The organism is Micromonospora sp. DT46 (assembly GCF_049841735.1).
Classification (GTDB): Bacteria; Actinomycetota; Actinomycetes; order Mycobacteriales; family Micromonosporaceae; genus Micromonospora; species Micromonospora reichwaldensis.
The window spans coordinates 177,312-234,982 of the sequence record NZ_JBNCKW010000009.1; the positions used below are offsets into that span (position 1 = coordinate 177,312).

The following is a 57,671-nucleotide window of genomic DNA, read 5'->3' on the forward strand; positions in this document are numbered from 1 at the left end:
CGCCCTCGCCGAACTTGTACTCCAGCGACCGGAACTCGCCCGTGCTCTCCAGGTTCATCAGCACCCGCTCGCCCGGGTCACCGGTGCCGACGCAGAAGTGCACGCCCCCGACCAGGGACAGCTTCTGCTGCGACCGGTCGAGCACTTCGACGTAGTAGTCGGCGGTCCGCACGCCGAACAGTTCGTTGCCGAACGGGTCGGCGAGATCCGGGGCGTACACGTGCGCCTGGCGACCCGTCGCGGTCTCGCCCCATTCACGCACCTGGAGGGGTTCGCCGGTGGTGGAGCGGTGCAGGAAGGTGTGGAAGGAGTACCCGGGCTCGTCCGGATCGCGGCGGCCCGGCGGGTGCACGATGTAGTGCCGGAAACAGTCGGTGTCGGCGGCGATGTCACGCAACTGCTCCGGCACACCGGCGTCGGCCTTCCCGCGCCCGGGCCTGGCACGTGCGGCCCTGGCCTGCGCGACCGCCTCGGACAAGCCGGTGGCGAAACGGGCGATCTGCTCGTCGTTGAGGCTGTGTCCGGCGTAGAAGTGGTGGTAGCTGCGGCGTCCGCCCTGTGGCGCCGGCGCGCTGACCGCGAGGAGCCGGTAGCGCTCGGTGAATTCCTTCGGCAGCAGCCCGTCCGGTGTGGAGAAGCCGGCCACGACGATAGGTGAGGCGGGTGCCGGCCGGATCTCCGCCTCCGGGTCGGCGGCCCGGATCGCGTCGGCGATCAGGTCCCGGCGACGCAGGCACTCCTGGATCGCCGCGGTGAAACCGGCGTGGCCGAGGCCGAAGACGGTGGCCCACAGGGCGGCGGCCGCGGCGCCGGGGCGGGACCCGGTCAGGGTCGAGTCGACGATCCCGGTGACCGGGCTCGCCTCGGTGACGTGCCCCAGCAGGCCCTTGCGTACGAGCAGCACCCCGCACGAGTACGGCAGCAGCCCCGACTTGTGCGGGTCCAGGGCCATCGCGTGCACGCCGACGTTGCGGAAGTCGAAGGCCAGCGCGGGATCGCTGAACGGGAAGATGAAGCCGCCGTGGGCCGCGTCGACGTAGCAGAAGAACCGCACCTGGTCGGCGAGCTGCACCGCGCGGCGCCGCAGCAGCGCGGCCAGCTGATCGACCGGGTCGCACAGGCCGCTGTTGTAGTAGCCGGCCGTCAGCGCCACGATGATGCCGGTCGCGCCGGCGGCGACCGCCGCCTCGACGGCCTGCGCCAGCTGCTCCGGCTCGATGACCCAGCTCGGGCCGGGTGCGATCGTGCGCAGGTCGAGGCCGAGGACCTCGGCGGCCTTCGTGACGGAGTGGTGGGCGAACTCGCTGGTGATGAGGGTGACCCGCGACGCCGCGTCGGCCCGGACGGCATTGCGCCCGATGCGCAGTCCCTGGAGCACCGCCTCGGTCGCGCCCGAGGTGATGTGGCCGTCGGCCGAGTCGGCGTGCAGCAGGCCGGCGAGGCCCAGCAGAGCTTCTCGTTCGAGCCGCCGGGTGCCGGCGCGCCCGGCGCCGAAGGGGGTGTGTACTCCGACGTTGTTGCTGTTGAGCGCCAGGAACCGGGTCCAGGCGGAGAGGGCCACCTCGTGCGGGGCCGACATGGCGAAGCCGAGCCGGGTCACCGTGGGATCGTCCCAACCGGTCGTCTCCGCGTACGCGCGGTCGAGGCCGGCGGTCAGCTCGCTCGGGCTCAGCCCGGCGGCCGGGAACGTGTCGCTGACCGTCCAGCCGTTCTCCAGGTCACCCACCGGTACCGTCCTTGCCGTGCCGGGCGGCCGGCGTTCGGCCGAGCCGGACCTGCAGTCGCTGGGGTGTCAGCGGGTGCCGCGGCTGTTCTCCCGCCAGCACGCGCAGGATGTCGTCGGCGACGATGTCGGCGACCGCGATGTTGGCGTCCCTGGTTCGTCCCGCGATGTGCGGCAGGTGGACCACGTTGTGCCTGCCGATCAGGGGATCGCCCTCCGGCAGCGGTTCGACGTCGTACACGTCCGCGGCCCAGGCCAGTTCGTCGGCGAGCACCCGCTCCCGCAGCGCCGCGGCATCGATCGCGGCCGCCCGGGTGATGGTCACGACGAGCGCGCCCCGCCGCAGGGCGAAGACGTGGTCGCGGTCGACCACGCCGGTGACGCTGGGGGTGTCCGGTGCCGCGACGACGAGGATCTCGGAGTCCCGCACCAGCCGGTCGAGGTCCACCGACTCCGCCGAGACCTCGGCGAAGCGCTGCGGGGAGCGGTACGGGTCGTACGCCAGCACGGTCGCGCCGAGCATGGCGCACCAGCTGGCGATGCGACCGCCGATCTCGCCGACCCCGATGATGCCGACGGTCTTGCCCGCCACAGTGCCGTTGGCGAAGCGCGGATCGTCGCAGAACTGCACGTACGGGTAGTCCCAGGGGCGGAAGCCGGTGATGACCTCGTGGTGCCACTGCGGGATGCGACGCAGCCCGCACAGGATCAGGCTCAGCCCGCACTCGGCGACCGACTGGCCCCAGCCGGGAGTTCCCTCGACGAACGGGATGCCCGCGTCCCACAACGCGTCCATGGCCTCGATCCCGCAGGTGTCGGTTTCGCTGGCCACCACCTTCAGCCGGGTCGCGGCGGCGATCATGTCGTGGGTGAGGTCGCCCCCGAACAGGGCGACGGCGTCGATGTCGGCCCAGTCGACGGCAGCCAGATCGCTTTCGCGTACGTCGAGGTAGCGGATGTCGCAGGTCGGGGACAGGCGTTCTTCCAGCCGCTCGCGCAGGAACGCCCAGAATTCCGAGAGCAGACCGTCGTCGGTCAGCAGCACGACGGGTCGGCGGGAGGTGAGGTCGTTCATGCCCTGGCTCAAGATTCCTCGCTGTCACGTGTGCCGCGATGGCCCTGCTCGATGGTCCGGAACCACAGGCTGCTGCCGGGGGCGACGATCGCGTCGACCGCCTGACGGGCCTGTGCGTCGACGGTGGTCTCCGTCGCCCTGAGCGCGAGCGTGAGTTGGTCGAGGGTCCGGGGACCGATGATGGTGCTGGTCACGTCGCTGCTGCCGGACAGCCACGAGTGGGCGAACTCGGGCAGCGACTGCCCGTGCTCGGCGGCGAGCTCCAGCAGCGCGGCCAGGGCTCGCTGCACCGGCTCCCAGACCGTGCCGCGCGGTGACCACCATTCGGTGAAGCGGGCGTCGGCGGGCGGTTCCCCGAGGAACCGTTCGCTGAGGTAACCCATCGCCAGCGGGCTGTAGGCGACGAAGCCGACGCCGTACTCGCGGCAGACGGGGAGGATGTCCCGCTCCACCTCGCGTTCGAGCAGGTTGTAGGGCGACTGCTCGGCGATCGGGCCGGGCGTGCCGAGCGAGCCTCGTGCCAGCACGGCCATCTCGACCAGACGCCAGGTCGGCACCACGCCTAGGCCGGGCTGCTCGGCCATCTCCTCCGGGCTTGGCATCGTGGACGTGCCGACGTAGCGGATCTTCCCCTCCCGCACGAGGTCCGCCAGGGCGCCGAGGGTCTCCTCGACGGGCGTCCGTAGGTCGTGCCGGTGCAGGTGGAAGATGTCGATGTGGTCGACGCCCAGGCGGCGCAGGGACCGCTCGCACTCACGCTTGACGGCGTACGCGGAGTTGCCCCAGTCGTTGGGCCCCGGTCCGACCTCGTTGTAGCACTTGGTGGCGATCAGGACGTCGTCGCGGCGGTGACGGATGGCCTTGCCGAGGATCTGTTCGCTGCGGCCGTCCTGGTAGGCGTTGGCGGTGTCGACGAGGTTGACGCCGGCGTCGAGGGCCGTGTGGATGATCTCCTCTGCCGCGGCCTCGTCGGTCGGGCCGCCGAAGTTGAAGGTACCCAGAGTGACCGTGGATACACGCAAACCACTGCGGCCCAGTTGATGGAACTCCATCCACGCCCCCTGCTGTCTCCACCGAACCCAGCGGCCATTGTGCCGCTGACGGTTATAGTGATCAAGATCGGAGCGAGAGTCCACTAATCAGCTGAACGATCGCCGGGCAGCAGTTGAGCGCTGGTCAACCTCCCTGCCGGCCCGGGCCCCACGCCAGCGCCCCACCCAGCAGCGGAACGCGCCCCGTCGGCGGCGACGCCCTTGCCCGCGTCTGGCCGACAGGCAGGTGAAACGCTTCCTGGAGACCGTTAAGCTTTGCCGCCGGTCCAGGGGCGAGCTTCACGCAGAGTGATCTCGTGGCCACTGCGGACGGATGTCGAGTCAGCGCCGTGCAATGCCGGGGCACCGTCGAGAAGGAGGCCGAATGGCCGAGTTGTCAGCCGAATCGGAGTTGTTGCTCCTGCTCAGCAGGCAGCAGGTGACTGACACGCAGATGGCTCGTGTGCGCACGATCATCAGTCAGGACGAGCCGCGCCTGGACTGGGGGCATCTTGCCGTCCAGGCCGCCAGGCACCGCGTCGCCCCCCTCGTGGGCTGGCATCTCTGGCGCCTGTTGACCACCGAGAGGGTCGCGGGCATCGACTCTCCCGTCGTGCTGCTCCTGTACTCCGCCTACCGGGACACGCAACGTGCCAACGAGCTCATGCTGGCTGAGGTCCAGGCGATCAGCGACGCCGCGGCGGACCAGGGCATCACGGTGCTCATGCGCAAGGGCGGCCATCTGGCCTTCGCGGTCTACCAGGAGCCCGGGACGCGACCGATGGGTGACCTGGACGTCCTCGTCACCAGGGAGGAGGCGCCCACCCTGGTCAAGGCGCTCGAGGGACTCGGTTATGTGGAAGGCAACCCGACACGCGTCGACATCGTCCCGCTGAGCAAGCGGGAGCGGGCCTTCTGGCGTCTGTACGGCAGCGACCTGCCCAAGATGAACAAGTTCGGCGAGTTCCACCGGCCGATCGTCAGCATCGACATCAACGTCTCGCTGGCGCTGCCCGGCAAGGGCTACGACGTTCCGGTCGGTGCCGTCCTGGCGCACGCCGGCCGCCACCGGTACGGGGACGCCTCGTTCCTCGTGCCGTCCCCCGAGGACGCGGTCATCGACCTCGCCGCCCACATCTACAAGACCTCGACGACCCTCAGGTTCATGAACCGCGGCAAGCACCGGCAGTTGCTCAAGTACGTCGACATCGCCGAGGTCGTACGCCGTGCCGGCCCGGACCTCTCGTGGGACCTGTTGCTCGAGCGGGTGGACGAGTACGCGGTGGCCGGTCCCGTCTTCTACGGGCTCGCGCACCTGCGGATGCTCTTCCCGGACGCCGTCCCCGCGGACGCCCTGACCGCGCTGCGGCAACGGTGCCCGGAGCCGGAGCGCCTGCTCAACGAGTACGGCCAGTGGGACCTGCCGGAGCCGCGCGCCTGGCAGCAGGACTTCCTCACCCGGTTCTTCGACCCGGACGCCGACCGCGACCTGCCCGCCTCGAAGTCACTCGTGTGACGACAGGAGGCGCTTGGGCGATGCCGCCCGAGCGCCTCCTGCCTCGCGAGTGACGCGAGGACCGCTCTACCGTTCGGTCTTCCCGGACAGCACCGGCGTGCCCACGCGCCAGGAGCGGAGCATGCGCAGGAACATCAGCCACGGGCCGGTGGCGCTGACGAAGGGCGCGGCGACGAACGTCGCCACGAGCGTCAGCCGCGGACGTCTCCCGGTCAACCAGCTGACGGAGCGGTCCTGGCGGTCGATCCCGCCCAGTCGCGGCAGCAGCGCCAGCAGCAGGACGGCTGTGACGGGGTACGCCACCAGGCCGGTGCCGACGGCGAGCACGGTCCACCAGCCGCCCCCCAGCGCCGTGATCACCAGCCCGGCGGGGATGAGCAGCACTCCGGCGAACCAGATGCCGATGTCGAACAGCTCCTTCGCCACCAGCAACCATTTGCCCGGCAGGCTGACCGGCGACGGGTAGGGGCGTACGTGGTCCAGTTCCCGGGCGACCCCCAGGCTGCCGTAGCAGACATTGGCCCACCCGTTCATCATCGACCTGGTCTGGTAGTAGGGCTCGGTCAGGTTGAAGCTCGGCACCAACGCCTGCTCGACGCCGAGCAGCGAGGCGCGGTGCCCGACCGGCTCCTGCATCTCCGGGAACGGGCCGAGCTCGCGCCACGCGCCGAGATGGACGAACGTCCCCGAGCCGATCGCGTAGATCATCGGGCGGAACGGCGCGGCGAGCAGTCGCACCAGGCGCGGGCTGCGGCGCAACAGGTCGTTCTGGAGTATCCGCCCGACCTCGACGGCCAGGCCACGCCGCAGCCAGTACAGCACCTGTCCGCGCATCAGGGCGCCGTCGGCACCGGGGGCGAAGGGAGCCCGGAACCGCAGCGGCAGCTGCACCTGGTGCAGCAGCGCCGGCGGGCGGCGGCCCGCGGCGACCGCCCCACGCACCAGGTCTCCCACCGCCACGAAGGTCTCCCCGTGGGCCACCGCGTCGAAGTCGTAGACGGCCAGGTAGACGCTGTCCGGGTCGACGCCCGGCAACAACTCGGGTAGCAGCTCCACCGCGTAGTTGAGCTGGGAACCCTTGCGCCCGTCGGTGTGGGGAAAGTGGACGTGGCACGAGCGGTGCGTACCGGGCCTGCCGTTCAACTCGGCGGTGATCTGCCGGCACAGCTCCTCGGTGGTGGGCGTCGCGTCGAAGGCGCGGCGCAGCACGCCGGGCCACTCGTCCGGCGACGTCCGCTCCAGCTCGTCGAGCGTCGCGGCGATCACCGACGGCGCGAGCACCTTCTCCAGTGCCCGCTCCCGGCTGCCACGCCTGGCCAGACCGTGTAGTTCGGTGACCACGGCGGGCAGGGCCGCCTCCTGGGCGGCACGTTCGGCCGTCTCGCGTTCGCTCGTGATGGCGACCGATATCAACGTCCCGGGATATCGCGCGGTGGCGAACGATTCCAGCGTCTCGCGCACCAGTCGCTGCTCGCGCAGGGCCGGCAGCATGACCACGATGACGGGAAGGTCCGCGGGGGCCGTGGCCGGCGCCGTAGGGCGGTCGCGGACCGCCCGTGCCGCCACGATGATCCAAACGAGTACCCAGACCGCGTGCGCGGCGAACAGGATCGCCACGACGCGGCCCAGCACGGTGATCGTCTGCAAGATGGTGCCTACTCTTTGTCGTCGGTGGTCGGACCGGTGGACCCGAGCGGGCGCCGATCGCGGAAGTAGGGCACGATCCGGTTCTCGAACATCGCCAGCGCGGAACCGATCGCCATGTGCATGTCCAGGTACTGGTAGGTGCCGAGCCGTCCGCCGAAGAGCACGTTGCGCTCGGCGGTCTCCTGCCGGGCCAACATCCGGTACGTCCGCAGCGCGTCCCGGTCCCCGGCTGTGTTGATCGGGTAGTACGGCTCGTCCTGGTCGCCGGCGGAGCGCGAGTACTCCCGGACCAGCACCGTACGGTCGCCGCGGTACGACCGTTCCGGGTGCATGTGGCGGTACTCCACGTTCCGGGTGAACGGCACCGACTCATCGGCGTAGTTGATCGTCGTGGTCCCCTGGTAGTCGCGGACCGGCGCCACTTCCCGCTCGAAGTCGAGCGTGCGCCAGCCGAGCCGACCCCCGCTGTAGCGGAAGTAGCGGTCCAGCGGACCGGTGTAGACGACCGGCGTCCCGTCCGGAATGGCGTCGGCCAGCTCGAAGAAGTCCGTGTTCAGGCGCAGGTCGATGCGCGGGTCGGCCGCCATCCGCGACAGCCAGGCGGTGTACCCGTCGACCGGAAGGCCTTCGTACGTGTCGTTGAAGTACCGGTTGTTGAAGTCGAACCGCACCGGCAGCCGGGCGATGACCGACCCGGGAAGTTCCTTCGGGTCTGTCTGCCACTGCTTGGCCGTGTATCCCCGGAAGAACGCGTCGTAGAGGGGCCTTCCCACCAGTGAGATGCCCTTTTCCTCGTGGCTCGGATCAGGGGGGAGTTGACCGATCTCGGCCGCCTGTTCGGCAATCAGTGCCCGTGCCTCGTCCGGGGTGAGGTAGCGGCCGAAGAATTGACAGATCGTCGCGAGGTTGACCGGCAGGGGATACACCTGCCCCTGATAGAGGGTGAAAGCCTTGTGCCGGTATCCGGTGAACTCGGTGAAACGGTTGACGTAGGCCCAGATTCGCTCGTTCGAGGTGTGGAAGATATGGGGACCATATCTGTGCACCTCGATTCCGGTGTCCGGGTCGACCTCCGAGTAGGCGTTGCCACCGTGATGGTCGCGCCGTTCCAGGACCAGCACCCGCTTGTCCAACTCGGCGGCGGTCCGCTCGGCGATCGTCAATCCGAACAGGCCGGATCCGACGACCACCAGGTCGTAGCCTTCGAATGTCATGTCACTGCCTCTCCGAGTAGCCAGGCCGCCGACCGGCGCTCGTCGCTGAGGCGCTGCTTCCATTCGGCCACTGCCTGCGGCTCCTTCTCGGCGAAGAGGGCGACGTAGGAAAGAGCCGTGATGATTTTGTGCAGGTGCAGCCCGGCTTCGACGTCACGTGGCGGGGTCGGGTGGGTCCGGTGCGCCGCATAGGCGGTGTGGAACGCCGCCCGTTCGGTGTCGTCCGCGAAGCACCACCAGTCGAGCTTCACGAAGTCCTCCACCGGGTCACCGGGCCGGGCGAAGTCCATGTCCAGCAGCCATACGTCGCCGGATCTGTCGACCAGCACGTTGGGTAGGTGCACATCGAGGTGGGTCAGCCGTGGAGACATCGGCGGCAGCACCTCGGTGACCAGTTCCAGCAGTTTGGCGACGAGCCGATCAAGATCGCTGGGGGTAAATATCTCCAACCTGGCTGCCCGGGCGGCGTAGCGGCGGATCTTGACTGCGACCGTGTCGTGGATGCTGGTCGGCCCCTCCACGGTGTAGGGGATGTCGTGCAGCCGGGCCAGCACCGCGCCCAGCCGTTCGAGCACCCGCCGCCGCTCCCGCCCGTCCCGGGCGGCGAAGTGGTCCTCGGCATCCGTGCCGTCGATCCACTCCTGAACGAGGAAGGCGTGCCCGTCGCCGTCCGATCCGGAACCCAGCAGGCGCGGCACCGGCACGCCGTGCGCCAGCGCGGTCTCGGTGGCCCTGCGGGCTCCCAGGAAGTCGTCCGCTGCCCGGGAGTCTTCGTTGATCTTGACCAGGTAGTCGCCGTCGGTGGTGTGTACCCGCCATCCGGTGCTGAAGATGCCCTTCGTGACCGGTGTCGCCCCCAGCGGGGCCGCCTGCGGCACCACCGAGGTCAGGATGTCGATGGCCGCGTCAGCTTGCATCGGAGCCTCCGGGGGAGTGGACGCCGTCGTACAGGTCGGTGAGCTCGGTCAGGCAGCGGTGCGCCAGCGCGGCCGAGGCGGCACCCGGCCTGCTGCTCGCGCTCATCAGGCGGCTGAACAGGTGCAGCCGCAGGTAGAGGTCGACGGTGGGCGACCGTGGGTCGAGGCCGACCCATTCCGCCCACCGCGCCGGCGGCAGGCGCCACTCCCAGGCCAGCCTGACCAGATCCAGTTCGGGGTCGCCGAAGGTCGCCAGCTCCCAGTCGACGAGAACCGGGCCGTGTTCGGTCAGGATGACGTTGCCGGGGTTCGGGTCGCTGTGCAGCAGGTGGGGGCGGGTGTCTTCGAGCACGTCGAGCGCGTGGTGCAGGGTCCGGCACTGCCGCGCCTGCGTGGTGAGACCCAACGTCGTCAGTGTCTCGGCGTACGAGTCGAGCCGGCCCGCCAGGAACCCGGCCCAGCTCGGTTGGTCGGGCGCGTGCAGCCGACCGAAGGCGGGTCCGGTGATCGTGTGCGCGGCCCGCAACGCGGCGACCGACGCCCGCACGTCGAGGGCGCTGGCGGGGTTCGGTGCGCTGCCCCGCACGTACCGGATGAGGGCCGCGCTGTGCCGCCCGAACGTCGCGCTGCCGATGACCGCGGGTACCGGCGCGCGTCCGCGCAGCGACTCGAGCGCCGTCACCTCGGTGTCGCGGCGCCAGGCAGCGGTGTAGAGCTTGAGCACGGCGAGGGGGCGCACCACCAGCACCCGGTTGGTCTCCCGCTCGGTCACGACCGCCGCTCCGGTCCGGTGCCCGGTGTCGGGCGAACCGTCGTCGCGGACCCGGCGCGGGTGCGTGTCCCCGCGCCGTGGTCGGCACATCGACCGTCGGGCGGGCTCAGGCGCGTCCGGGCCCGCGTCGTACGGCTCACCACGCAGCCCGTGTCGCGGGGCTGGCAGGAGTCCGCCCCCGGAACCGGTGTCCTGGCAGGACGCCTCCTCCGGCGGCCGGTGCCCCACATCCTGGCGACCCTGCCGGCGACCGGGCGGGGTGGCGGTGCGCGGCGACAGTGGCCGGCAGCTTCAATTTCCGTGGCATTGCCCCGCCCGTACTAATTGGTTTGCTGGTGTCTCTCAAGTGTTTTGTCGAGCAAGGACGGACGGCATTTCTCGAACGTCGCGCCCGCCTTCGACCGGACACTGGCCAACGGTCTCGGGGCCTGCATAGTACCGACCGTGATGGTGATCCACAAGCATGTCCGTATCCCATTTGCGTCAGAGGGTCGCCACCCTCCGTGTTGTTCAGTCGCAATTCGACATGGACTGCGGCGGTTTTCGCGCCGGACAATTACCGACGGTCCGCAGGGCGTTTACGCGCTGATGTCGCCGAGGTGTCCCGGTCCTGCTTGAGGTCGAACTGTCGGTGCGTTCGCCGTCACCGTTCGAATTGCTGTCGGCGGTGTCTGGAAGGCGTCTGCCTGCGGTTGTAGCATGACCGTCACGGGTATTTCGTGACGGACGGGTAATGGTGGCGGGCGGCTAAATCGTCGGGTAGGTGCGACTGTGCGTTGTCGCAGGCGCACGGGCGAGCAGCGCCAGCGCAACCATTCTGACTGTGGCGACTTGGCGCGAGGGACGAATGAAGAGACGACCGGATAGCGACTCCACCGCGCAGCCCGCCCAGGCGGGGGAGGCAGCGGCTCCGGAGGTCGACGTGGCCGAGGTGCGCTCGTTGCGGGTCGGCTTCTCCCCGAGACTGGACGGGATCAGCGCGAGACACGTCACGACCCTCGTCGAGCTGACCGTCGAGCTGCCACCGATCGTCGTCCAGCGGTCCTCGTTGCGGGTGGTGGACGGCATGCACCGGCTACGGGCCGCGCGTGTGCGGGGTGACCGCCACGTGCCGGTCGTCTACTTCGACGGCTCCGACGCGGACGCCTTCGTGGCCGCGGTGCAGTTGAACCTCGAGGACGGCCTGCCGCTGAGCGCCCGGGACCGGCTTGCCGCTGCCAAGCGGATCCTCGCCTCGCACCCCCAGTGGTCCGACCGCCGGATAGCGGCGGTGTGTGGCGTCGCCGCCAAGACCGTCGCCGGCCTGCGGCGGCGATCCTTGGACACGGGCCACCACCAGGACGTCCGGATCGGCCGGGACGGGCGCCGGCACCCGGTCTCGACGGAAGAGGGCCGGCGGTTGGCCGAGGCGATCGTGCGTCGCGAGCCCGATGCCAGCCTGCGCGAGGTGGCGCGCCGGTCAGGCATCTCGGTCGGGACGGCTTTCGACGTCCGCCGCAAGGCGCTCGGCGGCGGCGCCTGTGTCCCGGCCGGGCAGAAGGCCCCGGCACCGCCGCTCGCCGAGTTGGCAGCCGTCTCGTCCCCCGACGGGCTGCCGGTGACGGATCAGGATCTCGCCGCCAGCATCCGGCTACAGCTGGAGCGGCTCCGCCAGGATCCCGCGCTGCGCTACACGGACCACGGCAAGGCCCTGCTGCGGCTGCTCACCGGGACGCTCGCCTTCATCTCGCAGTCGTCGAACACCGCTGGCAACGTTCCCGCGCACTGCCACGAGTCGCTTCGGGCTGTCGCCCAGGCCTGCGCGGGGGGCTGGTACCAATTCAGCCAGATGCTGCCCGAGGAGCGCAGACGGCACCGGACGGTCGGGCGTTGAGCCTCGCCGCCAGGGGCAGCTCAGCCCGGTCCTGACATGCGGATCCACACCCTGCTGGACACCGCCGCGCGACGGCATCCCCAGCGCACCGCGGTCGTCGACCGGAGTCACCGGTGGAGCTACCAGGAACTCCGGCAGCGAAGCGTCAACCTGGCCGGTCGGTTCCGCGCACTGGGCCTGCTGCCGGGGGACCGGATCGCCGTGCGGTCCGGCGGCGCCGGCTTCGCCGCGATCCTGTTCGCGGCGTCGTACGCGGACCTGACGCTGGCGCCGCTGTCGGCCACGATGCGTCCGTTCCAGCTTCGGGCGGTACTCGCCGACATCGAACCAGCCCTCGTGGTGGGGATCGACCCCACAGCGGCCGAGGTGCCCGCCCGCACCTGGTCGTCGACACAGTTCGGGGAGATCCTGGAGACGCTCGACGCGCCGGTCGGGGACGCGGTCCAGCCCGATGCCAGCCGTGCCGACGGTGACCCGGAGGCGCCCGCCCTCCTGATGTACACGTCGGGCAGCAGCGCGCGGCCCAAGGGGGTGGTCTGTCCGCACGACAGCGTCCTCTTCGCGACCCGGGCGATCGGACAGGTCCTCGGCTACCGGCCGGACGACGTCGTGCTCTCCTGCGTGCCGCCCTCGTTCGACTACGGGCTCTACCAGCTCCTGCTCGCCACGGCTGCGGGCTCGCGGTGGGAGGCGCTCGAGGCAGGGGAGGGGATCGCCCTCCTCGAACGGATCACCAGCGCGGGGGCCACCGTCGTGCCCGTCGTGCCGGAGATCGCCACCGCGCTGCTCCGGCTGGCGGCCAGGACGGCGCTCCCGGTGCCGCAGCCGGTCCGGATGTTCACGAACACCGGCGCCCGGATGTCGCCACGGCTCGCAGACGGGCTGCGCGACGCGTTCCCGGGCGCGGCCGTGGTGCAGATGTACGGCCTGACCGAATGCAAGCGAGCCACGATCCTGGAGCCGGACGGCGACCTGGCACGCCCAGGGTCCGTCGGGCGCGCGATCCCGGGCACCGTCGTACGCGTCGTCGACCGTCAGGGTCGACCGCTACCCGCCGGCGACGTCGGCGAGGTCGTCGTCGAGGGCGCGAACGTCATGGCCGGATACTGGCGCGACCGGCAGCTGAGCGCCGCCACCTTCCGGGCGACCGCGGCTGGCCGGCGGCTGCACACGGGCGACCGCGGCCACCTGGACGTCGACGGCCACCTGTATCTGCACGGTCGCGGCGACGACGTCTTCAAGCACCGGGGCGTGCGATCGAGCACCGCCGAGATCGAAGCGGCGGCCATGGACATCGACGGCGTCGACGGGGCCGCCGCCGTCGCGCCGGACGAGGCGAACCCGCTCACCGTCGTGGTGGCCACCGTCCTGCGGGAGAACGACGTGCTGGCGGAGCTGGCGCGCCGCCTCGAACCGGCCAAGACACCGGAGCGTTGCGTCGCGGTCCACGCGCTGCCGCTCACCCCGCACGGGAAGGTGGACCGTCAACAGATCCGGGCGATCGCGCGTTCGCACCCACCGCCGACCCCCGTTCAAGTGCGGATTCCTTGACGGTGTCCGGGGAGTTGCTAATCTGCCGATCTTGAATCTGGCCTCCGGTAGGTGACCACTGCTGCTGGGATGAGGACCGTATGTCGTCGCGACCCACCCGCCTTGAGGCGGTCGATCTCGACACCGCTGTCCATCCCCTGCTGCCGGGCCAGCTCGCGCACCACCGCGCCCTGTCGGGGACGGCGGAGCAGGGCGTGGCAGTCTGGATGTCCTACCAGGTCACCGGCCCGCTGGACGTCGCCGCATTCGTCGGCGCGGTGCGCTCGACGGTCGCCCGGCACGCGGCGCTGCGGATCGGTGTCACGACGCTCGACGGTGAACCTGTCCAGTGGGTGCGGCCGATGCCCGACGATCGCCGGCTCGTGGCGATGACCCAGGTCACGGCGAACGACACCGAGCAGTTCACCCGCTACGTACGCTCCGTCCTCGCGACGGACATCCGGCGCCCCTTCGACCTCGCGGTCGAGTACCCGTTCGTGCTGCGGTTGCTGCGGTTCACTCCGACTCTGCACGCCGTGCTCGGGGTGTTCTCCAACTACGCCGTCGACGCCACCGCGCGGATGATCGTCGTACGCGACCTGTGGGGCGCCTACTTCGGCGGCGGGACCGACGCCGACCCCGTGGACGCCGACTACCTCGCCGCGGTGACCGGCCAGGCCGCCGCCGCCGACTCGGCGCGCGCCCAGGCGGTGTCCGCGTACTGGCGGCAGCGTGGCCCGTGGTTGCCGCCCCGGTGCCAGTTCCTTCCGGGGCTCGGCGGGCCGTCCGCGACCGTCGCCCACACCGAGCTGCTGACCCTGGTCGAGGACGAGTGGAAGGACGTGCGCGAGCGCTGGCAGGCCGCCGGCTTCAGCACCGTCCAGTGGCTCCTCACGTTGTTCGCGGCCGCCGCGTTCCAGCTGACGCCGCAGGACCGCCTCGTCGTCTCGATGAAGCTGAACGGCAGGCGTCACGCCGACCAGGGCGTCGTCGGCATGTTCGACGTCGTCGTGCCGGTCGTGCTGGACCGGCCGGACCGGCCCGCCGACCTGCTGGTGCAGGTGCGGCGGGAGCTGTTGTCGGCGACCTCGCGCCGCACCGTCACGCGGCAGGCGTTGGACGACATGTGGGCGACGGCGGTCCGGCGCCTGGGCCGTCCGGTCCACGACACCCTGTCGATGACGTACCTGGAGGACACCGCCGACCGCGACGACGCCGACGGCGGCGCGATCGCCATCGAGCGCGGCGCGTACACCCCGACGTTGGTCAGGACCGCCGACGGCCTGCGGATCGCCGCGAACGAGCGGCCCAACGGGCTGGGCGTCCGACTGACCGTCGACGGCGAGACCATGTCGCAGGCCACCTTCACCAGGTTCGTCGCCGCCTTCCGCGCACTGCTGGCCGGAGACGACCCGGCCAGCGCCGCGCCGGCGACGGAGAGCGGCCCCGGGCTCACGCCACTTCGCGCACCCGACGGTGCGGTCGTGCTGGTCGTCGACCTGGCCGAGGTGACCTCGGTCCTCGACTCGCACCCCGCGGTCGCCTCCGCCAGGGTCTCGGTGGAGGTCGCCGAGGACGGCGGATCGCGGCTTGCCGCCGAGGTGACGACCGCCGACGCCGGAGTCACGGCGGACGATCTCGCCAGCCACGTCCGTTCCCACGTCGCCGGCCGGCCGTTCCTGGCGGTCCCGGTGCGCATCGCGGTGGTGTCCGACACCGCCGCCGTCGAACGGTCCGAGGAGCTATTCATGGATGGAGTTGGTTGAGCGTGGAGAGTGTCCACGTCGACACGGTGATCGACGAGGAAACCCTTGACGCGGTGGCGAAGCGGGTGCTCACCGTGCCGCCGGTCGGCGACGCGCCGCGCTACACCGGTGCGATGCAGTTGGCCGAGCTGGAGATCGACAGCCTCGTCGTCGCGGAACTCATCGTCGAGTTCGAGCAGGAGCTGGGTGTACTGCTGGACGTCGTCGCCGTCGACCGGATGGAGACGCTCGCGGACCTCTGCCGGGCGCTGCAACCGGCAGCAGGCTGAGCCATGCCCGTGACTATCCATGCCGATCCGCTGGCGCAGCGGATCGTCCGGCTGCGAGAGGCGGTCGCGGCGACCGGCCTGCGCCACCTCGCGGTCGAGGTGGCCTCCGGGCCGGATCTCGTGGTCGCACTGCGTGCGCTCCGCCCGCTCGACGCGTCCGTGGTCGTGGTGGGTCCGACCGTCCCCGCGTCGGCGCTGGCGGAGCTGCGCCCGCAGGCCGTGCTGAACGTCGCGAGCGGGCGGATCCAGCCCACCGATGAGGGCAGCCGGCCCTCCGGCACAGGGCAGGGCGGGCTGTGGATCTTCTCGTCGGGCACCACGGGTACCCCGACCCCGACCTACTGGCCCTGGCCGGAGCTGACCCGCGGCGCCGACTGGGACACCGCGCACCGTGACGAGAGGTGGGGGATCGGCTACGCACCCTTCACCTACGCCGGGGTGGAGGCCGTGAGCCAGGCGTTGGGCCGGGCTGCCAGCATCGACTTCCTCACCCCGACCGACCTGGCCGTCGGGACGGGCGCACGCTATGACGTCGTCGCCGGCACCCCGTCGTTCTGGCGGATGGCGGCGCTGCACCGGGGGACCGACGAGGCCCGACCGCAGGTGCACACCGTCTCGATGGGCGGCGAGCCGGTGGACGCCCAGCTGCTACGGCTGATCGAGTCGGCGTTCGCGCCGCAACGCGTCCTGCAGTTCTACGCCAGCACCGAGCTGGGCCGGATCGCCACCGTCTCCGACGGGCTGCCGGGCCTGCCGCTCTCCGTCCTCGACGGGTACGGGCCGACCGGGAAGGCGCTGACGGTGCGTGACGGCGAGCTGCTCCTGTCCCCGGCGCCCGGCGCACCGTACCTGCCGACGGGGGACGAGGCGGCGATCCACGGTGGGCGCCTGCACATCCTCGGGCGACGCGGCGAGGTCATCAACGTGGGTGGGGTGAAGGTCGTGCCCGGCCACGTGGCCCGGCTGCTGCGGGAACTCCCGGACGTCGTCGCGGTCCGCGTCTACCCGGTGCGCAGCAGCGTGCTCGGCGCCGTCGTCGGCGCCGACGTCGTCACGGCGCCGGGCGCCGACCGTGACCTGGTCGTGCAGCGGGTCAAGGCCCATGCCCGCCGCGTACTGGCCCCGGCGGAACAACCGCGTCGCGTCACCGTCGTCGACCAGCTTCCGACGGCACCGTCCGGAAAGGCGGCCCGCGGTGAGTGAGGCGCTCGGGACGGTCTTCGTCACCGGCGGTACCCGGGGCATCGGGCTGGCTGTCACCCGGCAGCTGCTGACCGTCGGTTACCGGGTGGTCGCCGTGGCACGGACCGCTCCCGGCGAGTTCGCGGCCCTGCGGGAGTCCGTCGGTGACCCGCTGACGTTCCTCGCCGCCGACCTCACCAGCGGCGACGATCGGCTCGCGGTGGCCAACCGGCTCCGGGAGTGCGCCGATCTCCACGGTCTCGTCAACAACGCGGGGGTGGCGAGCGCGGCTCTGCACGTGGCCGCCGCACGGTCGGACATGACCCGGATGTGGCAGCTCAACGTCGAGGTCCCGATGTCCCTGTCCCAGGCGGCGGTCAAGGCGATGTACCGCCGTGGCGGGCGCATCGTCAACATCACCTCGATCGCGGCCCATCGGACCTTCCGTGGGCTCGGCGCGTACACCGCGACCAAGTGCGCTCTGGAAGGGTTCTCGAGGGTGCTCGCCGCCGAGGTCGGCAGCCGGGGCATCACGGTCAACTGCGTCGCACCGGGCTTCATCGACACCGCCATGACCGCATCGATCGAGGACGGCCTCCGCGCCGCGATCAATCGACGGAACATGCTCAACCGGGCCGCCACCGTCGCCGACGTGGCGCGGTCGGTCGAGTTCCTGCTCTCACCCGCCGCGGAGGCCATCACCGCGCAGGTGCTCCGGGTCGACTCGGGCAGCGGCGGATGAGCACGCTGGACAAGACCGGGCAGGCGGAACAGGCCCCCCGGCCGCCGGAGGCGACGAGCCTACCGACGGAGTTCACCGACCGACGGCAGCGCTTCCGGCGCGAGGCGTTGCGTCACCACGGCGTCAACCGGGATGCCGGCGACGCGGTGGAGCTCGGCTGGCGGGCGCTACCCGGCCTGGCCGCGTTGCGCGGCCTGCGGTGGCGCAACGTGCGGGCCGCGCTGCGGGTCTCGCGCACCCGGGTTCCGGTCGTGCTCCAGTCGCAGATGAGCGAGTGTGGGGCCGCCGCGCTGGCGATGGTCCTCGCCTACTTCGGTCAACCGGTCCCCCTCGACGAGTTGCGCACCGAGACCAACACGGGCCGGGACGGGGTCGCGGCCCGCGCGATGCTCGCTGCCGCGCGGCGGCGCGGCCTGGTCGCGCGCGGGGTCCGGGTCTCCATCGAAGGGCTGCGCAACCTCCCCCCGGCGACCATCCTATTCTGGAACTTCATCCACTTCGTCGTGTTGGAGCGGGTGACCGACACCCACCTGTACATCGTCGATCCGGCCTTCGGCCGGCGTAAGGTCAGCCTGGCCGAGGCCGGCAAGGCGTTCACCGGTGTGGCGCTGGAGTTCCATCCACCGGTCGGCGCCACGACGTCGCGGCGAGGGGCCGACGCCCGGAACCTCGGCGCGAGCCGCCTGCCGTACCTGTCGAAGTTCTTCCCGCGTACGGCCGCCTGGGTTCCCCTCGCGCTGACCTCGGTCGCGCTGACCCTGTGCGGCCTGGCGGTGCCGGCCGCCTCCACCTACGTCGTGCACCGGGCGGGCCAGCCCGGCGAACCGGTCAGCGCCTGGCTGCTGTTCGGGGCGGCGGTCGTGCTGTTCGCGATGTACTTCTGGATGCAGACCGTCCGTCGGCTGGCCCTGCTGTCCGTGCAGACCCTCGCCGACAAGTCGGTGACCCTCGGAGCGGTCCACCACCTCGTCGCCCTGCCGTTCGACTACTTCGCCCAGCGCCACACCGGCGACCTCTCCATGCGGGTCCGCACCAGCAACGCGGTCCGTCAGATCCTGACGGGATCCGCGCTGTCGGCCGTGCTCGACGGGGTGCTGGTGCTCGTGTACGGCGGGCTCATCGTCGTCGCGGACCGGCGTCTCGGCGCGCTGGTGCTCACCCTCGCCGTCGCCCAGCTCGCTCTGCTCGCGTTCAGCTGGCGCAAGCAGGAATACCTGACCGCAGCGTTGTTGGAGGCGCAGGCGAAGAGCCACACCGAGCTGTTCCAGTTGCTGGACAGCGTGCCGACGCTGAAGGCCTCCGGGCTGGAGGGCGCCGCGGCGGAGACCTGGAGCCACACGTTCGTCGCCGAGGTGAACGCCAGGACCCGCAGCCGGCGGTTCCTCGGCGTGTGCGAGGCCGTCAGCACCGCGATCCAGTTCCTCGCTCCGCTCGCCGTGCTCGCCGCCGGTCTGGTCCTGCTCGGTCGCGGCGAGATCTCCCTGTCCCGGGTGGTGGGCTTCTCCGCCCTGGCCATGGGAATGTTCGTACCGCTGGCGAGTCTGGTGCAGACCGGGCTGGAGGTCGCCGGCCTGAGGGCCACGTTGACCCGGCTCGCCGACATCCTGGACGCGCGACCGGAAGCCGGCCCGGACGCGGTGGTGCCGTCCCGGGTCACCGGCGCCATCACGCTCGACGACGTGCGGTTCGCCTATCCGGGCGCGCGGACGCCGGCGCTCGTGGACGTCAACGCACAGATCGAGCCCGGGCAGTTCACTCTCATCCTCGGTGAGTCCGGCTCCGGCAAGTCGACGCTCGCCATGCTGCTGGCGGGGCTCTACCTGCCCAGCGCCGGCACGGTGTCCCTCGACGGCACGCCGACGGATCAGCTGGACCGGCCGGCCGCGCGGCGGTCGATGGCGTACGTCCGGCAGGACGCCCGGCTGTTCGGCGGGACCATCCGGGAGAACATCGCGCTCGGCCGGCCGGAGTGCTCCCTGGAGGACGTCATCGCCGCTGCCCGGCTGGCCGAGGTCCACGACGACATCGACGCGATGCCGATGCGGTACGAGACGCTGCTCGGCAGTTCCGGGGCGGGCCTGTCCGGTGGGCAGATCCAACGCATCTCCCTGGCGCGGGCCCTGCTGCGGAACTCCGAGCTGCTGATCCTCGACGAGGCGACCAGCGCCCTCGACCGGCTCACGGAGGACCGCATCATGGCCAACCTGCGCCGGACCGGGCGCTCGCTGGTGGTCGTCGCCCACCGGCTCTCCCATCCCGAGGCCGCCGACCAGATCCTCGTCATGAGCGACGGCAGGCTCGTCCAGCGTGGCCGCCACGAGGACCTGATGGCCGAGGACGGTCTGTACCGGCGCCTCGTGGGAGGTGCCTCGTGACAGCCGAGCGTTGGCTCGACCGGCAGGCGCTCGACGCCCTGCTGCCGCTGATCCTGCAGGTGCCGCACTCGCATCGGCGCTTCGAGATGGACGCCGCCACGGCCGCCGCCGAGTACCAGATCGACGGGCCGGGCCTCGACGTCCTCGTCGCCGCCGGTCTGCCCTCGGCGGCCGGCGCGGACGGCCTCCTGTTCGACGCCACCGACCTGCGCAACGTCTCGGTGCACCTGGACCCGCGCTCGCGCGGGCGCAAGGTCCTCTCCTGGTGGATCCGCGAGCTGGGGCGCCCCACCGCCCACGCCCGCTACCGGATGGACTACGTGGCGCAGTGCCCGGAGCCCGGGCACGACGAGCCGTGCCGGTGGCGCCTCGCGGTGCCGGACGACGCCTGGCACGAGACGACGTCGGCACAGGACCGGGGCGGCGTGCTGCACTCGGTGACGTTCGACCGGCCGCGGACCTGGCCGGAACTGCCGACCGCGGTGCTCGACCTGCTGGCGGAGACCCGGCACATCCGGTTCCTCTGGCTGCCGGAGACGTTGCGCGCCGACAGCGCCTTCGTCCGTGACACCGGGATCGGCGACTGCGTCGGCGTGGCCCACCTGCTGGTCGAGGAGGCCCGCAGGCGGGGACTGACCGCCCGGTTCTCCTTCGGCAGGTCGCTGACCCCACCGATCTCCGCATCGCACTCGTGGGCGGAGTTCCAGGTCGACGGGGTCTGGGTCCCGGTCGACCCGGTGCTCCTGGACGCCCTGGGGCAGTGGGGCATGGCCGGGCCAGAGTGGCAGCGCGACCGCTCGCTCGGTGCCATTCTCGGCCGCGTCGGACCCAGCTGGCGCGACCTGGTGACGCATGCCGGTCAGCCGGTTTTCGCGAGATTCCCAACCTACCGCGACACGGGAGGGTGACATGGTGGATTGGCCACCCGCCTTTGAACCACTCATTCGGGAGCGCAGTCGGCTGCTCAGTGCCGACTCGCCCCTGGAGCCTGACCAGAGCCTGACCGAGCTCGGTGTCGACTCGCTGGAAGTGGTCGAGTTGATCGTCAACCTGGAGACCGAGTTCGACATCGAGATCCCACCCGAGCTGTTGCAGCCGGAGGTCTTCGCGACTCCGGGCACCATCTGGAACGCGGTCAGGAGCCTGATGTGACCGGCCCCGTCGAGGAGAGACACGCGGACATGCACCAGTCGTGGGAGCGGCTCACCACGGTCGCCGCCAGGTTGAGCGACCAGGCGCGGGACCAGCGCTACCACGTCTTCGACATCTTCGACTGGCCGGCGGAACTGCCGACGGACCAGTTCTGGATGAGCCCGGAGTTGACGACGTGCTACGGCACCGCGGTGTGGGACCGCCTGTCGGATGCCGAACGGGTGCGCCTGACCCAGGCCGAGGCGGTGAACTTCTTCAGTCTCAACGTCCACCTCATCCGCGAGCTGATCGGCGAGGTGGCCGGGCGGATCTACGACACGCGGTACCCGGGCCTGTCGGAGTTCTTCCACGACTTCATCCACGAAGAGAACGAACACATGTGGTTCTTCGCCCAGTTCTGCCAGCGGTACGGGGGGAAGGTCTACAAGACCAAGCGCGTCGCCGGCACCGCGATCGAAGGTGGCCCCGCCATCCGTGACCTCGTCATCTTCGGTCGCATCCTCATCGCGGAGGAGCTGTGCGACTACTACAACGCGAAGATGGCGACCGACGGCCGGCTGCCGCACATCGCGCAGCAGATCAACGCCGTCCACCACCAGGACGAGTCGCGACACATCGCCTTCGGCCGTCAGATGATGCGGGCGCTGTACGAGGAGGCGAAGCAGAGCGCGATGCCGGAGGAGATGGCGGGAGCCGGGACGTACCTGTCCCGCTACGTCAGCTCGTGCCTGCGGGCGTTCTACCACCCCGAGGTGTACGCGGACGCCGCCCTTCCCGAGGCCAGGCGGATCCGCGCCGAGGTGCTCGGCGACCAGTACCGTCAGGAGTTCCATCGGACCGTGATGCACAAGACCACCCGCTTCTTCGACCGGTTGGGGCTCTTCACGGAAGACGCGGTGGCCTGGTGACCGGTCAGCTGCCACGACGTCTGCTGCACGAGTGGTTCATCGCCGGCCTGGCGACGGCGCCGGACCGGGTCGCGCTGCGGATCGGTCGCCAGGAGTGGACGTACACGGAGCTGGACCAGGTGGCCCGGCGCTGGGCCGGCGGGCTGGTCGCGTGCGGGGCGCGGAGCGTCGGCATCCTCGCGGTGCGCAGCATCGAGTCGTACGCCGGGCTCCTCGCCACGCTCTACGCCGGCGCGACGGCGGTGCCGCTCAGCCCGGGCTTCCCCGCCGCGCGTACCTGCCGGATGGCGGCGCAGGCCGGCGTCGACACGCTGATCGTCGACCGGTCGGGGGCGGCGGCGCTTGCGCACCTCACGGCGGCCCTGCCCGGCCTCACCGTGGCGGCGCAGGCCGCGACGCCGCTGGACGCCCTGCCCCGGGCCGGCTACGACGACGTGGCGTACGTGCTGTTCACCTCTGGCTCCACCGGCCGGCCCAAGGGCGCGGCGATCACGCACGCCAACATGGACAGCTTCCTGCGGTACAACCTCGACCGTTACGACCTCGGCCCGGGCGACGTGTGCTCGCAGACCTTCGACCAGACCTTCGACCTGGCGATGTTCGACCTCTTCGTGGCCTGGGGCGCGGGTGCCACCGTGGTGTCCACACCGCCGCAGGTGTTCACCGCGCTGCCGGAGTTCCTGGCCGCCGAGCGGGTGACGTTCTGGTTCTCCGTTCCCAGCGCCATCGCTCTGGTGCGGCGCCGGGGCGGGCTGACTCCCGGCTCGATGCCGACGCTGCGGTGGAGCCTCTTCTGCGGTGAGGCGCTGCGCATGACGGATGCCGAGGACTGGCAGCGGGCGGCGGCCGGATCGGTGGTGGAGAACCTGTACGGCCCGACCGAGCTGACCATCGCCTGCTCCGCGCACCGGTTGTCCGAGGACTCCGCCGACCTCGCCGTGCACGGCGTCGTCCCCATCGGCGCGCCGTACCCGCATCTCAGATACCGCATCGTCGAGGACGGCGTCGATGGCACCGAGGGCGAGCTGTGCGTGACCGGGCAGCAGATGTTCCCCGGGTATCTCGATCCGGCCGACGACGAGGGCCGCTTCCACGACGGCGACTCGGTGCGCTGGTACCGCACCGGCGACCGGGTCCGGGAGTGCGCCGGCGGTGAACTCGTCTATCTCGGTCGGGTCGACCGGCAGGTGAAGGTCCGCGGCTACCGGGTCGAGCTGGACGAGCTGGAGTGGCACGTCGGGCAGTTGCCGGGGGTGGAACGGGCCGTCGCGGTGGCGTTCGAGGCGTCCGGGCGGACGGAGCTGGCGGTGTTCTACGTCGGCACCCCGGGCGTGGACATCCGTCGCCCGATGTCCTCGATCCTGCCGGGATACATGGTTCCGCTGCTGTGCCGCGACATCGACGCGTTCCCGCACACGGCGAACGGCAAGATCGACCGTGGGGTGCTCGCCGCACGGGCCCGGGACCTCGTGGCCGGCGGACAGGTCACCCATGCGTGAGAGCCGGCTGCGCCCGCTGGCCGACTCCACCCTCGGGGCGATGCTGTCCATCCGACGCTTCGAGTACGCGGTCCTCGACCTGCTCGGCCGGGGACTGATCCCGGGCACCAGCCACACCTGCCTCGGCCAGGAGTACGTCCCGGTCGTGGTCGAGTCCCTGCTGCGCCCCGATGACGAGGTGTTCAGCAACCACCGGGGACACGGCCACTTCCTGGCGCGGTACGACGATCCGGCGGGGCTGCTCGCCGAGCTCGCCGGCCGTGAGGGCGCGTTGTGCGGCGGGATGGGCGGTTCGCAGCACATCCGCCGCCCGGGCTTCATGTCCACCGGCATCCAGGGGCAACTGGTGCCGGTCGCGGTGGGCACCGCCTTCGACATGCGGCGCACCGGAACGAACTCGATCTCCGTGGTGTACGTCGGGGACGGCACCTGGGGCGAGGGGGTGGTGTACGAGGCGCTCAACCTCGCCGCGCTCTGGCGGGTGCCGATGGTCGTCGTCGTCGAACACAACGGGATCGCCCAGTCCACCCCGACCTCGGCACAGATGGCCGGTAGCGTCGCCGACCGCTGTGCCGCCTTCGGCATCCGCCACGTCGAGGTGACCGGCATCGACGTCGACGCCATCCGGGCCAGCCTGGCGCCGCTCGTCGCCGCCGTACGTCACGACGGGTCTCCGTTGGTGGTCGAGTTCGACACGGTGCGGCTCGGCCCGCACAGCAAGGGCGACGACACCCGCACGCCGGCGGAGCTCGAGGCCCTCGCCGGGCGTGACTGGTACCCGCACTACCGTGCGGCGTTCCCGGAGCAGGTCGACCGCCTGGACGCGGCGGCGACCGGGAAGATCCGCGACGTGGTCGAGTCGGTACTCGCCCGACCGCTGATCGGCGCCGGTCATGGCTGAGCCGGGGGCCGAGCGGGTCGGGGAGGGCCTCAACCGTGCCCTGGCGACCCTGCTCGCGGAGAGGCCGGATCTCCATCTGATCGGCGAGGACATGGCCGACCCGTACGGCGGCGCCTTCGGCGTCACCCGCGGGCTGTCCACCGGGTATCCCGAACGGGTCCTCAGCACTCCGATCAGCGAGCAGGCGATCGTGGGCTTCGCGGTCGGCCTGGCCCTGCGGGGCCGGGAGGCGGTGGTCGAGGTGATGTTCTCCGACTTCGCCACCCTGTGCTTCGACCAGATCGTCAACCTCGCCAGCAAGGCCGTCACGATGTACGGCGAACCGGTGCGGATGCCGCTGGTGATCCGGTGCCCGACGGGGGGCAACCGCGGATACGGGCCCACCCACAGCCAGAGCCTGCAGAAGCACTTCGTGGGCGTGCCCAACCTCGCCGTGCACGAGCTGAGCCCGGTGCACGACGCGCACGCCACACTGGCCCGCATCCTCGACTCGGGGGCTCCCGCGATGTACTTCGAGGACAAGGTGCTCTACGGCCGTCGACGGTTCGGCGCGGCGGCCGGAGACGAGCTGTTCCACTGCGAGCGGATCGGTGGCGCCTGCGACTTCGCCGTGTTGGGCGTGCGCGGGGTCGACCGGGCCGACGTCGTGGTCATCGCACCGGGCGGCCTCACCGACAGGGTGCTCGGCGGGATGCGGGGTGCCTATCTGAGTGACGAGATCGCCGTGCGTGCGGTGGTGCCGTCGCGGCTCTATCCGTTCGACCCCGCGCCGCTGGCTGCTCTGGTCGCCGGGGCCGGACGGGTGGTGGTCGTCGAGGACGCGACGGCCGGCGGCACGTGGGGGGCCGAGGTGGCTCACACCATCCACCAGCAGATGTGGGACCTGCTGTCCCAGCCCGTCCGGCTGCTCCACGCGCCGCCGAGCACGATCCCCGCCGCACCCCACCTCGAGCGTGCGGTGCTGGTCCAGGCGGACGACATCCGCGCCGTGGTGACGGCGGTCGCCGGTGGGTGACATCCGGCTGCCGCGGCTCAACGCGACCGACGAGGAGTACACGCTGATCGAGTGGCTGGTCGGCGACGGGGCGCCGGTCGAGGCGGGCACCGCGGTAGCTCTGGTGGAGACCTCCAAGGCGGCGCACGAACTCGTCGCGGACGACGCCGGCATCCTGTGGCAGCGGACGTCCGCACCGTCGACCTGCCGCCCCGGGGAGGTGGTGGCGACCGTCGGCGGGGACGACCGCCCGCCGCCGGTGCGGCAGGCTTCCGATGCGGATCCGATCACCATCACCGAGCCGGCCCGGCGGCTGATGGCCGAACACGGTGTGGCGGAGGCGGACGTACGGTCGATCGGCAAGCCGGTCATCGCGCGGTCGGACATCGAACAGCTGGTCGCCGGGCAGGCGCCGCCGGCCACGGCCGAGCGGGTGACCGTGTCCGCGGCCCAACGACGGGTCGCCCGTACGGTGTCCACCTCGCACCGCGAGATCCCCGCCGCGTACACGGTCGTCAAGGTGGTCGCCGATCGACTGAAACAACGCCTGCGTGCCGAGGCGGCGACCATCGGCTTCGTCGGCATCCCGGAGCTGGTGGTCGAGGCGATCGCGGCGCGGCGGGCGGAGTTCCCGCTGTGCTTCGCGCGAGCGGAGGGCGATCAGGCGGCGACGGTTCGGCCGGGAGCGCACGTCGGTGTCACCATCGACGTCGGGAGGGGCCTCTACCTGCCGGTCGTCGCCGACGCCGACACCCGGCCGCTGCGGGACGTCGCCGCCGACCTGTTGCGGTTCCGTCGCGCCGCCGTGCGCGGGGAATTCGCCGAGGCTGATCTGGCCGGGTCGAACATCGCGCTCACGATACATACGGACGCGGACGTCGTGCATGCGCAGCCGCTCATCTTCCCGGAACACACATGCGCGGTCTCTCTCGCCTCGATGCAGCGCGAGTTGGTGCTTCAGAATGATGGCTCGGTCACCACCAGTGACTATTTCCATCTGGGTTTGGCATATGACCATCGTTTTGTCAACGGTCGGTCGGCGGTGGCGTTCCTGCGCGCGGTCAAGGCCGATCTGGAGGCGGGTTGATAGCCCTCTGACAGTTGTCAGTTGAACGCGACCAACGCGACATCGCCCGTGGACATGACGGAGGTATCCTATGGCCCCCAGCCCGCTATGGAAGGGCTGTCGATCCGTGTGGAACCTGTGGACTTGAGTCCGCCGCCACGGCTTGCGGATCGAACCCGTCGGGTGGACAAGGACCGATGATGCGGAAAGGGGTGAACCAACATGACCGAGGTGACTTTCGAGGCTGTCGACATCCGTGAGATGGCCGACGAGGAGCTGGACGATGTGGTGGGCGCGGCCCGCTGCATGTGATTCGTCCGACCAACTGGTCGGGTGCAGTGACCGATGATGCGGGGAGGGGGTGAATCAACATGATCGAGGTGACTTTCGAGGCTGTCGACATCCGTGAGATGGCCGACGACGAGCTGGACGACGTCGTCGGCGGCCCGATGGCCTGCCAGTAAGGCGGCAGGAGGCGCTTGGGCACCTCGCTCAGGCGCCTCCGTCCGCCTTGTCGGTGACGTGGGCGGCGGGTCCCGTGTCGCACCTGCCGGAATTGGCGGGGATCAGACGGTCACGGTCCGGAACCGGCCGTGACCGATGGTTACGGTTATGGAACGAGCCGCAGTGCCCGACCCTTTCCCAGGCGTGTCTCCTGGGCGTTTTGTTCGAGAAAAGGGGTCACCCCGTACCGGCGTTTTTTTGGGTCAGAGGCATGATCACCGGCCAGCATTTGTCGTGATAGTTTCCCCCCATGGATGCTGATGTTTCCGGGGCCGTGGACACGTTCCAGCGGGCCTTTTACAAGAGCAAGGTGTGGCGTCGCCGGACATGGCTCGGCGTGGCGTGTCACCAGAATCCGATGGACATGTGGATGATCCAGGAGATCATTCAGGAGACGCGACCTGATCTGATCATCGAGACCGGCACCCGACACGGTGGGTCCGCACTCTATTACGCGACCATGCTCGGACTCGTCGGTAACGGCCGGGTCGCCACGGTCGACGTCAAGCCCGAACATCTCGCCGGACCGAGCGGCTGGATCGACGGCGAAGGAATGGCGGTCGACTCGCCGTACTTCGACCGGGTCGACACCATGACCGGGTCGTCCGTCGACCCTGCCGTCGTCGCCCAGATGCGGGAAAAGGCGCAGGCCGTCGAGCGGGTCATGGTGATCCTCGACAGCGACCACAGCAAGCAGCACGTCCTCGCGGAACTCGCGGCGTACGCCGACCTGGTGACGCCGGGCTGCTACCTGATCGTGCAGGACACCAACCTCAGCGGGCACCCGGTCCAGGCGGGGCCGTGGGAACCGGGCGACGGGCCCTGGGAGGCGCTCGAGGAATTCCTGCCCGATCAGCGCTTCGAAGTCGACAGGTCGAAGGAGGAACTGATGTTCACCTGGTTCCCTGGCGGCTATCTGCGGCGAGTGTGAGGATGCCCGACGCGCAGTCGTCATCTTTCCAGCCACCAACGTGATTCCTGCCTCCCGGGGCCCCGCGGGGATCGCGACCGGGCACGGAAACAGCCCTTGGTCGATGATCTTCTTCTCCAGAGAAGGGCATCAGTAACCAAGGGCTGTTCTGGTGGCCGCACGAACGGCGGTGCCGACGACGGTCGGCAATTCCTCGTCGGCAGGCCACCAGCATGGTGAGCGTGGCGGGACCGCGCTGCCGGCGGCCCGCCGGCTGCGAGTCGGTGCCGTTGCCGAGGCGGCGGGCGACGGTGTCCAGGCTCCGCGTCGGGGCTGGCGGGGGTGCGGCCGTCGGGGGGAGGACGCGGTGCGGGAGACCGGGTACTACGCGGAGTTGCTCGCGCAGCGGGACGTGCCGGGGGAGGCCCTGTGCGTCACGGTGGTCGCGGGGCTGACCGTGGACGAGGCGCTCGTTCGCTTCGACGGCTTTCCGGCCCGGCGCACCGCCACGCTGCGGGACCTCGCGGAGGTGGCGCGCGCCGCCCCGTTCCCGTATCCCCGGCTCGCCTGCGCTGTCGATGTCGACGGCCACATCGTGCTGGTCGAGGAGAACGGCTTCCGCGGCTCGCGGCCGGAGGTGTTGCGACGCCTCTCCGAGGGGACCTCGGCGACGAGTGTGTTCTGGAACGTCAACTTCGTCAATCGCCTGTCGTACGCCGAGAACGGTCGGCTGGTGGCCTCGGTCGACTGGTCGTATCCCGGACATGGCGACGGCGACGACCCGGAGGAGTTGGAGCCGTACCTCGACGGGCTCGGTTTCGGCGAGGACGGGGATCCGCGGCCCAAGGCGTTGGCGTTCCTTCAGCGCTGCGGGGGCGTCCGGATCACCCGCGAGCACCTGGTCGACGCGCACCCGGCGTCCGTGCTCGTCCCGGCCGACCTGTTCGAGCCACGCGGCCGGCTCGGCAGTCTGCTCCCGGGCGGCGCTGACCTGGTCAAACTGGTCGGCCTGCCGCTGAGGTTCGAGTCGGTGCGATCGCCGCTGCTGCGGAAGGCGTGTCGTGGTGCGGTCGAGGTGGCGGTCGACGGCCTGTTGCCGGCGGAGGCGTTGACGGTCGACCCGTCGGCGCTCACCGACGCGGATCGTGAGCTGCGCCGTGCCGAAGCGCTGGAGTCGGCGCGCCGGGGGTACCGGCGCGGCGTGGACGACGCCTGGGCGCGGTACGAGGTGGACGGCGATGGTGCCGGGCCGGTGGGTGGCGCGGCCGGGGAATCCGGGTCTGCGCTCGTACGCGCCACGTTCGCCCACGCGGTGGCGCGCGGCCGGCTGCACGCGGAACCCTCGACCGCGCTGACCCAGGTGCTGGTCAACGCCGCGAAGGTCGACCCCGACGGTACGGCCGCCCGGCGCGAGCGGGTGCACGCCCACCTGTCCGGCTTCGCCGCCAGGTCCGGCGAGTAGCGGCCCTCTTGCCGAGATCCATTCACGAGCGTAGGAAGTACACGACGCTCCACCCACCATCGTCGGCCCCCGCCTCGGACCACGGTCCGGTGTCGAAGGAGATGCGCGTGACCACACCCAGACGGCTCCGTCTCGCCGTGTCCGTGCTGGTGACCGCAGGCGCCGTCCTGCTCGGCGCGGCCGCCGCCGCGGCGCCGCCCGCGGCTCCCGCGCCGGCCGGGCATCAGGGCTGCGACCCGATCGACCCGACGGCCTGCCTGCTGCCGTTCCCGAACGACTACTTCACGGTGCCGGACCGCAGCAGCCCGACCGGCAAGCGGGTACGGTTCCCGGCCTCCGCGATGCCCGCCAACGTGCAGGGAACCCCGATCGACCCGACGGAATGGAACCGGCAGGACGGGTTCAGTCCCGGCTCGCCGATCCTGGTGCGGGTGCCCGGCCTCGACGCGGCGGCGACCGGGATCGCGCCGGTCACCGACATCGGCCGCTCGTTGGCGCCGGACGCGCCGATCGTGCTGCTCGACGCCCGGACGGGTAGGCGCACGCCGTACTGGGCCGAGCTGGACGCGCACGCGGCCGGCCAGCCGGAGCGGCAGTTACTGATCATCCGGCCGGCGGTGGCGCTGACCGAGGGCAGCCGCTACGTCGTCGGCCTGCGCGGCCTGCGCGACGGCAACGGGGCGCTGATCCCGGCGCCGAAGGCGTTCACGGCGTACGTGACCGGCGCCGGCCTCGGCCACCGGGACCGTCGCGCCCCGCAGATGAAGCGGATCCTCGCCGACCTGACCAGGGCCGGCGTCAAGCGGCACAGCCTCCACCTGGCCTGGGACTTCACCGTGGCCAGCCGGCACGGTCTGACCGGGCGGATGCTGGCGATCCGTGACGGCGCGTTCGCCGCCCTCCGCCGGGCCGCACCGTCGTTCACCGTCACCCAGGTGACCGACTACCCGCCGGAGCAGGAGCCGCTGATCGCCCGGCAGGTGACCGGCACCATCGGCGTACCGTCGTATCTGACCGGCGACGGCGGGCCCGGCTCCCGGCTGCACTACGGGCCGGCCGGCGGCGGCGGAACGCCACGGACGCCGAACGCCCTGCCCACACCGTCCGGCGCGACGGTGGCGGCCGACTTCGTCTGCAACATCCCGCGCAGTGCCTCCGCCGCGAAACCGGCACACCTCTCGCTCTACGGCCACGGCCTGCTCGGCAAGCCGACCGAGATCAACGCCGGCAACGTCAAGACGATGTCGCACACGTACGACTTCACCTTCTGCGCGACCAGCTGGATCGGCATGGCCGCCGCCGACGTCCCCTACGTGGCCGGCGCCTTCACCGACCTCAGCGGCTTCCCCGCGGTGGCCGACCGGTTGCAGCAGAGCTACCTGAACTTCCTCTTCCTGGGCCGGGCGATGATCCACCCGGGCGGGTTCGCCGCCCACCCGGCGTTCCGGGACGCCACCGCACGGCCGCTGATCGACGTGGCCGGCGGGCTGCACTACGACGGCAACAGCCAGGGCGGCATCAACGGCGGCGCGCTCACCGCCATCGCCCAGGACTGGACCCGGTCGGTGCTCGGCGTGCCGGCGATGAACTACTCCACGCTGCTGCAACGCAGCGTGGCCTTCACCCCGTTCCAGACGATCATGGACGGCTACTACCCGGACAAGGTCGACCAGCAGCTGATCCTCGCGCTGCTGCAGATGTTGTGGGACCGCTCCGAGGCCAACGGGTACGCCCAACACATGACCGACCGCCCGCTGCCGGGCACCCCGGCACACCAGGTGCTGATGCACGTGGCCTTCGGCGACCAGCAGGTTTCCCCGGCCGCGGCGGAGGTCCAGGCGCGCACCATCGGCGCCCGCCTGCACACCCCCGCGCTGGCTGACGGCTGGTCACCGGACGTGCGGCCGTACTGGGGCATCGCGCCGATCCGCAGGTACCCGTACACCGGCTCGGCGATGGTGGTCTGGAACAGCGGCGCGGCGTACGCGCCACCGCCGACGAACCTCGCCCCGGCCGGGCCGGAGTACGGCGAGGACTCGCACGAGTTCCCGCGCGCCCAGGCCGCGGCGCAGAGGCAGAAGGCGGCGTTCCTGCTCACCGGCAGGGTGATCGACGTCTGCGGGCGGAAGCCCTGCGCGTGACGCGCTGACCTGTCAGGGCGATCCCACGCCGTCCCGAGTCGCCCGGCCGCAAGCAGATACACGTCTCTGGATCAATGCTGACAGACCGCTGCCCGGGCGGCGGGCCGGCGCCCTAGCGTCACCTCTGCCGGACCCGTGGCGGATGGCCACCGGGCCGGCTCCTGAGGAGGCACGGGTGCGAAGGCGTTACGGCATCATTTCGGCGGCCACCGCCATGCTCTGCGGGCTCGCTCTGGCCGGCACGCCGGCACAGGCGAGCGCGACCACGCCAAACGGGATCCCCGTCGGGGCGGAGGCGACGTTCCACGGCCGACCGATCCGGGACGCGGCGACCGCGCAGGCCCTGGCCGACGCGTACTGGACGCCGGAGCGGATGCGCGCCGCGACGCCGCTGGAACCGTTGGTGGGCGGGGAGGAGCTGGCCGGGGAGGCCGCGGACCGGCCGGGTCGGGTCGGCGAACCGCGCTCGGGGGCGGAGCCGATCGGTCCGCGCGGCACCGGCACGGCGGTCCCTGGTGCCTCGGTCTCGGCCCGCGACGCCTCCGCCGGGGCGGGAACCCAGTCCGTCAATCCCTCACCCGGTGTCGGCCGGGTCTTCTTCACCGCCAACAACGAGGACCACTACTGCTCGGCCAGCGCGATCAACACGGCCAAGGCGAACCTGGTCTCCACCGCCGGACACTGCCTGCACCCCGGCGACGGCTCCGACAACTGGCACACCAACTGGGTCTTCGCCCCGAACTACGCCGACGGCCCGTCCTCCTGGGGACTGTGGAGCGCCCGGAGCATGACCTCCACCAAGGGCTGGGTCGACCACGACATCCTGTGGTGGGACTACGGTTTCGTCACCGTGTGGCCGCGCAACGGCAAGCGACTGGTGGACGTCACCGGCGGGGAGGGCATCAGCTTCAACTACCCGCGCAGCGTCGCCGCCACCCTGCTCGGCTATCCCGGCGCCGCGCCCTTCGACGGCAGGTGGCAGCACTACTGCCAGAGCACGACGAAGGCCGCCGGAACTCAGCGGGTCAAGCTCATGGACTGCCCGCTCAACGAGGGCACCAGCGGCGGGCCGTTCCTGCGGGCGTGGAACAACTCGCAGGGCTTCGGGCACGTGAACTCGGTGGCCTCGTACAAGTTCTCCGGCAACATGTACGGCCCGTACTTCGACGAGGACGTCGCCGACCTCTTCGACTACGCGAAGGCCAAGAACTGACCGGCGTGGGCCGGGCCAGCCGCGCCGGGAGCTGAGGCGTCCGCCGTGGTACCGGCTGCCGCGGCGGCGCCATCGAGATCCTCGGCCGCCCAGGTGGTGGTGTCGATCACCCCTGGGCGGCCGGCCCGGCCCGGCCGGTGCATGGCGCGACCCGTGACATGATGGCGCCCATGGGGAAACAGCAGGACGTCGGCGGACCCGACCGTCACAGTGGGTCAGCTGCCGCCGCGGACGGCGCGACGGGTGGCAGCGTCGACGCGCGGCTCGCCGTCGCGCAGGACCCCACCACGCCACAGATGACCCTCATCGACCTGGCGTCCGACCCGTCGGCCGTGGTCCGTAAGGCCGTCGCGACCCGTACCGACGCGCCCGCGCAGGCACTGCGCCCGCTGACCCGGGACCGTGATCGCGACGTCCGGGAGGCCGTGGCGAGAAACCCCTCGACCTCGATCGGCAATCTTCTGGTGCTCGTCAAGGACGCCGACCGGTGGGTCCGCTGGGCGGTCGCCGGTAATCCGGCCTGCAACGAGTCGGTTCGCCGGGTGATGGCGGAGGCTCCCGACAAGGAGCTTCGCGGCCTCCTCGCGGAGACGCGCGAACTGGAGCCCGAGCTGGCCGCGCGGCTGGTCGACGACGTCTCGCCCGAGGTGCGGGAACGGCTCGCCACCCACACCCACGACCCCGACGTGATCACCGCCCTGATGGCCGACCGCACCGCGCGCGTACGCAAGGGGCTCGCCCGCAACCCGCGGACCACCGCCGCCCAGCGCAGCGCGCTCGCCCAGGATCCCGTGGTGGACGTCCGCGTCGCGCTGGTGCTCGCGGTCGAGCTGGACGACGCGGATCTGCGCCGCCTGGTCGACGACCGGTCGGTGCAGGTGCGGATGGCGTTGGCGACGTCCGAGGTGGTGCCGCCGCACATCCGGCAGGCGCTCGGCGGCGATCCCGACGAGATGGTGGCCGCCGCGGCGCGGGACTTCCGCCCGGGGGCGGGCAACGCCGCGGTGGTACGGGCTCCGCGCATCGGCCACCGGGCCTCCGGAACCGGCCGGGGTCGACCCGGCGGCGCCCGCCGCTGAGGCTGGCGGAGCCGCCGTCAACCGCCCCGCGCGCCTCGCGGCCGTCGCCCGTACCCGATTCCAGGACACCGTCGTGTTCGGGCGGCCACGTGGCAGCACGAGGAACACCGGCGCGAACACCGGATCGTCGAGGGCGTCATTCGCAGCGGTCCTCGCCGCCCCGCCCGTACGGCTCGCAGCAGTCCGGCCGGTGCCGGAACACGATCACGGTGTGACCGTGGCGCTCCTCGCGGTCGCCGGTCCGCTCGTACAGGCAGGCACCCCACCCCACTGTCTCGCCTCGGCCGTCGACCACCTGCCCGTCGCCAGGGCCGTGCCGCAGCAACACCCTCACACCGGCGACGCTACCCGCGCTCGCCGGTGCGCCGTGAGGACTTCCGAACCGAGACCGGGCGTTCCGGGGTGGCTGCGTGGGCGAGGCAGCCCTGCGGATCCGCCCTCCCTGCCCTTGCCCTCGACCACGGTAGGAGCATCGAAATGGCAAGATCGGTGCCTTCGGGCGGGTTCTCGTCGCGTGGCGGTATCCGGGTCGTCCCCAAGGTCGGGGGCGGTGTCCGCGCCGACTCCGGCTGGCCGATGGCGAGGCTACGGGCGGATCAGCACGCCATCACGCTGCGGGAGATCTGGGCCGGTACCTTCGTGGTCACCGCCGACAATCTGATCGCGATCCGGCGATGGCGAAACACCGGGCTGGAGTTCGACGTCGATGATCGCGACGAGTTGTGGATGTTCCGGACACTCGATGTCGAACGACTGGTCAGCCGCCTGTCGACGCTCGGATGGATCGCCGAACGGTGACGCGTCAGATCGGGTGAGGTTCGTAGTGGCGGGGGCGTGCCGGGGCAGCGGTCACGGTGAACCCTCCTGGGTGTCGCAGACCGGCCCTGGTGATCCTTGCCCGCCCGGGTCCGTCAGTGTCTGCCGTCGTCGCCGGCCGAATGCGACGACCGGTTCGGTGGCTTCCGCAACCACAGCCACACCCCGGTCAGGAGGCACGCCGCGCCCAGGAACGCGATCGCCGACTCGGCCAGCTCGGGGAGGTCGTCAAGGAACGGGAACGTGTGCGAGGCGGCCAGCGCCACAAGCGCGATCAAGAACAGAAGGACGGCAAGGACCCGCTGTCGAACCATGGTTGATTGGATCACAGCGGTCGGCGCGGGGACCTCCCGCCTGGGAGGCCCCCGCCGGTCGCTCAGGCGGCGTAGATGTACTTGTTGTTCCCTACCGCCAGCACGGCCGCCGTGGAGCCGCGGACCCCGCTGTTCAGATTGCGCCAGCCGTTGTTGCTGGCCGTCTCGTGCACGTAGCCGCCGGTGACGCTGTAGACCAACTTTGCCCCGTTGAAGTGCAGCGCGGCCAGGGCCGTGCCCTGCGCGCCGGAGACGCCGGTCCACAGGTTGCGCCAGCCCGCGTTGCTGGCCGCCTCGAAGATCCGGCCGCCGTTGAGGGTGTAGACGATCTTCGTGGTGCCCGCCGCGATGGCCGCCACCGCCGAGCCCGGAATGCCGGTGCTGATGTTGCGCCAGCCGTTCGCGCTGCTCGCCTCGTGCACCAAGCCGCCGACGATGCTGTAGACGTACTTGATCCCGTCGATCTCGATCGCCGCGATCGAGGCGGAGCTCACCCCACTGATGCCCGTGCTGATGTTGCGCCAGCCGTTGCCGCTGCTCGCCTCGTGCACCGAGCCACCGACCACGCTGTAGACCAGCTTCACCCCCTTCCAGTTCAACGCGGCCAGCGCGGTGCCCTGTGCGCCGGAGACGCCGGTCCAGAGGTTGCGCCAGCCCGCGTTGCTGGCCGCCTCGAAGATCCGGCCGCCGTTGAGGGTGTAGACGATCTTCGTGGTACTCACCCCGATCGTGGCCACGGCCGAGCCGGTGACCGCGCCTGCGCTGCCGGAGATCGGTAGGGCCTGCCAGCCGTTGAAGCTGGGCGCCTCGAACACCTGACGCGACTGTTGGCCGGGATTCTGCGCGATGTAGACCAGCGGGCTGATCCTGGTGCCCGAGGGGTCGATCATGTGCCAGTGCAGGTGCGGGCCGGTCGAACTGCCGGAGCCGGGCGCGCCGGCGGCACCGCCGGAGCGGCCCACCACCGTGCCCGCGCCGACGCTGGCACCGTCGGCGAGCGAGAACTGCGACAGGTGCATGTACTGGCTGCGGTAGCCGTCACCATGGTGGATCGTGACGGTGTGTCCACCCGTACCGTTGTAGGGGATGTTCTGGATGGTGCCGGCGCCGCAGGCGGGCAGTGCCGTGCCCACGCCCATGCCGTAGTCGATGCCGCCGAGCGAACCGCGGCGGAGGTGACCCTCCCAGGTGTCGGTGACCGGGTACGCGCCGAACGGGTTGTAGATCGTCGGTGCGGCGTGCGCGGTTCCGGGAATCAGCACCCCGCCCACGGTCATGGCGCCCGCGCCCAACGCCGCGGCGCGCAACACGCCACGGCGGCTGATGCCGGGTACGCCCTCGTCGCCGCCCCCGCAGCAACCGGATCCGTCATGCTGATTCATGGAACTCCTTCTGTGATCACGGGTGCCCGCCTCCACTGCCGCGGCGGCCGACGGCGCGTGGTGACGGTGCTGGCCGGCCGGGTCGCTCCCCGCACCGGACGATCGGCAGGTCCCGGTCGAGCCGGGCAGATCCTCGTGGACGGCGCCGACTCGGAGCCGTCGGCCGATCGATCATAGTCAGTGTCATCCCGCAGGTTGACAGCGTGGCGGTCACCGACCCGACAGCCCGGTCCACGAGTGGCCGCTACGGTGGCGGATACCGGCCGTCACCGCAGCCCACCGGAGCCCTCGATGACCGATCCTCAGCTCAGGCGACACAGCCGGGCGGCCGTCGGCGTGGCCGCCGCGCTCCTCCTGCTGCCGGTCGCGCCCGCTCCCGCCAGCGCCGCGGCGGCCACCGGCAGCGTGACGACGACGGTCCAGGACGCCGGCACCGGGGAGCCGGCCCGCGCCTGCGTGAGCCTCGTACCGCTGGACCGCGAACGACTCACCCGGGTGTCCATCGGCGAGAGCCAACTCGGCAGTGTCGGTGGCTGCACCGACGGCCGGGGCGGGATCGAGGTGACCGGGGTGGAGCCGGGACGCTACCGGCTCTTCGCCCAGCCCTACGAGGCGGCACGGTACGGGCGCCAATGGGTCGGCGGGCAGGGCGGCACCGGGGAGCGCCACCGGGCGTGGGTGGTCACTGTGGGCGCCGGTGCCACGACCGCCGCCCCACCGGTCCGACTCGACCCGCCGGGCCGGATCTCGGGCGTACTCACCGACGCGGTGAGCGGGCGTCCGGTCCCGGGTGTCCACGTCGCCGTGGTGCCGTTCGTGCCGCACCCGAAGTACAGCCCCGACACGCCGATCACCGACGACACCGGCCGCTACAGCATCACCGGGCTCGGGCCGTACGACTGGGCCCTGCGGTTCTCCGGCACGGGGATCGCGACCCAGTGGTCCGGTGGCGTCGGCGCCGCCCTGCTGGCCCGGACGGTCCGGGTGCGCCCCGGCGGCACCGCCACGCTTCACCAGGCCCTCCGGTCTCCGACCACCGTGGGCGGCGCGATCCGCACCGACGAGTTGGCGGCCTACAGCACGGTCGTCGCCTTCGACGCCCTCACCGGGGACGTCGTCGGCGCGGTGGACGTCGGCACGTCGTACGGACTCCCGATGCTCCCCGGGCAACTGGTCAAGCTGCGCTGCGACTGCTCCTTCGGGCCCGGACGGTGGTACCCGGCCGGCGACAGGTTCACCGACGGCAACCTCGTGTGGGTGGGGCGGGCGCCGGTCGTCGCCGACTTCGACCTGACCGCCGGCACCGGCGGTTGACGCTCGGCACCGCCCGCCGGTCGACGGATCGAGGCCGTGCCCGCGTTTGGCGGAGGCGCCACCGGCACCCTGCCGTCCGGTGTTTGCTGTCCACATGAGCTTCCCGTCCCACCGGCAGCGCCACCGTCGCTCCTCCCGACGCCTGGTGGCGCGACTGGACGCGGAGCACTACATGCTGCTGATGCTGATCGGGTTCGGCGGCGCGGTCCTCGGCACCCGCGCATTCCTGGCGCTGACCGGCTATCCGCAGGTCGGCGGCGGTACGTTGCACATCTCGCACGCCCTGTGGGGTGGCCTGTCGTTGTTCGTCGCCGCGCTCGTCCCGCTGCTCGTCGTCAACCGGGCCGCGCTGCTCGGGGCGGCGCTGCTGGCCGGAATCGGCACCGGGCTCTTCATCGACGAGGTCGGCAAGTTCATCACCGCCGACAACGACTACTTCTTCCCGGCCGCCGCGCCCATCGCCTACGCGGCCTTCCTCATCGGCGTGTGGCTCTACGTGCGCGCCCGCAGCACACGGGTCGAGGGCACCCGGGCGCAACTGCACGCCGCGCTGGAACTGCTCGGCGAGGCCGTCGACGGGAGGCTCAGCGAACGGGACCGGGCCCAGCTGCGGCGGCGACTCGGCGCCGCCGCCGCGAGTCCGGACGACGACCGGTTGCAGCCGCTGGCCACGGCGCTGCTGGAGTTGGCGGAGCCCGGTGTGCTGCCGCCGTACGAGCACCGGTCAGGACGGATCGCCCGGATCGCGGTCGCCGTGCGGGCGTGGGTGGCGCGGTCGTTGACCCGGGGTCGGCTGCGCGTCGGGCTGGTCCTGGCGCTGGGGCTACTCGGCTTCGCCACGCTCAGCGACCTCATCACGATCGTCGCCGTCGCTCTCGACCTGCGTGACGGAACCACCGAGGGGGTGCTCACCACCGCCAACGAATTCGCCCGCGTCGACATCCAGGACCGCCGCGGGGTGCTGCTCCTGCTCGTCCGGGCGCTGCTGGACGCCGGCGTGGGCACCGCGCTCATCGTGGCCGCCGGGCTGCTGCTGCGCGGGGTGGCTCGCCGTGCCGTGGAGCTCGCCCGGGCCGGCCTGGTCACCTTACTGAGCGTGGTGAACCTGCTGGTGTTCTACCTCGACCAGTTCGCCGCCGCCGTCAGCGCGCTCGGTCAGTTGGCGGTCCTGCTCGCGGTGCAGCGCTACCAGCGGCTGTTCGACCAGCCGGCCGACGCCGAGCGCACCGGCGGCGCTGACGGTGACTGAACGCCTCGGGTTGCCGGGCCAGCCCACGACCGTGCGCGAGCGCCGCGCCGGACGTGATGTCGCCCAGGCTGATGCCGACGGCGGGCGTCCTCAGCGGACCGCGTCGCCCATTCGGGTGACGGCCTCGGTGAGGATCGCCGGCGAGGTGGCGAAGTTGAGCCGTACGAAGCCCGCCCCGCCGGTGCCGAAGACGTGCCCGGAGCTGAGGGCGACCCGCGCGTGGTCGAGGAACATCTTCGCCGGCCCGGCGACGTCGCTGACCACGCCGGCGTCGTCGGCCGGCTGCTCCGTGTCGACGCCCAGCTCCGTGCAGTCCAGCCAGGCGAGGTAGGTGCCCTCGGGTCGGTGGTACGGGACGGCCGGGAGGTGCTTCGCCAGCAGCGTCGCGAGCAGCGCGCGGTTGGCGTCGAGACCGTCGAGGAGGAGGTCGAGCCACGGCCCGCCCTCGCGGAAGGCGACGGTGTGCGCGACGACGCCGAGGTGGCTGGGCCCGTGGCTGACCTCTTCCGGCATGCGGCGGAGGTCGGCCACGGCCTGCGGTCCGGCGACCGCGAGCGCCGCCTTGAGACCGGCCAGGTTCCACGCCTTCGAGGCGGAGACCAGGGCGAACGCGTTCTCGGCGCCGGCCACCGTGAGGTACGGGGTGAAGTGCGCCCCCGGCAGCACCAGGGGAGCGTGGATCTCGTCGGAGACCACCCGTACGCCGTGCCGGTCGGCCAGCGCCGCGACGGTCTCGAGCTCGTCGCGCCGGTGGACGACGCCGGTCGGGTTGTGCGGATTGCACAGCAGGAACGCGGGCCGGCTGCCGTGGGCCCGCGCGCGTCGGAAGGCCTCGTCGAGGGCGGCGGGGTCCATGCGCCGGTCGGGCCCGAGCGGGGCCTCGACGACCCGCCGGTCGGCGTGGGTGACGAAGGCGTAGAAGGGCGGGTAGACGGGGGAGCAGACCACGACCGCGTCGCCGGGGTCGGTGACGAGCCGGAGCACCTCGACGACGCCCATCATCACGTCGGGTACGACCGAGGTGTGCGCGACGCGGAAGTCCCGCCAGCCCCAACGCCGTGCGGCGAAGTCGCCGATCGCCTCCGCGTACGCCGTCCCGTAGGAGTAGCCGGTGTCGCCGAGGTCGACCGCGCGGCGGAGCGCGTCGGCCACGGGGGGAGCGAGGGGCACGTCCATCTCCGCGACCCAGAGCGGGAGCACGTCGGGCGCGAACATGCGCCACTTCACGCTGGTGCGCTGCCGGAGTTCGTCAAGCGTGAGCAGGGTGAGCGGATTCCGGGCCGCCGAGCCGTCGGCGGAGGGGCCAGGGCTTGCCATACCGCCCACCCTAGGGCCAGGTGCCGCCCCCGTCCTGCCCGGCGCCCTCGTCCGGCCCCGGCACCGCTACCAGCGGTTGCGTGCCTCCTCGGCCCAGCCGACCAGCCCGGCCAGGTCGACGCGCTCGCCGTCGTCGGCCGCCGCCCAGCCGGTGAAGTGCCCGAAGCACTGGTGCGTCTCGTTGGCGAGCACACCGAAGTTCGTCCTGGCGATCTTCTCGTGGAAGGGGTGGAACTCCACGGCCACCCGCGCACCGCTGATCCGCCACGGGCGCGACCAGTCGGCGCGGTCGTACTCCCAGCGCAGCTCGTCGCCGATCTTGTGCAGCCGGCCGTCGAGGAAGAGGCCGTTCTCGGTCGAGCCGGTGCCGTCGGTCCACCGACCGCCGAGTTGGATCGCCCGACCCGGGCCGCTGCCGGCGGCCCAGTTCCAGCGGATCGCGTACGGCCACCTGCCGCGGCCGTGGTCGAGCACGGCGAAGGAGTCCGCCTCGGCGATCGGATGGGCCACCCCGTCGACCCGCAGGGTGCCGCGCACCGGCCGGCCGAGGTCCTTGACGGTGTACTGGAACCGGCGGGTGCTCCAGGGCACCACCACGCCGAGCGACTCGTGACCCGCCGGCAGCGACACCACGAGGTCGATCTCCAGACCGGGGGCGGCGGCGCGGATGGTGGTGCCCGACGGCGCCTGATCGATGTCGATCGAGAGCCCGCCGCCACGCACCCGAACGGCGCCCGCCCCGCTGACGGGTGGGAAGAGGGCGCCCCGGGCGAAGGGGACCACCACGTTCCTGTCGATCTCGGCCTTCGTCGCGCGGTCGAGCACGTAGAGGCTGTGCACCCCCGCGTAGTCCAGCGACGAGGCGACCAGGCCGACGATGTGGGTCGGCGTGACGATCCCCCAGTACTCCCAGCGCTTGTTGCGGCCCCAGCCGCGCAGGTTCGCCCGGTGCAGCGGGCGGCGGCTCCAGCCCACGGCGGCGGGATTGAGCCGCCCACCCGCGAGGCACAGGTCGACCGGTTCGGTGATCTCGCTCTCGTGGGTCACGAGGGGGAGGGTAACCGGCCCGCCGCCTCTGCTGCCGGGATCGGCACGGCGGAGGTCATGTCGCGGAGGAAGGCCCTGGTGCCGGGCCGGGTCAGTCGCCCCAGGCGTTGGAGTCCAGGAGCATGTCCCAGGTCAGGTAGGGCAGTTCGGGGTGGCGCTGGTGCAGGATCTCGCCGGGAAGGGTCGCGGCCGGGGCCTTGCGGGGATTGGCGAGTGCCTGCGCCACGATCGCGTCGGTGACGGCCCGGGCGCCGCCGAGGCGGGGATGACGTCGGTGGACGCGGTCGGCGTACTCGGGTGGCACCGGGCTGTTGACGCCCATGAGGTCGATGCTGATTCCCGTCTGGGCGATGCCGATCTCCGGCGGTCGGCGACGCTGGAAGACGGGTGAGTCGCGGAAGCTGCGCGTGGTGTGCATGGCGATCGCGTCCCACACGGTGTCGACCCGGCGGTCGGTGACACCCCGCTCCTCGAGGAACCGGGCGGCGAAGTCGGCGCCGTCCAACTCGAACCGCTGGTCGGAGTTGGCGCGTGCGGTCAGGCCCATGTCGTGCAGGGCGCAGATCAGGAACACGACCTCCTCGTCGTAGTCGCGGCCGGGCCGCCGACCGGCCCGCGCGGCGGCCTCGCGGGCGAACAGGAAACTACGCAGGCTGTGGTTGTGCAGGTAGGCCTCCTGCGCCTCGTCAATCAGTCGGGCCGCCTCACGGGCCAGCCGGGTCGACGGGAAGGACAGGTCGGCGTCCGGCGCGGCGTGGGAGGCGGCCGGGGCGGCGGGCACCAGCCCGGTGAGCATGCCGGCGCCGGCGGCCAGGCCGGTGCCGAGGGCGGTGCGCCGCGAGAAGGAAGGCGTCACGGGTACCTCATCTTTCGGGTGTCGGGTGCGTGGACCGGAAGCGTTGGCGGTACTCGGCCGGGGTGGTGCCGATGCCGCGCAGGAACGCGCGGCGCATGCTGTCGTCCGAGCCGAAGCCGCAGGCACGGGCGATGCGAGCCACCCCGTCGTGGGTGGCTTCGAGCAGGGTCTTCGCGGCCTCGACCCGGACCTGCTCGACGTACCGGATGGGGGTCGTCCCGACCGTCCGGCGGAACAGGCGGGTGAGGTGCCGTTCACTGACCGACGCGTGCGCGGCCATCGTGGCGAGCGTGTGCGGGGCGGCCGGGTCGGTGGCGACGGCGTCCAGGACCCGGCGCAGCGCGCTGCCGGGGGCGGCCGTGGTGTTGCCGCGGACGGTGAACTGGGACTGACCGCCGGGGCGGTGCAGGAAGACCACGAGGTACTTGGCGGTGGTGCGGGCGCGCTCCGGCCCGTGGTCGTCCTCGACCAGCGTCAACGTCAGGTCGATGCCCGCGGTCACGCCGGCCGAGGTGAACAGCGGCCCGTCCCGCACGTAGAGGGCGTCGGGCCGGACGCGGACCGCGGGGAACCGCGATGCGAGGTCGGCGCAGGCCGCCCAGTGGGTGGTGGCCCGGCGGCCGTCGAGCAGGCGCGCCGCCGCGAGCAGGAACGCGCCGGTGCAGATGGCCGCCGTACGGCGGGCGAGCCCGCTGACGCGGGGGAGTTCGGCGACGAGCGCCGGCGGAGGCTGTGCCGCGGCGAGGGAGAGGCCGGGCACCAGCAGCGTGTCGAACCGGTGCCGCACCTGGTGCAGGGCCAACTCGACGTCGAGAGGTACGCCCACGTCCGTGCGTACCGGGCGGCCGTCCACCGAGGCCAGCCGGACCCGGTAGCCGCCGCTGCCGTGCAACACCTGGACGGGCCCCGCCACGTCGAGCAGCACGACGCCGTCGTGCACCACCACGACCACCTCGCGGATCCGGGCGATCTCCACACGAGCAGTCTGGTCATCCTCTGCGGAGGGCCACAAGGACGGCCGGGCCGCACATCCGGACATGGCGGAGCCGTCCCCAGCCAGGGCGCCGTCCGCGGCTCGCGACGCGGCCGCACCCGAGCGCGCGAAACGCGGCGGGCCTTCCGGTCAGGGGGTAACCGTCACCGCGCGTCGCGCAGCCCGAGGACGTACGCCGCAGTGAGCGCGACGGCGCGGTCCTCGTCCTGTGCCAGCTCCGCGAGGGCACGTGACGTCGTGGTCCCCGGGACGTCCGCGAGCGCCTGTGTCAGCCGCCGACGTGCGGACGATCCGACCACTGCCTGGGCGAGGCGGTCGACGAGCCCGGTGGCGATCTGGTCGGCCGACGCGGGATCGGTCGCCAGCGCGCCCAGCGCGTCGGCGGCATCGGCGTCGTTGGTCTCCTCGACGATCATGTCGATGAGCGTCGGGACCGCGTCGGCTGCCCCACGCGCTCCGAGCGCCAGAGCGGCACACCTGCGGACCACGAGGTCCGAGTGCGTGAGGGCGTTCCGCAGCAGCGCCGTCGCCGCACCGCTCGGGATCTCGGCGACGGATCGGACGGCACGTTCGCGCACCTCGGCCACCGGTGAGCCGAGGCCCTCCGCGAGCAGTGCCAGGCCCCCGTCGCCCGACCGCGCCAGCGCCCACCGGAGGGCACCGGCGACGTTCGGGTCCGTCTCGCTCAACGCTGCCTCGACCAGCGCTCCCACCGGCACCGGAACCTCTTCGGTCGAGGACAGGGCCGCGCGTTGGCGCTTGCCGGCGCTCTCCGATCCCAGTGCCTGCAGGAGCGCGACGATCCGGAGGACGCCGTCCCAGCCGGCGGGTTCCGTGGCGTCGATCTGACGGAGTCGGGTGAGCAGTTCCGTCTCCGCCGCGATGCGTTCCCGCGTCCGGCGGATGAGGTCGTCGACGAGCCCCGAGGGCGTGAAGCCGGGATCGTCCAGCGCGCGCCCGACCTCGCGCAGCGACAGCCCCAACGACCGCAGGCTCTCGATGTGGAGGATCCGCCGGATGTCCTCGCCCGAGTACTCCCGATAGCCGGCCCGGGTACGACCCGTCGGCCGCACCAGGCCGAGCGAGTCGTAGTGCCTGAGCATGCGGGCGCTGACGCCGGAGCGCCGTGCCACCTCACCGATCAACAACGCCTGTCAACCCTCCTGGCCGGTCATGCCGAGGGCCACGATGCGCGTCGCCTCGTCGACCGCGAACTCGAGCCCGGCGTCCGGGTCGCGCGACAGCCGTTCCGTGGCGCTGGCGTGCTGACGTACGCAAGGGTCGGGGTCCGTCATCGCGGCGCGCAGGATCGGCGTGACCACCTCGCCGAGCGCGATCAGCGCCCGGCTCAGGCTCAACCGCGTCGCGCGCCCGCCGCGCCCGAACTGCGTCGCCAACACCGCGGCCAACGCGGGTTCCTCACCTTCGGGCACGAGTACGACCGCTGCCCGCCAGGCGCTCCGCGCCACCTCGTCGTCGGCGTCGGTCAGCAGCGCCCGGGTGATCGCGGGCCACGCCTGCCGGTCCCCGATCTTGGACAGCGTGTGCAACGCCTGGCTTCGGGCCTGCGCGCGCTCCGAGCGGAGTTCCTCGACCAGCTTCGGGAGCGTCGTCGGTGCCGGGTGGCGGATGAGCGCCCAGGTCAGCATCTCGCGTACGTGGAAGTCGGACTCGATCGCGCACCGCTCGACGAGCCTGTCGACGAACCGCGGGTCCGGGGTCGTACCGAGCGCCAGCGCTGCCTGCAACCGCACCGACGGGTTGCTGTCCTCCAGCCGCCGGAGCGCTCGCATCGTGTGCGTGTCGTCCTTCGGCACGGTCATCGCGACCACCTCCCCGACCACAGTGAAGACCTTGTCACCGTGTGAAGGTCAAGCGGAGCCACGTCGCGACCGCCAGGCGGACGACCTCCTTCACGCTGCCGCAGGTTCGGACGGGGCCGGCCCGAGGCGCGCCTCCTACTGCCGGGCGTCAGCCGGCCGGCGGCGGGGCGGACGTGACGGGCGGGGGTGGAGGTGACCGGCGGGGCCTACGTGACGGCCGGGGTGGTCGCGGTCTCGGCGAGCGCGGTGCGCAGGACGTCGTGCAGCGGCCCGTCGGGGTGGTCGATCCAGTGCTGGATGGCGACGCGCAGCGAGGCCAGGAAGGTCGCCGCCACGACCCGGGACCGCAGCGCCCGGTCGGGGCCGGTCAACCGTTGGGCGACGTCGTCGGCGAGATCGCGCTCGATGGCGGTGTAGGCCGCGATCTGGTGCGCGACGAGGCCCGGGTGCCCGCGTAGCTGACGGCGGTGCAGCAGCCAGGAGGGCGGGGCGTTGCCGTACGCCTCGACGGCGAGGCGCTCGGCGGCCGCGCTCAGCACGGCCCACGGCGGCGCGTCGGCCGGCTGTCGGCGGACCAGTTCCAGCAGCCGGCGCAGCCGTACGGCGTCACCGTGAAAGACCGCCTCCTCCTTGCTGGAGAAGTAGTTGGAGAACGTCCGGCGGGAGACGTTCGCGGCGTCGGCGATGGCCTCCACGGTGACCCGGTCGAGCCCGTGTTCCGTGGCGAGGCGCAGGGCGGCCTCGTGCAGGGCGAGGCGGGTGGCCGCCTTCTTGCGCTCCCGCAGCCCGGTGGTCTCCTCCATGGGCGACAGCCTACGGGGCGGTGACTCAGTTCTCATCGCGCAAACTTGCACTGTGAGCAAGATCGGCAGATGCTTGTGTGCGGCAACCATCTGCGACAAGGGAGGCGGCGTGGAAACTGCCGGCCGCGAGCTCGGTGCGAGGCTGTCCGAGCTGATCCGGAGCGTACGGCTGATCAAACGGCACCGGGCCGACGTCCGGCCGGCCGTGCCGGTCGGCCTCGCCGGCCTCCTCATGCAGATCGAGAAGCTGCCTGCCGACTGCCACGCCCGGGAGCTGGCGGCCCGTAGCGGGCTCGACCCGTCGACCGTCAGCCGCGCCGTCGCCTCGCTCGTCAGCCACGGCCTGGTCGAGCGGCGCGCCGACCCCGCCGACAAGCGGGCCAGCCTGCTGACCGTCACCCCGGCCGGGCGGGCCGCCCTGACCGACACCTACGACTGGTACGGCCGGATCCTCGACACCGCGCTCGCCGACTGGACCCCCGCGGAGGTGGCGGCGTTCGCCACCGCGCTCGGCCGGTTCACCCGCGACATCGAGACCGTCCTCGGACACCACGACAACCTGGAGGCCGCGCGATGAGCGCACCCACCACCACGGCCGGCGACGCGCCGATGACACACCGGCAGACGCTGGAGGCCCTCAGCGGCCTGCTGCTGGTGCTGTTCGTCGCGATGCTCAGCGGCACCGTCGTCTCGACGGCGCTGCCGAACATCATCGGCGCGTTGAACGGGTCGCAGACCCAGTACACCTGGGTGGTCACCGCCACCCTGCTCACCGCGACCGCGACCACCCCGATCTGGGGCAAGCTCGCCGACCTGTTCAACAAGAAGCTCCTGGTCCAGATCGCCATCGTCGTCTTCCTGGTCGGCTCGGTGATCGCCGGCTTCGCCCAGACGGCCGGTCAGCTCATCGCCGCCCGCGCGTTCCAGGGCATCGGCGTCGGCGGCCTCCAGGCACTCGTCCAGGTCGCCATCGCCGCGATGATCCCGCCCCGGGAGCGCGGCCGGTACAACGGCTACCTCGGTGGCGTCATGGCGGTGGCGACGGTCGGTGGCCCGCTGCTGGGCGGGCTCATCGTCGACACGTCCTGGCTCGGCTGGCGCTGGTGCTTCTTCGTCGGGGTCCCCGTCGCCGCCATTGCGCTGGTCCTCCTCCAGTTCACCCTGCGCCTGCCGACGGTCCGCCGCGAGAACGTCAAGATCGACTACCTGGGCGCGGCCCTGATCGCCGCCGGCGTCAGCGTGCTGCTCATCTGGATCTCCTTCGTCGACGACTCGTTCGCCTGGGCCTCCTGGCAGACCGCCGCCATGGTGGGCGGTGCGGTCGTGCTGCTCGCCCTGGCCGTCTGGGTGGAGTCGCGGGCCGACGAGCCGGTCGTCCCGCTCGATCTCGTCCGCCAGCGGACCACCGCCCTGGCCATCCTGGGCAGCCTGGCGGTCGGCATGGCGATGTTCGGCGGCGCCGTCTTCCTCGGCCAGTACTTCCAGATCGGCCGCGGCTACAGCCCGACCGAGGCCGGGCTGCTCACCATCCCGATGATGGCCGGCGTCCTCGGATCGTCGATCATCGCGGGCCGGCTGATCACGAAGACCGGGAAGATCAAGCCGTACATCGTGTTCGGCGCGATCGTGCTCGTCATCGGGTTCGCCCTGCTCGGCACCATCGACCACCAGACCTCGCTGGTGCTGGTCGGCGCGGCCATGTTCATCGTCGGCGTCGGGGTCGGCATGACGATGCAGAACCTCGTCCTCGCCGTGCAGAACACCGTCTCGCTCCGGGACATCGGCGCGGCCAGCTCGACCGTCGCGTTCTTCCGCTCGCTCGGCGGCACGATCGGAGTGTCGGTGCTCGGCGCGGTCCTCGCCCGACGGGTGACCGACCAGATCACCGCCGACCTCTCCGCCGCCGGCATCCCCGCCTCCGGCAGCGCGGGAGCCGGCAGCCTGAACCTCGACGCCATGCCCGGCGCGGTCCAGCAGATCGTCCGCGCGGCGTACGGGGACGCCACCGGCCACATCTTCCTCATCTCCGCCGCGATCGCCGTCGTCGGCATCATCGCCGCGGTGCTGTTGAAGCCGGTCGGCCTGCGCAGCAGCCTGGACCTGCCCGATCCCGCCAGGTCGACGGCCGTGGCCGCCGACGCCGTCGACGGTGCTCCGGCCTTCGACCAGGTCACGGTGGACGCCGACGGTCGGGAGGCGCCGGCGCGCCGCTGACGCGGGACCCACGACGGCGGGGCCGCCACCATCCGAGGATGGTGCCGGCCCCGCCGTCGTCGGGCATCCGGCGACCGGCGGGCGACGATCGGAAGCCGGCGTGTCCCTGTGGTAGAAATGCCGGATGTCCGGCATGCGATTCCAGCTTCTGGGACCGCTCGAGGTGCAGGTCGACGACCGGCCCGTGCCGCTCGGCACGGTGAAGCAGCGGCTACTCTGCGCCACCCTGCTGCTGGACCCGAACGAGGTGCTGCACACCGAACACCTCGCCGAGACGCTGTGGGACGAGCCGCGGCCCGCCTCAGCGGCGGCCAACCTGAGGACGTACGCCCACGGGCTGCGCCAGGCGCTGCGCGACCAGCCGGACGGCGCGAGCCGGCTGCACACCGGCACCGGCGGCTACCTGCTCGCGGTGCGCCCGGGTGAGCGCGACCTCGACGAGTTCGAGGAGTCGGCGCAACAGGGCCGCGACGCCCGTGCCCGGGGCGACCTGCGGCAGGCCGAGGCGAGTCTGGCCCACGCGCTCACCCTCTGGCGCGACTCGCCGCTCGCCGGGCTGCCGCTGCCCCGCGCGATGGCGGCACGCCTGACGCGCCTGCACGAGCAGCGCCTCATGGTCGAGGAGGAACACGTCCAGGCCAAACTCGACCTGGGCGCCTCCGCCGAACTGGTCGGTCGGCTGCGCGAGCACGTCGAGACCCACCCGCTGCGGCAACGCGGCTGGGGTCAGCTGATGACCGCGCTCTACCGTACGGGCGACGTGGCCGGTGCCGTCGACGCGTACCTGCGGGCCCGGCGGATGCTGGCCGACCAGCTCGGCATCGATCCCAGCCCCTCGCTGGAGGCGCTCTACCGCGACATCCTCGACCACCGCCCGCACCTGGTCGGCGAGCCGCAGCGCCCGCCGCCCGCGCGGATCGTGGTCCGCGGACTGCCTCCCGCCGTCGACACCTTCGTCGGCCGGCGGGCCGAGATCGACGCCGTGTGCGGCTGGCTCGGCGGATCCGCGACGAGCGCGGTCGTCGCCCTGCACGGCCCGGGAGGGGCCGGCAAGTCGGCGCTGGCCGTCCGGATCGCGCACCAGCTCGCCGACCGGTACCCGGGCGGCACGCTCTACGTGGACCTGCAGGGTGCGGACGCCGACCTGCCGCCCCTGAGGCCGGTCGACGTCCTCGGCCGGTTCCTCCGCGCGCTCGGCATGCCGGGCGGTGCGGTGCCGTCCGACGTCGGCGAGGCCACCGTCGCCTACCGGTCCGAGATCGCGGGCCGCGGCGTGCTCGTCGTCCTCGACAACGCCCGGGACGCCGCCCAGGTCAGGGCACTTCTGCCGGCGGACGGTTCCTGCGGTGTCGTGGTGACGAGCCGGCGGATGCTCGCGACGCTGCCCAACGGCCGACACCTGGCCGTGGGGCTGCTGTCCCGCACGGAGGCGGTCGGGCTGCTCGCGGGCGAGTGCGGCGCCGACCGGGTGGCGGCCGAGCCGGACGCGGCCGCCCGCCTGGTGGAACTCTGCGGCATGCTGCCGCTGGCGATCCGGATCGTCGGCGCCCGCCTGGCCAGCCGGCCGGAGTGGCCGATCGCCCGTCTGGTGGAGCGCCTCGCCGATCCCGGGCTGCGCCTCAGCGAGCTGGAGTTCGACGACCTCAGTGTCCGGCCGTCCATCGCGCTCACCTACGCCGCCCTGTCCGACGGCGGCGCCCGGGGGCAGCTCTGCGCCCGGGCCTTCCGGCTGGTCGGCAGCACCCGCCTGCCGACCGTCACCGCCCGCGCCGTCGCCGCCCTCCTCGGCGAGCCGCCCGCGCTCGCCGAGAGTCTCCTGGAACGGCTCGCCGACGAGCGCCTGGTGGAGCCCCGGGAACCGGGCGTCTACGGCATCCACGACCTGGTCCGGCTGTACGCCGTCGAACGGGCCGAGGACGAGCCGGCGGACGACCGGGAGGCCGGGCTGCGGCGGCTGCTGGAGACGTACGTGCAGGGCGCCCGGGAACTCGAGCGGATGACCAACGCCGGACACTGTTTCGGACCGGCGGGGACACCGGCGTGCGGGTGGGCCCCGACCGGCGTCGGCGACCAGGACCGACCCGCCTGGCAGGACCTGCCGGAGAGCCCCGCGCAGGCGGCGCGGTGGCTGGCCGAGGAACACCTCAACGTCCTGGCCGCCTTCCGGCAGGCGTCCACCTCCACCACCGGCACCGCGACGCTCGCCGCCGCGCTGGCCTGGGCGAGCGTCGCCGCGTTGCGGCGGTACGGCTACCGCCAGGAGGCGCTCACCCTGGTCGACGGCGCGGTCGCCACCACCGGGCGGCTCGGCCTCACGCTCGAACACTGCGCCGCGCTGTTCTACCGGGCGACGTTGCACACGGGCAGCGCCGAACCGTCGGTGGTCGAAGCGGATCTGCTGCGCTGCCTCGAGCTGCTCCGGCCGCTCGGGGACCGGGAGCAGATCTCCATCTGCCTGGAGGCGCTCGGCAACCTGCGCCACCGGATGGGCGACGTGCCGCTTGCGCTCCGCCACCACGACGAGGCGCTCGCGCTGCGCCGGGAGTCGGGCCAACTGCTCATGATCGGCGCGGCCCTGAGCAGTTCCGCCCCGGTTCGCCTGTCGGCGGGAGCCGAGAAGGAGGCGCTCGCGGACGTCGAGGAGGCGCTGCGCATCGCCCGCGACGTCGACGCCGTCGGCCTGCGGGGCGCCGCCCTCGGCGCACGGGGCCAACTGCTGTGCCGTACCGGGCAGTGGTCGGAGGCCCGCGAGTGCCTCGACGAGGCGATGGCCATCGCCGAGTGGTCCGAGGACCTGCCGTCGCGCTGCGAGGCGTTGCTGTCCCGCGCGGCGGCCCACCTCGGGCTCGCCGACCACGCCGCCGCCGCCCGCGACGCCGACGAGGCGGGGACGGTGGCCGTCCGGATCGGCGACCGCTACCTGCGGGCCGTCGCGCGGCAGGCACAGGGCCGGATCGCCCGCGCGGCCGGGGACCGCAGCGCCGCGTCCATCCTGGAGACCGAGGCGCGGGACCTGCTCGGTCCGCTGTCCGGCTACCGGGATCCGCAGTACGCCGACCACTTCGGCCGACTCTGAGCCTGCGGGAGCCGACCGCTCCGCGGGTGGCGGGTGCCGGCCTCCCGCGCTCCGCTGCGCCAGGCGGTCGCCGTGCGGGCGCGTGAGCCGATCGGCTGAACGGCGGGCCCGCGCAGGGCACGGGTGGCGCGGAGATCGGTGGGACGACCGGGCCGCCGGGCCCGACCGGGCCGGGCGCGCGGATACAAGGCGGGTACATGCCGGTCCCGGGCAGTCGCGGCGGGGACGTCGCCGGTCACCGGGGCGAGGACGTCGGCCGGGCGGGGGCGGGCGGGCCGCGCCGGCCGACAACGCGACGCCGCTCCGGACCCGTCCGGCCGGCGGCTGTACCTCGCGTGTACGGAGCCTGTACGTCGCCCGCCGTATCGTTCCGCCGTCCAGCCGCCGAGGACGAGGAAATCGGAGCGACGTCGATGTCGGGACAGCCAGAACGCGGGCACGACGGGGGAGCGGGCCGTTCGGCGGACCTCTTCGCCGTCAGGTCGGGAGAGGTCGAGCAGGCGGAGGTCGAGTCGCTGCGCGACGGGCTGTCGCCCCGCCTCACCGGGGTCAGCCCGGCGCACGTCCAGCGGCTCGCCGGTCTCACCGACGACCTTCCGCCGATCGTGGTGCACCGGTCGTCGCGACGGGTGATCGACGGTTCGCACCGGCTCGCGGCCGTCCGCGCCCGAGGCGAACGGACCGTGCCTGTCGTGTACTTCGACGGCTCGGACGCGGACGCCTTCGTGGCGGCGGTGCGGCTCAACGCCGCACACGGCATGCCGCTGCCGGCGCAGGACCGCGCCGCGGCGGCGCGGCGCATCCTCGCCACCCATCCACACTGGTCGGACCGGTGGATCGCCTCGGTGTGCCGGGTGGCCCCGCGGACCGTCGCCGCCCTGCGGCGGGGTTCAACCGACGACGATGGTCGGCTGAACGCCCGGCTGGGGCGCGACGGCCGCTCCCACCCGGTCTCCGCGGCGGCCGGCCGGCGGCTGGCCGCGGAGATCATGCGGCGGCATCCCGACGTCAGCCTGCGCGAGGTGGCGCGGCGCACCGGCATCTCCGTGGGGACGGCGTTCGACGTGCGCCGCAAGCTCGCCGCGGGCGACGCCGCCGACGCGCATCCGGCGCCGACCGCCGCACCGGTGGGACCCGCGCGCCCGGGAACCGAGCCGGCCTCCGCCGTCCGGGAACGGCTGGCGGTGCTCGCGCGGGACCCGTCGCTGCGCTACACGGACCAGGGCCGGGCGCTGCTCCGGCTGGCGTCCGCAACGCTCGCCTTCGCCCCCCGGGCGGAACTCATCGCCGAGGCGGTGCCGGGCCACTGCCGCGGCTCCCTGCACGCCGTCGCGGTGGCCTGCGCCGGAAGCTGGCGGGCGTTCGCCGAGCACCTCGCCGATCAGGAGCGTACGGCGCATGCGGGATGACCGGGCGGCGCCGGCGCCCCGGCAGTGGACGAGCCTGCACGTGTTCCACGACGGCGACCTCGACGTCGTCGTCACCGACCTGGTCGCGGCGCTGCGGACCCGGCTCGACGCGGAACATGCCTCGGTCGGGACGTTCTTCCTGCGGTACTGGGAGGGCGGGCCGCACCTGCGGATCCGGATCCTCCCCAGGTCCGGGCGGGAGGACGACGTGCGCGCCATCGTCGAGCACCAGGCCGCGGCCTTCCTCGTCCGCCGTCCGGCCCCGGCGCTGCTCACCCAGGAGGAGTACGCCCGGTACGCGCCGGGTCTGGCGGTGGCGGAGGGCATGGCCGACTACGAGCGGATCCGTCGGCCGAACAACTCCTTCGCGCACGTGCCGTACCGGCCCGAGACGCACCGGTACGGCACGGGTGCCTCGTTGCACGCCGCCGAGGACCACTTCGTCACGTGCAGCGACACCGTCCTGCGGCTGCTGGCCGCCGGCGCGACCGCGAACCAGCGCACCACGGCGGCGTTCGCGGTGCTGGCGCTGAGCAGGTGGCTCTGCCCCACGGTCGCTCCGCTGCCGGCGGACGGCGTCGCCTTGACGGCCGTCAGCGGCGGCACCCCGTCGAGCGCCGTGGCGGAGCGCTACCACCGGCAGCGGCACGTGCTGGGTGAACTGGTCGACCGGATGCGGCTGTTCGCCCAGGCGCCGCCCGACAGGCCGACCGGCACCCTCGGCACGTGGGCCGGGGCGATCGCCACCCTGGCCGCGCGGATCGGGGACCCGGCCCTCCGGTGGCGCGTCGTCGACACCTGCGCCCACCTGACCTGCAACCGCCTCGGCGTGGCCGTGGCCGGGGAGCGGGAGTTGCGGCATCTCGTCGACCGCGCGTTCGCCGACCGCACGACCCAGGGGAGACCGGCGTGACCGCGACGTCGTGGCAGAGCATCCACGTGCACCACCACGGGACGGCGACCGACCGGCTGATCGTCGAGGCCGTCCGGCCCCTGTCCCGCGAGCTCGCCGTCCACGGCCACCGCAGCTGGTTCACCCGGCACTGGCGCCAGGGGCCGCACGTCCGGCTGCACGTCGACGCCGACGACCGGGCCCTGCGCGAGGTCGTCGTCCCGCTCACCGCGTCGGTGCTCGAGCCGTACCTGCCGGGGCTGCCGACGGGCGAGGTCGACGTCGAGGCGGTGCTGCCCCTGCACCGCCGGCTGGCCCGGCTCGAACTGGAGGACGGTCCACTGACGCCGTGGCGTCCCGACAACTCGTGGCACGTCGACCGCTACGACGACCGGGTGGCGGTGCACGGCACCGCCGAGGCGTCGGCGTTGACGGCGGACTTCCTGACCGACACGAACGACCACGCCTTCGCGGTGCTCGCCGACGTGGTGGCCGGCGGGAACCTGCACGCGGCGGTCTTCGACACCATGGTCGCGCTGATCAGGCCCGGGATCGACGGCCCCGGAGCGGGACACCTCAGCTACCGTTCCCACGCCGAGGCGCACCTGGCCCAGGCCCCCGACGGCGAGCGACGGCGCCGGGCGTGGGACGGGCACCACCGGGCGAACGCGGCGGCGCTGGAGGCCCGCCTCGCCGCCGTCCTGGCCGGGGGCGACGCGTCGGCCCCGTACGGCCCGGCGTCGTTCGTCGCGGTGCTGGAGCGCTACCAGGCGCGGGGCCGCAGGCTGCACGAGCGGGGCCTGCTGCCGCTCGGCGTAGGCGTGGACGGCAGTGCAACGACCGACGAGGTGCGGACCCGGTTCCGTGAGCTCAGCCCGTTCCACCGCGCCCTCGCCGAGAACGAGCACTGGCTCACCGTGGTGCGGCCGTCCGTGGAGTTCGCGCTCTTCCGGCTCTCGCTGAACCTGATGTACCTGCAGTTCACCAGGATGGGACTGAGTCCCGAGAACCGCTACTTCCTCTGCCACCTGGTCGCCGGCGCGGCGGAGGCCCGGGCCGGCCGCACCGCCGTGGACGTGGTCCGGGCGTTGGGCGCGCCGGCGTGAGCCAGGACCGGTGGGAGACGCTGCGGCTGCGCGCCGGGGTGTCCGTGGTGCATACCGCCGCGGGCACGCACCTGGTCGGGCTGCCCGACCACGAGCCGGTGACCGCGCAGGAGGTCGTTGTGGTGCGTGCGCTGGCGGCGGCGGAGCAGCGGGCCGACGCGCTCGCCCCGTCCACCGCCCCGCTGCTCGCCCGGCTGCGCCGCGAGGGCTGGCTGCGGGTGACGGCCCACGGCCCCGGCGGCCCCGTGCACACCCTGGACCCGCGGCAGCGCCCCGACCGGCCGGAGCCGCACGGCGTGCCACCGGGGCTGCGGCTGTCCCGGTTCACCTCGATCGTCGCCGCGCCCGACGGCGGGCTGCGGGTCACCTCGCCCCGCGCGTGGGCCGAGGTGCTCGTGCGCGAGCCGGCGACGGCCGCCGTGCTGGCCGACCCCGCGACGGAGCGGCCCGCACCCGGCGTGGACGCCGCCGCGTGGCAGCGGTTGCGGCGCGACCTGTGCTGGGCCGGCCTCGCGGTGACCGGGGACGAGGACCTCGACTTCCACGTCCGGCAGTGGTCGCCGGTGGACCTGGAGTTCCACCGGCGCAGCCGGGGCATCGGCGTCGGGCAGCGCTACGGGGCCACCTACTGGGGCCGGGCGTACGCGCCGCCGCCGGCTGGCCGGCCCCCCGCGCGCCGGCCCGTCGTCGCGCTGCCCCGCCCCGACCTGGACCGGCTGCGGCGCGACGACCCGACCCTGACGGCCGTCCTGGAGGCGCGCCGCTCCGCGCGGGAACACCACGACGGGCAGGCGATCACCCTCGACCAGCTCGGCGAGTTCCTGTTCCGCTGCGCGCGGACCGTCCTCGTGGGTGACCTGGACGGCGTGGAGCTGCGCGCCCGCCCGTACCCCAGCGGTGGTGGCCTGCACGAGCTGGAGGTGTACGTGGTCGCCGACCGGGTGGCGGGGTTGGCGGCGGGCACCTACCACTACGACGGGCACGACCACGCGCTCGGCCTGGTCCGGCCGCCCGACGGCGCCTCCCGCCGGCTGCTGCACGCGGCGCGGGACAGCGCCGGGGCCGAGCGCACCCCGCAGGCACTGCTTGTCGTCACCGCCCGGTTCGGCCGGCTGATGTGGAAGTACGAGGGCCTGGCGTACGCGCTCGCGCTCAAGAACCTCGGCGTGCTCGTCCAGACGATGTACCTCGCGGCGACCGCCATGGGGCTCGGCGGCTGCGCCCTCGGCGCCGGTGCGCCGCACGCCTTCACCCACCTCACCGGCGTCGACCCGCTCGTCGAGGACGTCGTCGGCGAATTCACCCTGGGCACCGTCGCCCAGTCACCTCGATAGGAGCCCGTGTGCGGAAACTACGGCTACGCGACCACGTCTACGTGGCACCGACCCCCTCCGGGGCGCACATCCTGACGCTGGACGGACCGGTCTCGCTGACCGGCCCGTCCGTCGCCCGCTGGATCGAGGCGCTGGCGCCCCGGCTGGACGGGCGGTTCTCCGTCGAGGAGATCACCTCGGGGCTGCCCGAGGCGCACGCCGCGATGGCGACGTCGCTGATCACCCGCCTGCGCGAGGCCGGCGTGGTCCGGGAGGTGCCGGACGGCGACGCCCGGGCGATCGCGGACCCGCCGAGCGCCGACGTCGCCGAGCTGTCCTACCTGGATGCCCACGGCGTACCCGCCGAGGCCGCGCTCACCCGGTTCCGTCGGCTCGCCGTCGTGGTGGTCGCCGACGACGACTGGTCGACGGCGGTCGCGGACGCGCTGCGCCGCTGCGGCGCCGCCGACGTGCGCACGCACCCCGCCGCCGACCCGCCCGCCGACGACCTTCCGGTCGACCTGCTGCTGCACGTGACCGGCGCCGCCGACGGGGAGAGCCACCGGCGGATCGAGCGGCTGGCCCGGCGGCGGGGCGCGGCCGCCGCGTACGCCCTGCTCGACGGGGCGGACGTGTGGCTGACGCCGGTGCTGCCGCCCGGCTCCGGCGGGGACGCCGCCCCGGCGCCGTCCTCGCTGCTGGCCCGGCTGCCCGAGGCCCCGCAGACGGCGGCCCCGATCGCCGAGGTGCACCGGACGGTGGCGGTCGCCCAACTCGTCCGCGCCGCGTTCGGTTGGGCCACCGGCACCGGCGCACCGGGCCGGGCCGGGAAGGTCACCCGGCTCGGCCCCGACCTGGTCACCCACCGGCTGCACTGTCTGCCGCACCCGTTCTGCGCCCCCGTCGCCGCGCCCGACCCCGACGGCTTCCTCGCCCGGGTCGCCGCGCTGCGCGGGTCGCCGGCCGTCGCCGACCGTGACTTCTCCACGTCCGCCGTGCGCGCGGCCGACGACACCCTCGGCCCCTTCCGGTACCTGTCCGACGACGCCGTCGCGCAGAGCCCGCTCACGGTCGCGCGGGCGCAGGCCCGCGACCCGCTGGCCCGGGGGCTGGGGTGCGACGCCGCCGGCGCGGCGGTCCGCGCCGTGGCCTTCGACTATCCGACCGCCCGCGTCGAGGCGGCCCGGCGCGCCCTGACCCGGTACGCCGGCCTGGTGGTCGACCCGCGCCGGCTGGTCGACGGGGCCGGCCGCCCGCTCGCGCCCGGCGACGCCGAGGCGGACGACCTGCACCGGCTGCTCCGCGCGGGGCTGCCGGACGGCCACGTGTACGGGCTCGACCTTGTTAGCGGGGCCGTGTTGCCGGTGCCCGTCGCCACGGTCTTCACCCGGCTGGCGGACGCCGTGGCGGCGCCGGTCGGGCTCGGCGAGGGCTTCGGGCCCTCGTGGGACGCGGCGGTCGCCCGCGGCCTGGCCAGCCACTGGTCGTACGACCCCGCGCTGATCGCCGACGCGGCGGGGCGTCCCGTCCGGGTCGAGGCGACGGACCTCGACGACGTCGGCCGACGGTGCCTCACGCTCCTGGCGGAGTTCGGTGAGGTGCCGCAGGTGCACGACCACGGCGGTCGGCACGGCGTCAGCGTCCTCTCCTTCCGGCGCGACGGCGTCACGGTGGCCCGCACCAGCGGCGCCGGGGTGGACGCCTGGCGGCGAGGGCTGCTGGAGGTGACGTTCGTGGTGCAGCGACTGGTCCACGGTGGCGGCTACCGGCCACCGGCCGCCGCCGCGACCCGCGCGGGGACGCCGGCGCCGGTGGACGCCGGGTTCGACGTCGCCGCCGCCGTGGCCGGCCTCGCCGCGACCGGACGACGCGCGGTCGTCGTGCCGCTCGACCACGACCCGGCGGTCGCCGCGATCGCCGCCAACCCGTTGAAGGTGGTGATCGTCAATGGCTGACCGGACGACGGTGTCGGTGCTCGGTGCCGGGCTGATCGCGGAGGCGGTCGCCGCCGGCGCCGGGGTGACGCCCCGGGTGGCCGGACCGGACGAGAGGCTGCCGGCCGGGCCGGTCGTCGTCACCGCGGACGGCTGGGTGCCCCTGGTCACCGACGAGCTGCGGCGGCGGGCGTCCGGACCGGTCCTGCCGGTCCGGGCCGAGCTGGACCGGCTCGTCATCGGGCCGTGGGAGGTCGCCGGGGAACGGGGCTGCGCCCGCTGCGCCGAGCGGCGTCGAGGGCTGGCCAACCCCACGCAGCGCGGCGAGAGCGAGGTCCGGAACCGGCACGC

Annotated in this window: 49 protein-coding genes (2 of these 49 cut by a window edge); 32 read left to right on the top strand and 17 right to left on the bottom strand. The window is 72.5% G+C overall.

What is annotated here, in order from left to right; genetic code table 11:
* The 3 genes in view from ACLQ20_RS25190 to ACLQ20_RS25200 are tightly spaced (each overlapping or abutting the next) and all read right to left on the bottom strand, a layout consistent with a single transcriptional unit that may run on beyond the window.
* Positions 1 to 1,726 carry the 5' portion of a pyridoxal phosphate-dependent decarboxylase family protein gene (locus ACLQ20_RS25190; protein ID WP_425857861.1) on the bottom strand. 656 nt of this gene lie to the left of the window's left edge, so only the first 1,726 of its 2,382 coding nucleotides appear in the window; it begins with the start codon at positions 1,724 to 1,726; its stop codon lies off the left edge, out of view.
* Positions 1,719 to 2,810: an NAD(P)-dependent oxidoreductase gene (locus tag ACLQ20_RS25195; RefSeq protein ID WP_425857862.1), complete on the bottom strand. Its 1,092-nt coding sequence runs from the start codon at positions 2,808 to 2,810 to the stop codon at positions 1,719 to 1,721. The genes ACLQ20_RS25190 and ACLQ20_RS25195 overlap by 8 nt, the downstream gene beginning before the upstream one ends.
* A complete protein-coding gene (locus ACLQ20_RS25200) occupies positions 2,807 to 3,850 on the bottom strand; it encodes an aldo/keto reductase (protein ID WP_425857863.1) in 1,044 nt (347 codons plus the stop codon). Before ACLQ20_RS25200 ends, ACLQ20_RS25195 begins: the two co-directional genes overlap by 4 nt.
* Positions 3,851 to 4,214: 364 nt before the next feature.
* On the opposite strand from ACLQ20_RS25200, the gene ACLQ20_RS25205 reads away from it, so the two are divergent.
* A complete protein-coding gene (locus ACLQ20_RS25205; RefSeq protein ID WP_192581245.1) occupies positions 4,215 to 5,345 on the top strand; it encodes a nucleotidyltransferase domain-containing protein in 1,131 nt (376 codons plus the stop codon).
* Positions 5,346 to 5,411: 66 nt separating this feature from the next.
* Here ACLQ20_RS25205 and ACLQ20_RS25210 read toward each other — a convergent pair whose 3' ends face one another.
* Genes ACLQ20_RS25210 through ACLQ20_RS25225 form a run of 4 tightly spaced genes read right to left on the bottom strand, consistent with a single transcriptional unit; the run spans position 5,412 to position 9,895 of the window.
* Positions 5,412 to 6,992, bottom strand: coding sequence for a hypothetical protein (locus ACLQ20_RS25210; protein WP_425857864.1), 1,581 nt, complete (start codon positions 6,990 to 6,992; stop codon positions 5,412 to 5,414).
* A gap of 8 nt (positions 6,993 to 7,000) precedes the next feature.
* Positions 7,001 to 8,206 carry a UDP-galactopyranose mutase gene (glf, locus tag ACLQ20_RS25215; RefSeq protein WP_425857865.1) on the bottom strand — a complete coding sequence of 402 codons (1,206 nt, stop codon included), beginning with the start codon at positions 8,204 to 8,206 and terminating at the stop codon, positions 7,001 to 7,003.
* Complete coding sequence (locus ACLQ20_RS25220) at positions 8,203 to 9,123, bottom strand: phosphotransferase family protein (protein ID WP_425857866.1); 921 nt, start codon at positions 9,121 to 9,123, stop codon at positions 8,203 to 8,205. Before ACLQ20_RS25220 ends, glf begins: the two co-directional genes overlap by 4 nt.
* On the bottom strand, positions 9,113 to 9,895 hold the full coding sequence (locus tag ACLQ20_RS25225; RefSeq protein ID WP_425857867.1) for a phosphotransferase family protein: 783 nt from the start codon (positions 9,893 to 9,895) through the stop codon (positions 9,113 to 9,115). The genes ACLQ20_RS25220 and ACLQ20_RS25225 overlap by 11 nt, the downstream gene beginning before the upstream one ends.
* 847 nt (positions 9,896 to 10,742) lie before the next feature.
* On the opposite strand from ACLQ20_RS25225, the gene ACLQ20_RS25230 reads away from it, so the two are divergent.
* From ACLQ20_RS25230 to ACLQ20_RS25320, 19 genes are all read left to right on the top strand, one after another.
* On the top strand, positions 10,743 to 11,768 hold the full coding sequence (locus ACLQ20_RS25230) for a ParB/RepB/Spo0J family partition protein (RefSeq protein ID WP_425857868.1): 1,026 nt from the start codon (positions 10,743 to 10,745) through the stop codon (positions 11,766 to 11,768).
* A gap of 36 nt (positions 11,769 to 11,804) precedes the next feature.
* Positions 11,805 to 13,319: a class I adenylate-forming enzyme family protein gene (locus ACLQ20_RS25235; protein ID WP_425857869.1), complete on the top strand. Its 1,515-nt coding sequence runs from the start codon at positions 11,805 to 11,807 to the stop codon at positions 13,317 to 13,319.
* Between the two features lie 80 nt (positions 13,320 to 13,399).
* Positions 13,400 to 15,064 (top strand): condensation domain-containing protein, encoded by a 1,665-nt coding sequence (locus ACLQ20_RS25240; protein WP_425857870.1) that lies wholly within the window; start codon positions 13,400 to 13,402, stop codon positions 15,062 to 15,064.
* A 2-nt stretch (positions 15,065 to 15,066) separates the two neighbouring features.
* Positions 15,067 to 15,333, top strand: a complete 267-nt coding sequence (locus tag ACLQ20_RS25245; RefSeq protein WP_089000851.1) for an acyl carrier protein — start codon at positions 15,067 to 15,069, stop codon at positions 15,331 to 15,333.
* A 9-nt stretch (positions 15,334 to 15,342) separates the two neighbouring features.
* Positions 15,343 to 16,536, top strand: a complete 1,194-nt coding sequence (locus tag ACLQ20_RS25250) for an AMP-binding enzyme (protein ID WP_425857871.1) — start codon at positions 15,343 to 15,345, stop codon at positions 16,534 to 16,536.
* Complete coding sequence (locus ACLQ20_RS25255; protein ID WP_425857872.1) at positions 16,529 to 17,257, top strand: SDR family NAD(P)-dependent oxidoreductase; 729 nt, start codon at positions 16,529 to 16,531, stop codon at positions 17,255 to 17,257. Before ACLQ20_RS25250 ends, ACLQ20_RS25255 begins: the two co-directional genes overlap by 8 nt.
* Positions 17,254 to 19,632, top strand: a complete 2,379-nt coding sequence (locus tag ACLQ20_RS25260; RefSeq protein WP_151452690.1) for a peptidase domain-containing ABC transporter — start codon at positions 17,254 to 17,256, stop codon at positions 19,630 to 19,632. The genes ACLQ20_RS25255 and ACLQ20_RS25260 overlap by 4 nt, the downstream gene beginning before the upstream one ends.
* Positions 19,629 to 20,540 (top strand): transglutaminase domain-containing protein, encoded by a 912-nt coding sequence (locus tag ACLQ20_RS25265; protein ID WP_327027953.1) that lies wholly within the window; start codon positions 19,629 to 19,631, stop codon positions 20,538 to 20,540. Before ACLQ20_RS25260 ends, ACLQ20_RS25265 begins: the two co-directional genes overlap by 4 nt.
* 1 nt (position 20,541) lies before the next feature.
* A complete protein-coding gene (locus tag ACLQ20_RS25270) occupies positions 20,542 to 20,784 on the top strand; it encodes a phosphopantetheine-binding protein (RefSeq protein WP_101409372.1) in 243 nt (80 codons plus the stop codon).
* Entirely contained in the window at positions 20,781 to 21,692 is a 912-nt protein-coding gene (locus ACLQ20_RS25275) for a diiron oxygenase (RefSeq protein ID WP_425857873.1), read from the top strand. The genes ACLQ20_RS25270 and ACLQ20_RS25275 overlap by 4 nt, the downstream gene beginning before the upstream one ends.
* Entirely contained in the window at positions 21,689 to 23,191 is a 1,503-nt protein-coding gene (locus ACLQ20_RS25280; protein ID WP_425857874.1) for an AMP-binding protein, read from the top strand. Before ACLQ20_RS25275 ends, ACLQ20_RS25280 begins: the two co-directional genes overlap by 4 nt.
* Entirely contained in the window at positions 23,184 to 24,092 is a 909-nt protein-coding gene (locus ACLQ20_RS25285; RefSeq protein ID WP_425857875.1) for a thiamine pyrophosphate-dependent dehydrogenase E1 component subunit alpha, read from the top strand. Before ACLQ20_RS25280 ends, ACLQ20_RS25285 begins: the two co-directional genes overlap by 8 nt.
* Positions 24,085 to 25,107 carry an alpha-ketoacid dehydrogenase subunit beta gene (locus ACLQ20_RS25290; protein WP_089000843.1) on the top strand — a complete coding sequence of 341 codons (1,023 nt, stop codon included), beginning with the start codon at positions 24,085 to 24,087 and terminating at the stop codon, positions 25,105 to 25,107. The genes ACLQ20_RS25285 and ACLQ20_RS25290 overlap by 8 nt, the downstream gene beginning before the upstream one ends.
* Positions 25,100 to 26,173: a 2-oxo acid dehydrogenase subunit E2 gene (locus ACLQ20_RS25295; protein WP_425857876.1), complete on the top strand. Its 1,074-nt coding sequence runs from the start codon at positions 25,100 to 25,102 to the stop codon at positions 26,171 to 26,173. Before ACLQ20_RS25290 ends, ACLQ20_RS25295 begins: the two co-directional genes overlap by 8 nt.
* A 757-nt stretch (positions 26,174 to 26,930) precedes the next feature.
* Positions 26,931 to 27,587, top strand: coding sequence for a CmcI family methyltransferase (locus ACLQ20_RS25300; RefSeq protein ID WP_425857877.1), 657 nt, complete (start codon positions 26,931 to 26,933; stop codon positions 27,585 to 27,587).
* A 346-nt stretch (positions 27,588 to 27,933) separates the two neighbouring features.
* A complete protein-coding gene (locus ACLQ20_RS25305) occupies positions 27,934 to 29,028 on the top strand; it encodes a DUF6461 domain-containing protein (protein ID WP_425857878.1) in 1,095 nt (364 codons plus the stop codon).
* A 101-nt stretch (positions 29,029 to 29,129) separates the two neighbouring features.
* Positions 29,130 to 31,169, top strand: coding sequence for a hypothetical protein (locus ACLQ20_RS25310; RefSeq protein ID WP_425857879.1), 2,040 nt, complete (start codon positions 29,130 to 29,132; stop codon positions 31,167 to 31,169).
* Positions 31,170 to 31,344: 175 nt separating this feature from the next.
* Positions 31,345 to 32,382 carry a trypsin-like serine peptidase gene (locus tag ACLQ20_RS25315; protein ID WP_425857880.1) on the top strand — a complete coding sequence of 346 codons (1,038 nt, stop codon included), beginning with the start codon at positions 31,345 to 31,347 and terminating at the stop codon, positions 32,380 to 32,382.
* Positions 32,383 to 32,552: 170 nt separating this feature from the next.
* On the top strand, positions 32,553 to 33,461 hold the full coding sequence (locus tag ACLQ20_RS25320; RefSeq protein WP_425857881.1) for a hypothetical protein: 909 nt from the start codon (positions 32,553 to 32,555) through the stop codon (positions 33,459 to 33,461).
* Between the two features lie 136 nt (positions 33,462 to 33,597).
* On the opposite strand, the gene ACLQ20_RS25325 is transcribed toward ACLQ20_RS25320, so the two are convergent.
* Entirely contained in the window at positions 33,598 to 33,795 is a 198-nt protein-coding gene (locus tag ACLQ20_RS25325) for a hypothetical protein (RefSeq protein ID WP_425857882.1), read from the bottom strand.
* A gap of 143 nt (positions 33,796 to 33,938) precedes the next feature.
* On the opposite strand from ACLQ20_RS25325, the gene ACLQ20_RS25330 reads away from it, so the two are divergent.
* Entirely contained in the window at positions 33,939 to 34,259 is a 321-nt protein-coding gene (locus ACLQ20_RS25330) for a hypothetical protein (RefSeq protein WP_327027968.1), read from the top strand.
* Between the two features lie 113 nt (positions 34,260 to 34,372).
* Here the strand turns inward: ACLQ20_RS25330 and ACLQ20_RS25335 are convergent, their stop codons facing one another.
* Positions 34,373 to 34,555: a hypothetical protein gene (locus tag ACLQ20_RS25335; RefSeq protein ID WP_327027969.1), complete on the bottom strand. Its 183-nt coding sequence runs from the start codon at positions 34,553 to 34,555 to the stop codon at positions 34,373 to 34,375.
* Positions 34,556 to 34,653: 98 nt separating this feature from the next.
* A complete protein-coding gene (locus ACLQ20_RS25340) occupies positions 34,654 to 35,973 on the bottom strand; it encodes a M23 family metallopeptidase (RefSeq protein WP_425857883.1) in 1,320 nt (439 codons plus the stop codon).
* A gap of 291 nt (positions 35,974 to 36,264) precedes the next feature.
* Between ACLQ20_RS25340 and ACLQ20_RS25345 the strand changes: the two genes are divergently transcribed.
* Together ACLQ20_RS25345 and ACLQ20_RS25350 are read left to right on the top strand one after the other, a co-directional pair.
* Positions 36,265 to 37,287, top strand: coding sequence for a carboxypeptidase regulatory-like domain-containing protein (locus tag ACLQ20_RS25345; RefSeq protein ID WP_425857884.1), 1,023 nt, complete (start codon positions 36,265 to 36,267; stop codon positions 37,285 to 37,287).
* A gap of 94 nt (positions 37,288 to 37,381) precedes the next feature.
* Positions 37,382 to 38,536: a hypothetical protein gene (locus ACLQ20_RS25350; RefSeq protein WP_358120418.1), complete on the top strand. Its 1,155-nt coding sequence runs from the start codon at positions 37,382 to 37,384 to the stop codon at positions 38,534 to 38,536.
* A 90-nt stretch (positions 38,537 to 38,626) separates the two neighbouring features.
* Here the strand turns inward: ACLQ20_RS25350 and ACLQ20_RS25355 are convergent, their stop codons facing one another.
* From ACLQ20_RS25355 to ACLQ20_RS25385, 7 genes are all read right to left on the bottom strand, one after another.
* The gene (locus ACLQ20_RS25355; protein ID WP_425857885.1) at positions 38,627 to 39,853 is read right to left on the bottom strand and encodes a MalY/PatB family protein; all 1,227 of its coding nucleotides are present in this window, start codon (positions 39,851 to 39,853) and stop codon (positions 38,627 to 38,629) included.
* Positions 39,854 to 39,919: 66 nt separating this feature from the next.
* Positions 39,920 to 40,900, bottom strand: coding sequence for a DUF2804 domain-containing protein (locus ACLQ20_RS25360; protein ID WP_425857886.1), 981 nt, complete (start codon positions 40,898 to 40,900; stop codon positions 39,920 to 39,922).
* A gap of 91 nt (positions 40,901 to 40,991) precedes the next feature.
* Positions 40,992 to 41,756: an HD domain-containing protein gene (locus ACLQ20_RS25365; protein WP_425857887.1), complete on the bottom strand. Its 765-nt coding sequence runs from the start codon at positions 41,754 to 41,756 to the stop codon at positions 40,992 to 40,994.
* Between the two features lie 7 nt (positions 41,757 to 41,763).
* Positions 41,764 to 42,732, bottom strand: a complete 969-nt coding sequence (locus tag ACLQ20_RS25370; RefSeq protein ID WP_425857888.1) for a GlxA family transcriptional regulator — start codon at positions 42,730 to 42,732, stop codon at positions 41,764 to 41,766.
* A gap of 161 nt (positions 42,733 to 42,893) precedes the next feature.
* A complete protein-coding gene (locus ACLQ20_RS25375; protein WP_425857889.1) occupies positions 42,894 to 43,898 on the bottom strand; it encodes a HEAT repeat domain-containing protein in 1,005 nt (334 codons plus the stop codon).
* Positions 43,899 to 43,904: 6 nt separating this feature from the next.
* Entirely contained in the window at positions 43,905 to 44,573 is a 669-nt protein-coding gene (locus tag ACLQ20_RS25380) for a HEAT repeat domain-containing protein (RefSeq protein ID WP_425857890.1), read from the bottom strand.
* Positions 44,574 to 44,779: 206 nt separating this feature from the next.
* A complete protein-coding gene (locus ACLQ20_RS25385; RefSeq protein ID WP_151452669.1) occupies positions 44,780 to 45,376 on the bottom strand; it encodes a TetR/AcrR family transcriptional regulator in 597 nt (198 codons plus the stop codon).
* 109 nt (positions 45,377 to 45,485) lie between these two features.
* Here ACLQ20_RS25385 and ACLQ20_RS25390 point away from each other — a divergent pair, with 109 nt between their 5' ends.
* The 9 genes from ACLQ20_RS25390 to ACLQ20_RS25430 all read left to right on the top strand — a co-directional run.
* Positions 45,486 to 45,953 carry a MarR family winged helix-turn-helix transcriptional regulator gene (locus ACLQ20_RS25390; protein ID WP_225851923.1) on the top strand — a complete coding sequence of 156 codons (468 nt, stop codon included), beginning with the start codon at positions 45,486 to 45,488 and terminating at the stop codon, positions 45,951 to 45,953.
* Positions 45,950 to 47,590, top strand: coding sequence for an MDR family MFS transporter (locus ACLQ20_RS25395; RefSeq protein WP_425857891.1), 1,641 nt, complete (start codon positions 45,950 to 45,952; stop codon positions 47,588 to 47,590). The genes ACLQ20_RS25390 and ACLQ20_RS25395 overlap by 4 nt, the downstream gene beginning before the upstream one ends.
* 133 nt (positions 47,591 to 47,723) lie before the next feature.
* On the top strand, positions 47,724 to 50,666 hold the full coding sequence (locus tag ACLQ20_RS25400; protein WP_327027988.1) for an AfsR/SARP family transcriptional regulator: 2,943 nt from the start codon (positions 47,724 to 47,726) through the stop codon (positions 50,664 to 50,666).
* A 413-nt stretch (positions 50,667 to 51,079) separates the two neighbouring features.
* Complete coding sequence (locus ACLQ20_RS25405) at positions 51,080 to 52,075, top strand: ParB/RepB/Spo0J family partition protein (protein ID WP_327027990.1); 996 nt, start codon at positions 51,080 to 51,082, stop codon at positions 52,073 to 52,075.
* The gene (locus ACLQ20_RS25410) at positions 52,065 to 52,988 is read left to right on the top strand and encodes a thiopeptide-type bacteriocin biosynthesis protein (RefSeq protein WP_327027991.1); all 924 of its coding nucleotides are present in this window, start codon (positions 52,065 to 52,067) and stop codon (positions 52,986 to 52,988) included. The genes ACLQ20_RS25405 and ACLQ20_RS25410 overlap by 11 nt, the downstream gene beginning before the upstream one ends.
* Positions 52,985 to 54,073 carry a thiopeptide maturation pyridine synthase gene (locus ACLQ20_RS25415; RefSeq protein WP_327027993.1) on the top strand — a complete coding sequence of 363 codons (1,089 nt, stop codon included), beginning with the start codon at positions 52,985 to 52,987 and terminating at the stop codon, positions 54,071 to 54,073. Before ACLQ20_RS25410 ends, ACLQ20_RS25415 begins: the two co-directional genes overlap by 4 nt.
* On the top strand, positions 54,070 to 55,407 hold the full coding sequence (locus ACLQ20_RS25420; RefSeq protein WP_358120394.1) for a SagB family peptide dehydrogenase: 1,338 nt from the start codon (positions 54,070 to 54,072) through the stop codon (positions 55,405 to 55,407). The genes ACLQ20_RS25415 and ACLQ20_RS25420 overlap by 4 nt, the downstream gene beginning before the upstream one ends.
* Positions 55,408 to 55,415: 8 nt before the next feature.
* A complete protein-coding gene (locus ACLQ20_RS25425; RefSeq protein WP_358120391.1) occupies positions 55,416 to 57,341 on the top strand; it encodes a hypothetical protein in 1,926 nt (641 codons plus the stop codon).
* A protein-coding gene (locus ACLQ20_RS25430; protein WP_358120388.1) for a TOMM precursor leader peptide-binding protein crosses the window boundary here: on the top strand, positions 57,334 to 57,671 show its 5' end (the start). It continues 1,600 nt past the right edge of the window; only the first 338 of its 1,938 coding nucleotides appear in the window; it begins with the start codon at positions 57,334 to 57,336; the stop codon falls past the right edge of the window. Before ACLQ20_RS25425 ends, ACLQ20_RS25430 begins: the two co-directional genes overlap by 8 nt.

Coding starts and splice junctions, on each gene's coding strand:
- ACLQ20_RS25200 (WP_425857863.1), bottom strand. CDS start 3,850: ATGGAGTTCCATCAACTGGGCCGCAGTGGTTTGCGTGTATCCACGGTC.
- ACLQ20_RS25205 (WP_192581245.1), top strand. CDS start 4,215: ATGGCCGAGTTGTCAGCCGAATCGGAGTTGTTGCTCCTGCTCAGCAGG.
- glf (WP_425857865.1), bottom strand. CDS start 8,206: ATGACATTCGAAGGCTACGACCTGGTGGTCGTCGGATCCGGCCTGTTC.
- ACLQ20_RS25220 (WP_425857866.1), bottom strand. CDS start 9,123: ATGCAAGCTGACGCGGCCATCGACATCCTGACCTCGGTGGTGCCGCAG.
- ACLQ20_RS25230 (WP_425857868.1), top strand. CDS start 10,743: ATGAAGAGACGACCGGATAGCGACTCCACCGCGCAGCCCGCCCAGGCG.
- ACLQ20_RS25235 (WP_425857869.1), top strand. CDS start 11,805: ATGCGGATCCACACCCTGCTGGACACCGCCGCGCGACGGCATCCCCAG.
- ACLQ20_RS25240 (WP_425857870.1), top strand. CDS start 13,400: ATGTCGTCGCGACCCACCCGCCTTGAGGCGGTCGATCTCGACACCGCT.
- ACLQ20_RS25260 (WP_151452690.1), top strand. CDS start 17,254: ATGAGCACGCTGGACAAGACCGGGCAGGCGGAACAGGCCCCCCGGCCG.
- ACLQ20_RS25270 (WP_101409372.1), top strand. CDS start 20,542: ATGGTGGATTGGCCACCCGCCTTTGAACCACTCATTCGGGAGCGCAGT.
- ACLQ20_RS25285 (WP_425857875.1), top strand. CDS start 23,184: ATGCGTGAGAGCCGGCTGCGCCCGCTGGCCGACTCCACCCTCGGGGCG.
- ACLQ20_RS25290 (WP_089000843.1), top strand. CDS start 24,085: ATGGCTGAGCCGGGGGCCGAGCGGGTCGGGGAGGGCCTCAACCGTGCC.
- ACLQ20_RS25310 (WP_425857879.1), top strand. CDS start 29,130: ATGCGCGTGACCACACCCAGACGGCTCCGTCTCGCCGTGTCCGTGCTG.
- ACLQ20_RS25320 (WP_425857881.1), top strand. CDS start 32,553: ATGGGGAAACAGCAGGACGTCGGCGGACCCGACCGTCACAGTGGGTCA.
- ACLQ20_RS25330 (WP_327027968.1), top strand. CDS start 33,939: ATGGCAAGATCGGTGCCTTCGGGCGGGTTCTCGTCGCGTGGCGGTATC.
- ACLQ20_RS25340 (WP_425857883.1), bottom strand. CDS start 35,973: ATGAATCAGCATGACGGATCCGGTTGCTGCGGGGGCGGCGACGAGGGC.
- ACLQ20_RS25345 (WP_425857884.1), top strand. CDS start 36,265: ATGACCGATCCTCAGCTCAGGCGACACAGCCGGGCGGCCGTCGGCGTG.
- ACLQ20_RS25350 (WP_358120418.1), top strand. CDS start 37,382: ATGAGCTTCCCGTCCCACCGGCAGCGCCACCGTCGCTCCTCCCGACGC.
- ACLQ20_RS25355 (WP_425857885.1), bottom strand. CDS start 39,853: ATGGCAAGCCCTGGCCCCTCCGCCGACGGCTCGGCGGCCCGGAATCCG.
- ACLQ20_RS25380 (WP_425857890.1), bottom strand. CDS start 44,573: ATGACCGTGCCGAAGGACGACACGCACACGATGCGAGCGCTCCGGCGG.
- ACLQ20_RS25385 (WP_151452669.1), bottom strand. CDS start 45,376: ATGGAGGAGACCACCGGGCTGCGGGAGCGCAAGAAGGCGGCCACCCGC.
- ACLQ20_RS25395 (WP_425857891.1), top strand. CDS start 45,950: ATGAGCGCACCCACCACCACGGCCGGCGACGCGCCGATGACACACCGG.
- ACLQ20_RS25400 (WP_327027988.1), top strand. CDS start 47,724: ATGCGATTCCAGCTTCTGGGACCGCTCGAGGTGCAGGTCGACGACCGG.
- ACLQ20_RS25405 (WP_327027990.1), top strand. CDS start 51,080: ATGTCGGGACAGCCAGAACGCGGGCACGACGGGGGAGCGGGCCGTTCG.
- ACLQ20_RS25410 (WP_327027991.1), top strand. CDS start 52,065: ATGCGGGATGACCGGGCGGCGCCGGCGCCCCGGCAGTGGACGAGCCTG.